The organism is Phytohabitans houttuyneae (assembly GCF_011764425.1).
GTDB classification, from domain to species: domain Bacteria; phylum Actinomycetota; class Actinomycetes; order Mycobacteriales; family Micromonosporaceae; genus Phytohabitans; species Phytohabitans houttuyneae.
Map to the genome: position 1 here is coordinate 626389 of NZ_BLPF01000001.1, position 56074 is coordinate 682462.

At 69.9% G+C, this 56074-nt stretch carries 57 protein-coding genes and 2 pseudogenes (2 of these 59 running past the window's edge); 37 read left to right on the forward strand and 22 right to left on the reverse strand.

Annotated features, from left to right (window positions below; genetic code table 11):
* From Phou_RS02840 to Phou_RS54280, 6 genes are all read left to right on the forward strand, one after another.
* Positions 1-254, forward strand: the end of a protein-coding gene (locus Phou_RS02840) for an MMPL family transporter (protein WP_173053278.1). Its footprint begins 1975 nt before the window's first position; only the last 254 of its 2229 coding nucleotides appear in the window; its start codon lies beyond the left edge, outside the window; it ends in the stop codon at positions 252-254.
* 130 nt (positions 255-384) lie between these two features.
* A complete protein-coding gene (gene helR, locus Phou_RS02845) occupies positions 385-2559 on the forward strand; it encodes an RNA polymerase recycling motor ATPase HelR (protein ID WP_173053280.1) in 2175 nt (724 codons plus the stop codon).
* Positions 2560-2599: 40 nt separating this feature from the next.
* Positions 2600-3085, forward strand: coding sequence for an RrF2 family transcriptional regulator (locus Phou_RS02850; RefSeq protein WP_173053282.1), 486 nt, complete (start codon positions 2600-2602; stop codon positions 3083-3085).
* 73 nt (positions 3086-3158) lie between these two features.
* A complete protein-coding gene (locus tag Phou_RS52100; protein ID WP_246273827.1) occupies positions 3159-3419 on the forward strand; it encodes a hypothetical protein in 261 nt (86 codons plus the stop codon).
* Entirely contained in the window at positions 3389-4447 is a 1059-nt protein-coding gene (locus Phou_RS02855) for an FAD-binding oxidoreductase (protein WP_246273718.1), read from the forward strand. The genes Phou_RS52100 and Phou_RS02855 overlap by 31 nt, the downstream gene beginning before the upstream one ends.
* 518 nt (positions 4448-4965) lie before the next feature.
* The gene (locus Phou_RS54280) at positions 4966-5091 is read left to right on the forward strand and encodes a hypothetical protein (protein WP_281364997.1); all 126 of its coding nucleotides are present in this window, start codon (positions 4966-4968) and stop codon (positions 5089-5091) included.
* 81 nt (positions 5092-5172) lie between these two features.
* Here the strand turns inward: Phou_RS54280 and Phou_RS02860 are convergent, their stop codons facing one another.
* The 7 genes from Phou_RS02860 to Phou_RS02890 form a co-directional block, all read right to left on the reverse strand.
* Complete coding sequence (locus Phou_RS02860) at positions 5173-5358, reverse strand: tautomerase family protein (RefSeq protein WP_173053284.1); 186 nt, start codon at positions 5356-5358, stop codon at positions 5173-5175.
* A 104-nt stretch (positions 5359-5462) separates the two neighbouring features.
* Positions 5463-6227: an IclR family transcriptional regulator gene (locus Phou_RS02865; RefSeq protein WP_173053286.1), complete on the reverse strand. Its 765-nt coding sequence runs from the start codon at positions 6225-6227 to the stop codon at positions 5463-5465.
* A gap of 211 nt (positions 6228-6438) precedes the next feature.
* Entirely contained in the window at positions 6439-7197 is a 759-nt protein-coding gene (locus Phou_RS02870) for an SDR family oxidoreductase (protein ID WP_281364998.1), read from the reverse strand.
* Entirely contained in the window at positions 7194-7952 is a 759-nt protein-coding gene (gene kduI, locus Phou_RS02875) for a 5-dehydro-4-deoxy-D-glucuronate isomerase (protein WP_173053288.1), read from the reverse strand. The genes Phou_RS02870 and kduI overlap by 4 nt, the downstream gene beginning before the upstream one ends.
* Positions 7953-8062: 110 nt before the next feature.
* Positions 8063-8746 carry a response regulator gene (locus Phou_RS02880; RefSeq protein WP_173053290.1) on the reverse strand — a complete coding sequence of 228 codons (684 nt, stop codon included), beginning with the start codon at positions 8744-8746 and terminating at the stop codon, positions 8063-8065.
* Positions 8743-9954 carry a sensor histidine kinase gene (locus Phou_RS02885; protein ID WP_173053292.1) on the reverse strand — a complete coding sequence of 404 codons (1212 nt, stop codon included), beginning with the start codon at positions 9952-9954 and terminating at the stop codon, positions 8743-8745. The genes Phou_RS02880 and Phou_RS02885 overlap by 4 nt, the downstream gene beginning before the upstream one ends.
* A gap of 6 nt (positions 9955-9960) precedes the next feature.
* Complete coding sequence (locus Phou_RS02890) at positions 9961-10542, reverse strand: hypothetical protein (protein WP_173053294.1); 582 nt, start codon at positions 10540-10542, stop codon at positions 9961-9963.
* 506 nt (positions 10543-11048) lie between these two features.
* Between Phou_RS02890 and Phou_RS02895 the strand changes: the two genes are divergently transcribed.
* The 7 genes and pseudogenes from Phou_RS02895 to Phou_RS55295 all read left to right on the forward strand — a co-directional run.
* Positions 11049-11759: an AfsA-related hotdog domain-containing protein gene (locus Phou_RS02895; RefSeq protein WP_173053296.1), complete on the forward strand. Its 711-nt coding sequence runs from the start codon at positions 11049-11051 to the stop codon at positions 11757-11759.
* Positions 11756-12517 carry an HAD family hydrolase gene (locus Phou_RS02900; RefSeq protein ID WP_173053298.1) on the forward strand — a complete coding sequence of 254 codons (762 nt, stop codon included), beginning with the start codon at positions 11756-11758 and terminating at the stop codon, positions 12515-12517. Before Phou_RS02895 ends, Phou_RS02900 begins: the two co-directional genes overlap by 4 nt.
* Entirely contained in the window at positions 12514-13449 is a 936-nt protein-coding gene (locus Phou_RS02905) for a 3-oxoacyl-ACP synthase III family protein (protein WP_173053300.1), read from the forward strand. The genes Phou_RS02900 and Phou_RS02905 overlap by 4 nt, the downstream gene beginning before the upstream one ends.
* Positions 13446-13991: pseudogene (locus Phou_RS54285) on the forward strand (FAD-dependent oxidoreductase); the annotation flags it as partial. The gene Phou_RS02905 and the pseudogene Phou_RS54285, both read left to right, overlap by 4 nt.
* Positions 13992-14107: 116 nt before the next feature.
* Entirely contained in the window at positions 14108-14593 is a 486-nt protein-coding gene (locus Phou_RS54290) for an FAD-dependent oxidoreductase (RefSeq protein ID WP_173053302.1), read from the forward strand.
* A 9-nt stretch (positions 14594-14602) separates the two neighbouring features.
* Positions 14603-15622 (forward strand): alpha/beta hydrolase, encoded by a 1020-nt coding sequence (locus Phou_RS02915; RefSeq protein WP_173053304.1) that lies wholly within the window; start codon positions 14603-14605, stop codon positions 15620-15622.
* A gap of 439 nt (positions 15623-16061) precedes the next feature.
* Positions 16062-16490, forward strand: a pseudogene (locus Phou_RS55295) (S1 family peptidase); the annotation flags it as partial.
* An 83-nt stretch (positions 16491-16573) separates the two neighbouring features.
* Here the strand turns inward: Phou_RS55295 and Phou_RS02925 are convergent.
* Positions 16574-17533 (reverse strand): YihY/virulence factor BrkB family protein, encoded by a 960-nt coding sequence (locus Phou_RS02925; RefSeq protein ID WP_173053306.1) that lies wholly within the window; start codon positions 17531-17533, stop codon positions 16574-16576.
* Positions 17523-18014, reverse strand: a complete 492-nt coding sequence (locus Phou_RS02930; protein WP_173053308.1) for a DUF2243 domain-containing protein — start codon at positions 18012-18014, stop codon at positions 17523-17525. The genes Phou_RS02925 and Phou_RS02930 overlap by 11 nt, the downstream gene beginning before the upstream one ends.
* Before the next feature lie 748 nt (positions 18015-18762).
* Here Phou_RS02930 and Phou_RS02935 point away from each other — a divergent pair.
* Positions 18763-19365, forward strand: coding sequence for a TetR/AcrR family transcriptional regulator (locus tag Phou_RS02935; RefSeq protein WP_218578689.1), 603 nt, complete (start codon positions 18763-18765; stop codon positions 19363-19365).
* A 13-nt stretch (positions 19366-19378) separates the two neighbouring features.
* Here the strand turns inward: Phou_RS02935 and Phou_RS02940 are convergent, their stop codons facing one another.
* A complete protein-coding gene (locus Phou_RS02940; RefSeq protein ID WP_371872070.1) occupies positions 19379-20914 on the reverse strand; it encodes an FAD-binding oxidoreductase in 1536 nt (511 codons plus the stop codon).
* Between the two features lie 11 nt (positions 20915-20925).
* Here Phou_RS02940 and Phou_RS02945 point away from each other — a divergent pair, with 11 nt between their 5' ends.
* Complete coding sequence (locus Phou_RS02945; RefSeq protein ID WP_173053312.1) at positions 20926-22509, forward strand: glycerol-3-phosphate dehydrogenase/oxidase; 1584 nt, start codon at positions 20926-20928, stop codon at positions 22507-22509.
* Between the two features lie 100 nt (positions 22510-22609).
* On the opposite strand, the gene Phou_RS02950 is transcribed toward Phou_RS02945, so the two are convergent.
* Positions 22610-22900, reverse strand: coding sequence for a hypothetical protein (locus Phou_RS02950; protein ID WP_173053314.1), 291 nt, complete (start codon positions 22898-22900; stop codon positions 22610-22612).
* Between the two features lie 312 nt (positions 22901-23212).
* Between Phou_RS02950 and Phou_RS02955 the strand changes: the two genes are divergently transcribed.
* The 3 genes from Phou_RS02955 (at position 23213) to Phou_RS02965 (ending at position 28672) form a co-directional block, all read left to right on the forward strand.
* Complete coding sequence (locus Phou_RS02955) at positions 23213-26614, forward strand: glycosyl hydrolase (RefSeq protein WP_173053316.1); 3402 nt, start codon at positions 23213-23215, stop codon at positions 26612-26614.
* A gap of 278 nt (positions 26615-26892) precedes the next feature.
* A complete protein-coding gene (locus Phou_RS02960) occupies positions 26893-27588 on the forward strand; it encodes a response regulator transcription factor (RefSeq protein WP_173053318.1) in 696 nt (231 codons plus the stop codon).
* A complete protein-coding gene (locus Phou_RS02965) occupies positions 27581-28672 on the forward strand; it encodes a sensor histidine kinase (RefSeq protein ID WP_173053320.1) in 1092 nt (363 codons plus the stop codon). Before Phou_RS02960 ends, Phou_RS02965 begins: the two co-directional genes overlap by 8 nt.
* 60 nt (positions 28673-28732) lie before the next feature.
* Here the strand turns inward: Phou_RS02965 and vanX are convergent, their stop codons facing one another.
* From vanX to Phou_RS02985, 4 genes are all read right to left on the reverse strand, one after another.
* A complete protein-coding gene (gene vanX / locus Phou_RS02970; protein WP_173053322.1) occupies positions 28733-29365 on the reverse strand; it encodes a D-Ala-D-Ala dipeptidase VanX in 633 nt (210 codons plus the stop codon).
* Complete coding sequence (gene vanA, locus Phou_RS02975) at positions 29362-30399, reverse strand: D-alanine--(R)-lactate ligase (RefSeq protein WP_173053324.1); 1038 nt, start codon at positions 30397-30399, stop codon at positions 29362-29364. The genes vanX and vanA overlap by 4 nt, the downstream gene beginning before the upstream one ends.
* Positions 30392-31423: a D-isomer specific 2-hydroxyacid dehydrogenase family protein gene (locus tag Phou_RS02980; RefSeq protein WP_173053326.1), complete on the reverse strand. Its 1032-nt coding sequence runs from the start codon at positions 31421-31423 to the stop codon at positions 30392-30394. The genes vanA and Phou_RS02980 overlap by 8 nt, the downstream gene beginning before the upstream one ends.
* 85 nt (positions 31424-31508) lie before the next feature.
* Positions 31509-32093 carry a hypothetical protein gene (locus Phou_RS02985; protein WP_173053328.1) on the reverse strand — a complete coding sequence of 195 codons (585 nt, stop codon included), beginning with the start codon at positions 32091-32093 and terminating at the stop codon, positions 31509-31511.
* A gap of 464 nt (positions 32094-32557) precedes the next feature.
* On the opposite strand from Phou_RS02985, the gene Phou_RS02990 reads away from it, so the two are divergent.
* Genes Phou_RS02990 through Phou_RS03015 form a run of 6 tightly spaced genes read left to right on the forward strand, consistent with a single transcriptional unit; the run spans position 32558 to position 39741 of the window.
* Positions 32558-34396 carry a S1 family peptidase gene (locus tag Phou_RS02990; RefSeq protein ID WP_173053330.1) on the forward strand — a complete coding sequence of 613 codons (1839 nt, stop codon included), beginning with the start codon at positions 32558-32560 and terminating at the stop codon, positions 34394-34396.
* Positions 34397-34426: 30 nt separating this feature from the next.
* Entirely contained in the window at positions 34427-37705 is a 3279-nt protein-coding gene (locus Phou_RS52115) for an ALF repeat-containing protein (RefSeq protein WP_173053333.1), read from the forward strand.
* Positions 37702-38619 (forward strand): RNase A-like domain-containing protein, encoded by a 918-nt coding sequence (locus tag Phou_RS52120; RefSeq protein WP_173053335.1) that lies wholly within the window; start codon positions 37702-37704, stop codon positions 38617-38619. The genes Phou_RS52115 and Phou_RS52120 overlap by 4 nt, the downstream gene beginning before the upstream one ends.
* An 11-nt stretch (positions 38620-38630) precedes the next feature.
* Positions 38631-39236, forward strand: a complete 606-nt coding sequence (locus Phou_RS03005; RefSeq protein ID WP_173053337.1) for a hypothetical protein — start codon at positions 38631-38633, stop codon at positions 39234-39236.
* Positions 39233-39556, forward strand: coding sequence for a hypothetical protein (locus Phou_RS03010; RefSeq protein WP_173053339.1), 324 nt, complete (start codon positions 39233-39235; stop codon positions 39554-39556). Before Phou_RS03005 ends, Phou_RS03010 begins: the two co-directional genes overlap by 4 nt.
* Positions 39557-39564: 8 nt before the next feature.
* Positions 39565-39741, forward strand: coding sequence for a hypothetical protein (locus Phou_RS03015; protein WP_173053341.1), 177 nt, complete (start codon positions 39565-39567; stop codon positions 39739-39741).
* 478 nt (positions 39742-40219) lie between these two features.
* On the opposite strand, the gene Phou_RS50580 is transcribed toward Phou_RS03015, so the two are convergent.
* From Phou_RS50580 to Phou_RS03035, 4 genes are all read right to left on the reverse strand, one after another.
* A complete protein-coding gene (locus tag Phou_RS50580) occupies positions 40220-40363 on the reverse strand; it encodes a hypothetical protein (RefSeq protein WP_178134954.1) in 144 nt (47 codons plus the stop codon).
* Positions 40364-41045: 682 nt separating this feature from the next.
* Complete coding sequence (locus Phou_RS03025; protein ID WP_173053343.1) at positions 41046-42449, reverse strand: tetratricopeptide repeat protein; 1404 nt, start codon at positions 42447-42449, stop codon at positions 41046-41048.
* A 461-nt stretch (positions 42450-42910) separates the two neighbouring features.
* Positions 42911-43507: an NB-ARC domain-containing protein gene (locus Phou_RS03030; protein ID WP_173053345.1), complete on the reverse strand. Its 597-nt coding sequence runs from the start codon at positions 43505-43507 to the stop codon at positions 42911-42913.
* 95 nt (positions 43508-43602) lie between these two features.
* A complete protein-coding gene (locus Phou_RS03035; protein ID WP_246273160.1) occupies positions 43603-44022 on the reverse strand; it encodes a hypothetical protein in 420 nt (139 codons plus the stop codon).
* A 709-nt stretch (positions 44023-44731) separates the two neighbouring features.
* On the opposite strand from Phou_RS03035, the gene Phou_RS03040 reads away from it, so the two are divergent.
* Entirely contained in the window at positions 44732-45655 is a 924-nt protein-coding gene (locus tag Phou_RS03040; protein WP_173053347.1) for a hypothetical protein, read from the forward strand.
* Positions 45656-46190: 535 nt separating this feature from the next.
* On the forward strand, positions 46191-46841 hold the full coding sequence (locus Phou_RS03045) for a hypothetical protein (RefSeq protein WP_173053349.1): 651 nt from the start codon (positions 46191-46193) through the stop codon (positions 46839-46841).
* A gap of 35 nt (positions 46842-46876) precedes the next feature.
* Here the strand turns inward: Phou_RS03045 and Phou_RS03050 are convergent, their stop codons facing one another.
* The 3 genes from Phou_RS03050 to Phou_RS03060 all read right to left on the reverse strand — a co-directional run bounded on the left by Phou_RS03050 (position 46877) and on the right by Phou_RS03060 (position 49641).
* Positions 46877-47275: a hypothetical protein gene (locus Phou_RS03050; RefSeq protein WP_173053351.1), complete on the reverse strand. Its 399-nt coding sequence runs from the start codon at positions 47273-47275 to the stop codon at positions 46877-46879.
* A 438-nt stretch (positions 47276-47713) separates the two neighbouring features.
* Positions 47714-48427 (reverse strand): creatininase family protein, encoded by a 714-nt coding sequence (locus tag Phou_RS03055; RefSeq protein WP_173058074.1) that lies wholly within the window; start codon positions 48425-48427, stop codon positions 47714-47716.
* A gap of 23 nt (positions 48428-48450) precedes the next feature.
* On the reverse strand, positions 48451-49641 hold the full coding sequence (locus Phou_RS03060; RefSeq protein WP_173053353.1) for an NsdA family TPR-like regulatory protein: 1191 nt from the start codon (positions 49639-49641) through the stop codon (positions 48451-48453).
* A 348-nt stretch (positions 49642-49989) separates the two neighbouring features.
* On the opposite strand from Phou_RS03060, the gene Phou_RS03065 reads away from it, so the two are divergent.
* The 11 genes from Phou_RS03065 to Phou_RS03115 all read left to right on the forward strand — a co-directional run.
* On the forward strand, positions 49990-50676 hold the full coding sequence (locus Phou_RS03065; protein WP_246273164.1) for a hypothetical protein: 687 nt from the start codon (positions 49990-49992) through the stop codon (positions 50674-50676).
* A 70-nt stretch (positions 50677-50746) separates the two neighbouring features.
* A complete protein-coding gene (locus Phou_RS03070) occupies positions 50747-51205 on the forward strand; it encodes a single-stranded DNA-binding protein (RefSeq protein WP_173053357.1) in 459 nt (152 codons plus the stop codon).
* 3 nt (positions 51206-51208) lie between these two features.
* A complete protein-coding gene (locus tag Phou_RS03075) occupies positions 51209-52075 on the forward strand; it encodes an FtsK/SpoIIIE domain-containing protein (RefSeq protein WP_173053359.1) in 867 nt (288 codons plus the stop codon).
* 62 nt (positions 52076-52137) lie between these two features.
* Positions 52138-52515, forward strand: a complete 378-nt coding sequence (locus Phou_RS03080) for a hypothetical protein (RefSeq protein WP_173053361.1) — start codon at positions 52138-52140, stop codon at positions 52513-52515.
* Positions 52516-52531: 16 nt separating this feature from the next.
* Positions 52532-52858: a hypothetical protein gene (locus tag Phou_RS03085; protein WP_173053363.1), complete on the forward strand. Its 327-nt coding sequence runs from the start codon at positions 52532-52534 to the stop codon at positions 52856-52858.
* Positions 52859-53093: 235 nt separating this feature from the next.
* Complete coding sequence (locus Phou_RS03090; RefSeq protein WP_443094374.1) at positions 53094-53762, forward strand: DUF6197 family protein; 669 nt, start codon at positions 53094-53096, stop codon at positions 53760-53762.
* Positions 53749-53922, forward strand: a complete 174-nt coding sequence (locus Phou_RS03095; RefSeq protein ID WP_173053367.1) for a hypothetical protein — start codon at positions 53749-53751, stop codon at positions 53920-53922. Before Phou_RS03090 ends, Phou_RS03095 begins: the two co-directional genes overlap by 14 nt.
* A complete protein-coding gene (locus tag Phou_RS03100) occupies positions 53919-54224 on the forward strand; it encodes a hypothetical protein (protein WP_173053369.1) in 306 nt (101 codons plus the stop codon). Before Phou_RS03095 ends, Phou_RS03100 begins: the two co-directional genes overlap by 4 nt.
* On the forward strand, positions 54221-54883 hold the full coding sequence (locus Phou_RS52125) for a hypothetical protein (protein ID WP_246273167.1): 663 nt from the start codon (positions 54221-54223) through the stop codon (positions 54881-54883). The genes Phou_RS03100 and Phou_RS52125 overlap by 4 nt, the downstream gene beginning before the upstream one ends.
* Positions 54880-55575: a hypothetical protein gene (locus Phou_RS03110; RefSeq protein WP_173053371.1), complete on the forward strand. Its 696-nt coding sequence runs from the start codon at positions 54880-54882 to the stop codon at positions 55573-55575. The genes Phou_RS52125 and Phou_RS03110 overlap by 4 nt, the downstream gene beginning before the upstream one ends.
* Positions 55576-55767: 192 nt before the next feature.
* Positions 55768-56074, forward strand: partial view of a hypothetical protein gene (locus Phou_RS03115; protein ID WP_173053373.1) — the beginning only. 746 nt of this gene lie beyond the right edge of the window; the window shows 307 of its 1053 coding nt (coding positions 1-307); the start codon lies at positions 55768-55770; its stop codon lies beyond the right edge, outside the window.

Consider the following 56074-nt stretch of genomic DNA (forward strand, 5'->3'; position numbering starts at 1 on the left):
TGTTCCTGGCCTTCACGGTCTCCGGCATCACGTACGTGAAGGCGTACGGCATCGGCCTGCCACTTGCGGTGCTGATGGACGCGACGCTGATCCGCGGCGCGCTGCTGCCCGCCCTGATGCGCCTGGGCGGCCGGGCGACCTGGTGGGCACCCGCCCCGCTGCGCCGGCTGCACGGCCGCTTCGGCCTGCGCGAGGTGGCGACGCCGGCACCGACCACCCACCCCGACAAGGACATCGTCGCGGAGGCCGTCTGAGCGCGCGGCCAACAAGAAAAGCGAGGAGCGAAGCTCCCCGCCGTACTTAACGTATACCGCACCCCGGGGCTTGCGGCAAGACCCCCGCGATGCCGCACAATCGCTGGCCGAAGGGCAATGAGCTGCGGAAATGGGGGAACGCGGAGTGCGTGTGCTGCCGTCGACGACCGGGGTGTTCGATCTGCCCGAGCACCTGTCGCCCAAGGCCGACCCGACGTTGATCGCCCGCGACGAGCGGCATTTCGCCGCCATCGCGGAGAGCTTGGAGGAGGTGTCCGCAGACCTTTCCGGCCGGCTGGACGACGCGCGCAAGGCGCCCGGCGGCAAGGGCCGGCAGGCGCTGGACCGGGACCAGGAGGTGCGCCGGCTGAGCGCCCGCCTGCGCGCGCTGCGCCGCTACGGCGTGGACCTGTGCCTCGGGCACATGGTCTTCGCCGGTGACCCCGAGCCGGTGTACATCGGGCGGCAGGGCCTGGCCGACAGCGGCGGCCACCGGTTACTGCTCGACTGGCGCTCCCCCGCTGCCGAGCCGTTCTTCGGCGCGACCCACGCCAACCCGATGGGGCTGGTGAGCCGCCGCCGGTACCGGTGGACGCGCGGCCGGATCACCGACTACTGGGACGAGGTGTTCACCCCGGACGGGTTGGAGGGGCACGCCGCGCTCGACGACCAGTCCGCGTTCATCGCCAGCCTGGGCGGCAACCGGTCGCCCCGGATGCGGGACGTGCTCGGCACCATCCAGGCCGACCAGGACGCCATCATCCGCGCGGGTTCCGCCGGCGCGCTGGTAGTGGACGGCGGTCCGGGCACCGGCAAGACCGTCGTCGCGCTGCACCGCACGGCCTACCTGCTCTACGCCGACCCGCGCCTGGGTCACCGCCGCGGCGGCGTGCTGTTCGTCGGCCCGCACGAGCCCTACCTCGCGTACGTCTCCGACGTCCTGCCCAGCCTCGGCGAGGAGGACGTGCAGACCTGTACCCTGCGGAATCTTGTCGCGGAGGGCGCGGGCGCGACGGCCGAGACCGACCCGGAGGTGGCGGCGCTGAAGTCGTCCGCGGAGCTGGTGAAGGCGATCGAGGCGGCCGTCCGGTTCTACGAGGAGCCGCCGGCCAAGGGGCTGCGGGTGGCGACCGACGAGTCCGACATCTGGCTGAGCGCCGGCGACTGGGCGGAGGCGTTCGGCGCGCGGGACCCCGCCACGCCGCACAACGACGCGCGCGACCAGATCTGGGAGGAGCTGCTCACGATCCTGGTGGACAAGTACGACGGCGACGAGCCGGCCGCCCTGCTGCGCCGCTCGCTGCGGCGCAACGCCGACCTGGCCGCCGCCTTCAACCGCGCGTGGCCGCTGCTGGAGGCGGCCGACCTGGTCGGTGACCTGTGGTCGGTCCCCGCGTACCTGCGCAAATGCGCGCCCTGGCTCACCCCCGACGAGGTGCGGAAGCTGCAGCGCGCGGACGCGCAGGCGTGGACCGTTTCCGACCTGCCGCTGCTGGACGCGGCGCGGCAGCGGCTCGGCGACCCGGAGGCGTCCCGGCGCCGGCGGCGGCACGAGGCGGCGGTCGCGGCCGAGCGGGGACGGATGTCCACTGTGGTCGACGACCTGCTCGCGGCGCACACGTACGACGACGGCGAGGGCGTGCTGGTCATGCTGCACGGGCAGGACATGCGCGACGCGCTGGTCGACGAGGCGGCGCTGCCGTCCGCGGACCCGGACCGGCTGGCCGGCCCGTTCGCGCACATCGTCGTCGACGAGGCACAGGAGCTGACCGACGCGGAGCGGCAGATGTTGCTGCTGCGCTGCCCGTCCCGGAGCTTCACGATCGTCGGGGACCGGGCGCAGGCGCGGCACGGGTTCACCGAGTCGTGGCGGGAGCGGCTGGAACGCGCCGGCCTCGACCGGATCGAACTGGCCTCCCTGACGATCAACTACCGGACGCCGGAGGAGGTCATGGCGGAGGCCGAGCCGGTCATCCGGGCCGCGCTGCCGGACGCCAACGTGCCGACCTCGATCCGCCGCGGCGGCATACCGGTGGCGCACGGGCCGGCGTCGGACCTGACCGCGATCCTCGACGGCTGGCTGGCCGCCAACGCGGACGGGACCGCCTGCGTCATCGGCGACCCCACCTTCGCCGGACGGCCCCGGGTGCGCTCGCTGACCCCGGAGCTGGCGAAGGGCCTCGAGTTCGACCTTGTCGTCCTGGTCGACCCGGACCGGTTCGGCGAGGGTATCGAGGGCGCGGTCGACCGGTACGTCGCGATGACCAGGGCGACCCAGCGGCTTGTGATCCTCACCAACTCCTGACGCGGTTGCAGGTCGAATCCTGGACATGTAACGTCCAGGTATGCGGATGAGCGAAGGCGTCGAGTGGGCGATGCACACCTGCCTCAACCTGACGTGGCTGCCGACCGGGCAGGCCGTGCCCGCGGCCAAGCTGGCCGCCTTTTACCGCCTGCCCGCTGCGTACCTGAACAAGCAGCTCCAGGCCTTGGCGCGGGCCGGCGTCGTCTCGTCGACGCCGGGCCCGCGGGGCGGTTTCCAGCTGGCCCGCACCCCCGAAAAGATCACGCTGCTGGACATCGTCGTGGCGATCGAGGGGCCCGAGGAGGCGTTCCGCTGCGACGAGCTGCTCAAGCGCGGGCCGGGCGCCGATCCCAAGACCGACTACCGGCAGGCATGCCTCGTCTCGCGGGCTATGCGCCGCGCCGACCTGGCGTGGCGGCGGGAGCTGGCCGGTCAGACGCTGGCCGATCTGAAGGCCGACGTGGAGCAGGAGTACCCGGCGTCGCCCGGCAACACCGTCAACAGGTTCACCGCCCTGCGCGCCTGAATGCCCCTCCTCCGCGGAGGGGCATTTGTCGGACCTAATCCTAGACATCGAATATCCAGGAAGGAACGGAATCATGAACGCGCTCAGGGCCCTCCGCGGCCAGGTCTGGCTGCCCGGCGACGACGGCTTCGACACCGCCCGCACGCCGTGGAACCTCGCCGTCGACCAACCGGTGCTCGCCGTCGTCGAGGCCGCCGACGCGGACGACGTCGCCGCGCTGGTGCGCCACGCCCGCTCCGCCGGCGTCGGCTCGCCACCCAACCCAACGGGCACGGCGCGACAGGCCGCACCGGCGGCACGATCCTGCTGCGCACCCGGCGGCTGGACACCGTGAACGTCGACCCCGCCACCCGCACCGCCCGCGTGGGAGCCGGCGTGCGGTCCGGACGCCTGCAGGCCGCCGCCGCGGCACACGGGCTGACCGGCCTGCCCGGCAGCTCCCCCGTGGTCAGCGTCGCCGGCGTGGCGCTGGGCGGCGGGCTGAGCTGGTTCGGCCGCAAGCACGGCTGGATCTCCGACGGCGTCACCGCCTTCGAGATCGTCGACGCCGAGGGCAACCAGCGGCACGTCACCGCCGGTACCGACCCCGACATGTTCTGGGCCCTGCGCGGCGCGGGTGGCAACTTCGCGATCGTCACCGCGCTGGAGGTCGCACTGCACCCCGCACCACACCTCTACGGCGGCCGTACACTGTGGACAGCCGGACACGCCCCCGCCGTCGCCGACGCCTTCCGCCGGATCACCGCGACCGCCCCCGACGAGCTGACCGCCTGGCTCGACCTGCTCCACTTCCCCGGCGCGCCACCGATGGTCGCGGTCGACGCCACGTACCTCGGCGCCGAGGACGAGGCACGCGACCTGCTCGCCCCGCTCGACCTGCTGCCGGCACCGCTCTCCGACAGCAGGAAGACCATGTCGGTCGCCGAGCTCGGCTCGATCACCGCCGAGCCCACCGACCCCGGCGCCGGCCTGTCGCGCGCCGAGCTGCTGACCACATTGGACGACGACGCGACCGAAGCCCTGCTGCGAAACCCGATCGCACCCCTGCTGAGCGTCCAGCTCCGCCACCTGGGCGGCGCCTTCACCCGGCCGTCGGACAGCCCGCACGGCCCGCTCACCGAGCCGTACGCCCTATACCTCTTCGGCCTCCCCACCGACCCGGCCGCCGCCGCCGCGGTCACCGCCAGGCAACGCGACCTCGCGGCCGCGCTGCCGGCCAGCGGCCGCAAGCCGTACACGTTCCTCAACCCGGACGAGGACGCGTCGGACGCCTTCACCCCGGAGGCCACGGCACGGCTTCGCACCCTGAAGCGCCAGCTCGACCCGCACAACCTCTTCCGCGCCAACTTTCCCGTCGCTTGACGCGCGCACCGCGACCGCCGCTGACCCGTTCGTTCACAGAGGGACAGATCTTGGTATGTATCGACCCCTCGACTTTCGGAGTTTCGCCGTCTGGAGTCCTTCCGCGGTCACCGCCTCACCTTCCGTGGTCACCCAGTTCAACCCGGGAGCCCGCTCCGGCAGATCTTGGCAAGTTGGCGTCGAAATAGCGCGCTAACTAACCAAGATTTCGAAGCCCACGCCGCCTGCACCTGATCGGCAGTCACGGACCGCGACGGCGGAGCCGACCTGCGGGCGGACTCGCGCACTCCCCGCCTCGAAAGATCCACAGAAGCACGGGGGCGGGAAAGTTCGGACAGGTGGATCTTGCATCTTGCCTAATCAATGCCTTACGCCGCAAAAGCTGGCCACTGCGGCGCGGACACCGTGAGCTGGGAGGACACCGGAGGCTGTCGCACGGCAAGCAATCCCTGCTCCGAAAGTCGAGCGACCCCATCCAGGACTCCACCGACCAGACCGTCGTCGTGGGGGTGCCGCTGGTGACCTCGCTGGTCCTGTACGTGGCGATCGGCCTGGCCAAGCCCGAGCGGCAGCCCGACCGGGACGCGCTCGTCGACTCCCTCGACGACGACCCCGTGGAGAAGGAGCGGGTGCCGGTGTCCTGACCCATGACGCGCGGCGGCCGGACCGGTCCGGCCGCCACCCGCGGGCCGGAGAGCGTGCTCTGCGGCCCGCGGTGGTCAGACCTACTTGTCGGACTCGAGCACTCCGCCGTTGGCGACGTCACTCTTCTCGATCTCGGTGAAGACGATGCGCACGGACTCCTGGCGCGCCTTGAGGATGTTGACCGCGGCATCGGTCACGGCGGCCACGAACTCCCGGCGCTGGTCGAGGCTGCGGCCGGAGAGCAGTTCGACGGTGATGTTCGGCATCGTTGTCCTCTCACCCTGGTCTGTTGCATAACATAAGACCACATTCCATTACATGGAACAAGATGGGCGAGGAAAGCCCTTTCTTGAGGGTTGATGCCCCCGCGTCAGGAACGGACGGTGGGCACCGCGGCCCCCAGCGCGGCGGACACGTCCCGCGCGGAGGCGATGACCTCTGGGGCGTAGGCCTCAAGGCCGTCCATGCCCATGTCCATCGCCAGCGTCGAGATGGAGATGCCACCGAGCACCTGCCCGGTGTGGTCGAAGACCGGGGCGCCCACGCAGCGGATGCCCGGCTCGTTTTCCTCGTCGTCCACCGCGTAGCCCAGCGCCCGCACCCGCGCCAGATGGGTCAGCAGGTCTTCCTCGCTGGTCAGCGTCTTGGGCGTGCGCTGTGCCATGCCGGTGCGCCGGCAGATGCTCAGGATCTCCTCGTCGCTCAGCTCCGCGAGGATCGCCTTGCCGATCGCCGTCGTGTGCAGCGGCACGCTCATGCCGATCCGGGAAGGCATCTGGTAGGGCCGCCGCCCCTCGAGCTTGTCGACGTAGACCGCCTCGTCGAGGTTGCGGATCGCGAAGTGGGTGGTCAACCCCGTGCTCTCGTGCAGCGCCCGCAGCGCACCCGAGGCCTGCCGCGCCGGGTCGAACCGGTGCATCACCCTGCCGGCAAGCGTCAGGATGCGCGGCCCCGGCTCGTAGGCACCCGACCCGTCGGCGCGCGCGAACCCCCACAGCACCAGGGCCTGCAGGATGCGGTGCACGGTCGACTTGGACACCCCGGTCGCGGCCGCGATGTCCGTGACGCGGTGGTGCTCGGCGAGCGCTTCGAGCACCGCGAGTGTCTTGTCGATGGAACTGCCTTCTCTGGGCACGAATCGAGCCTACTAGGGCCCATGTCAAGAGGTTGCCGCCGCCGACTGCGCCGACCTCCGCTGCAAGGTCCGCGGGCCAAGCCCGACCCCCGCGGCGGGTGAGGCCGCGGGAACGCCCCCCGAGAAAACGCTCCGCTGCGCTCCACGTTTCCCCGGGGGCCCCGCGCAACGGTCCGGACCACGACGGATGCCGCGGTAGCTCAAATCTTTGCTATCGGGCTAGCCAGCCGCCGTCGACGGCGAGCACGTGGCCGCTCACGTAGTCGGCCGCCGCGGAGGCCAGGAAGACGACCGCGCCGGCCACGTCGTCGGGCCGGCCCCAGCGGGCGGCCGGTATGCGCGACCTGATCTCGCGCTCGCGGACCTGGTCGTCGCGGAGGGCGGCGGTGTTGTCGGTCGCGATGTAGCCCGGCGCGACGGCGTTGACCTGCACGCCGGAGGCGGCCCATTCGCAGGCCAGCGCCTTCGTCAGGCCGGCCACGCCGTGCTTGGCCGCCGTGTAGCCGGGCACCTGCCACCCGCCCTGGAACGACAGCATCGACGCGACCATGATGATCTTTCCGCTGCCGCGGGCCAGCATGCGCGCGCCCACCGCCTGGCTCAGGCAGAACACCGCGTCCAGGTTGACGTCGAGCACCGCGCGCCAGTCGCCGAAGCGGTGCGCCGCGGCCGGCGCGCGGCGGATGGTGCCCGCGTTGTTGACCAGGATGTCCACATCGGGCAGTGCGGCGACCGCCTCCGGGATGGACGCGGTCGCGGAAAGGTCGAGGATCCAGCGGGTGGAGCTCCGCCCGGCCGCGCGGACCTCCGCCTCCACCTCGTCGAGGCCGCCGTCGCGCGCGTGCAGCACAAGGTCGGCGCCGGCGCGGGCGAGCGCGACCGCCGCGGCCCGCCCGATCCCGCCGCGGGCGCCGGTGACCAGCGCCGTCCGGCCCCGCAGCGAGAACATCGACTCGGCGGGAGCCGTCACCGCAACTGGCCGATCGCGACCGGCTCCACATCCTCGTACGCCTGGTTTTCGCCGCCCATCGCCCACACGAAGGCGTAGCTGGCGGTGCCGAACCCGGTGTGTACCGACCAGCAGGGCGAGATGACCGCCTGCTCCCCCGCCACCACGAGGTTGCGGGTCTCGTCGGGACGGCCCATCAGGTGCACCACCCGGTCCTCCTCGGGCAGTCCGAAGTAGAAGTACACCTCGGTGCGGCGCTCGTGGGTGTGGCAGGGCATGGTGTTCCACATGCTGCCCGGCTCGAGGACGGTCACGCCGAGTACCAGCTGGCAGCTCTGGATGCCCTTGACGTGGATGTACTTGTAGATGGTCCGCTCGTTCGACCGCTCGGCGCTGCCGAGGCGCACCGGCTCGGCGTCCTCCAGCGTCGCCTTCACGGTGGGGTACCCGGTGTGCGCCGGCGTGGACACCAGGTAGAAGCGCCCGTCGAAGCTCACTTCGCGCGCGCCGCGACCGATGTACAGGCACTCGCGGGCGGCGAGCTCGTGGCGCGTGCCGTCGACGGTCACGGCGCCGTCGCCGCCGACGTTGACGGCGGCGAGCTCGCGGCGCTCCAGGAAGTACTCCGCGCGCAGCTCGGACGGGCAGGGCAGATCGGCCGGTCCCGCGACCCCGCCGACGACCATGCGGTCCTCGTGGGAGTAGACGAGGCGGACCTCGCCGGGCACGAACAGCTCCTCCACCAGAAAGCGCCGCCTCAGCTGCTCGGTGGTCATGGTCGCCACCTGGTCGGGGCGGTGGCGTGCCGTACTTCCATGAACCCTCCTCGTTCCGGGGGTTGTTCCGCTACATGGGATGCCCTGTCACTACATAGAACACCATACCGTCACTGCCGGGGTGGGGGCTGCACCAGACCGCACTGGTAGGCCGTCGCGACGGCTTGGGCGCGGTCACGCAGGCCGAGTTTCATCAGGATGCGACCGAAGTGGGTCTTGACCGTGGCCTCCCCGACGAAGATCTCGGCGGCGATCTCCATGTTGGACAGTCCTTGGGCAACCAGCGCCAGCACCTCACGCTCCCGCGTGGTGAGGCGGGCGAGCTCGGCGGGTGCCGGCAGCTTCGCCTCGGGGCGGGCGGCGAACTCGGCCAGCAGTCCGCGGGCGACCGCCGGGTGCAGCCAGGCGTCGCCGGTCGCCACCGCGCGGACCGCCGCGACCAGCTCGGTGGGGGCGGCGTCCTTGAGCAGGAAGCCGGAGGCACCGGCGCGCAGCGCGGCGTAGACCGCCTCGTCGATGTGGTACGTGGTCAGCATGAGCACCTTGAGCGGCCGATCGTGGCTGTCGGAGAAGCCGTCCGCGGTGATCCGCCGGGTGGCCTCGACGCCGTCCGTTCGGGGCATGCGCACATCCATGAGTACCACGTCGGGCTGCGCCGAGCGGGCGAGGGCGATCGCCTGATCGCCGTCGCCGGCCTCGCCGGCGACCTGGATGTCCGGCTCCGCGGTGAGGAGCATCGCGATTCCGGTACGCACGAGCGGTTGGTCGTCGGCGAGCAGCACGCGAATGGTCACGGCCTTTCCTTTCCTGTCCCGGGCTGTACGGCCAGCGGCGGCGCGCCGGCGGGCGTCGTGGTGGGGAGGGTGGCGCAGACCTCGAAGCCGCCGTCAGCGGTGTGCCCCGCGCTCAGGTCGCCGCCGGCGAGCGCGGCCCGTTCGCGGATGCCGAGCAGGCCGTACCCGCAGGTGAGTCCCGCCGCGGCGGGTCGGCCGGACGCCGGCGCCGGGTTGGCGATCCGGAGGCTGAGCGCCGGGCCGGTCCAGGCCACGTCGACGGTGGCGGCGGTGCCGCGCGGGGTGTGCTTCGTGACGTTGGTGAGGGCTTCCTGCACGATGCGGTACGCGGCGAGGTCGACGCCGGGTTCCAGGGACACGGGTTCGCCGGAGTGCCGGAGGGTGACCGGGGTCCCGGCCGCCCGGATGCTCGCGACGAGCGCGGTGGCCTGCGCCAGGCCCGGCTGCGGCGCGGCCGGCGACTGTTCCGGCCCGTCCGTCGCACGGTCCGGGGCGCGGAGGACGCGCAGCAGCCGGCGCAGCTCGTCCATGGCCTGCTTGCCGACCTCGCCGATCTGGCTGAGGGCGCGGCCGCTCTCTTCCGGTCTGGTGCGGAGCAGCTTCTGCGCGCCGGCTGCCTGCAGGACGATGACGGTCACCGAGTGGGCGACGATGTCGTGCAGCTCGCGGGCGATCCGCATGCGTTCGGCGCTGAGGGCAGCTTCGGCCTCCACCCGGCCGAGGCGGCGGATGGTCAGCGCCGCCCGGCCGAACGCCACCGCCGCGACGCCGAGGGACAGCTCCATGACGGCGACGATCAGCGCGTTGCGCCAGGCTTCCTCGATCGAGGCGCGGCTGACCGCGTCGGCGACCGCGAACGCCGCCGGCACCAGGTAGAGCGGCAGGGTCAGCCAGCCGGCCCGGGTGCCCCGGTCGAGCGTCACCGTGTACATGGCGGCGAGCATCGGGATCGTCGGCAGGTAGGCCATCTCCGGGATCAGCACGGCGACCATCGCGTGGACCCAGGTCACCCCGAACACCAGCACCGGTGCGCGGCGCCGCCAGAGCAGCGCCGCGCAGGCCAGGGCGGCGTAGGGCACGACGACCTCGGCGCGGGCGGGGCCGCTGGCGGCGCCCACGTACGAGAACATCGTCAGATCCAGCACCAGTACGGTGACCGCCAGCAGCAGGTCCCTGGGGCCGATGGCGTACGCGCGGTCGGCGGGCATGTCCGGCTACCCGTCGCCGAAGACGCGCCGCCCGTGGCACGACAGCGGCGGCGGGCAGGACCGGGCGGCCAGCTCGTCGGCGTTGTCGTACAGCTGGAAATGCCAGGTGGGCTCCGCGTCCACAGTGCCGGCCGGCGCCACCGGGATGCGCTCCAGCAGGTCGGACACGATCGGCGGGACCTCCTCCGGGATCGCGCCGACCTCCACGAGCGCCCGCCAGTAGTCCCCGTGGCGCCACAGGGCACCGTAGAGCTCCGCCGCGGTGAAGTCGCCGAACACCGGCCGCGGCAGCCCGCTCGGCTCGGCCAGCTGGACGTAGGCGAGGACGGGCGGCGTCTTGCGGGTCGGCTTCCGCCGGGCGTCGAAGCGCAGCAACGCCACGCGGCGCGGCGCGATCCGCTCCGCCGCGTCGCCGCCGACCGGCATCACCACCGCGTCGAAGCTCCTGCCCTCCGGCCCGACGTGTACCGGCGGGGTCGGCACCAGGACCAGGTCCTCGTCGACGAGCAGGCCGGCGGCGAGGTGGCCGCGCACAGGGTCGCCGGCGGAGCGATCCTGCAGCGACACCACCGAGTTGAGGGTCGTCATCTCTGCCTCCAAGGGGTGCTGACCGGACATCCGCGCCCGATCTTGCGGAGTGGCTGTGGATATATCACCACGCAATGGGCGAACAGGACATCCGATTGGGGTCGGACCCCCGGCGTACGACTCAGGGTGGACATGCGGCCCGCTCGGCGTCCGCTCACGGAAAGCCCGAAACGGCGCGCCGCTCCCCTGCGTCGGAGCGCGGAAATCCCATTTCAGCCCGACGATTCTTGACCATTGCGGACCGCACCATTGGGTCATGAATTCGACGGGGGGATCGTCATGAAAACACTGTTGGCAGAGGCGTTGTTTGCCAGCGAGGTGCCCACCGGAGAGCGGCTTTCACCTGCTCAGACGTCCGACGCGGTGGAGCGCGCTCTGGACTTTCACGAAGGTGTAGGCGGCTGCGCTGTCGCACTCGCCGGCGCGTACGGCGAATGCCCGGAAACGGCTGTCGCACGGATGCGCTGGGCAAACGAAATGGTAGATGCGAGTTTACGGGGGTCATTGTGCGAGACGTATGGGTAGTCGGCGACAGGTTCGCGGGCTTCGCCCGGCTGAACGGGGTCACCACCGTGTCCGGCGCCGGCGACGTGCTCGACGGCGAGCCGGTCACACTGCGGCTGGGCCAGGGCGTGGGACCGCACGAGCGCGACCACCTCCGCGCGCTCGTCGAACGGCGGGGGCTGGCGGACCGGGTGGTCGTCGTGGACACCACGCCGGCGCCGGCCGGCCGGGACCTCGTGCACAAGCACCTGGCGGCGAACGTGCTGCTCGGCGACGTGCACGCGGCCGGCGGCGGGATAGTCACCGCGGCGTTGCGGCTGGCCGGCGAGAACGAGCTGCTGCTCGACCACCAGACCGGCCTGCACGTACAGGGAATGGTCGTCATCGAGGCCGTCCGGCAGATGCTGCTCGCGGCGTACGCCACGGCGAGCCGCCGGCCCGACGACTACGTGGTCTGGAACGGCATCCAGCTCGACTTCGAGAGCTTCCTGTTTCCGCTGCCGGCGCGGCTGTACTGCGCGCTGGAGCCGGTCACCGACGGGCGGGGAACCGCGCGCGTCCAGGTGGAGCAGGGCGGTCGCCGCGTGGCGAGCGCGCTGGCGCGGTTCACCGCGTTCGCGGCGGAGCGGATCGCGCCGGTCGAACAGCGGCGGGCCGAGGGAGCGCTGCGGGCCGGGATGCCCGAGAGCCTGACCGCAGGAGCGTCCACATGAGACCGATCGCGTTCTTCGACGTCGACGGCACGCTCGTGGCCGGCACGACGATGCGCGAGTTCCTGCGCTTCCGGCTCGGCACGGCCGCGGCGGAGCAGCGCTGGCGTGAGCTGCGCGGCGACGGTGCCGGGCGTGCGGAGGCGAACCGCCGCTACTTCCGGCTGTACGCCGGGACCCGCTGGGCCGAGCTGATGTCCGAAGGAAGGCGGTGGTACGACACGTGGTCGCGCCGCCCCGACGGCTACGTCTCGGGCGGCCTCGGCGCGCTGCGCCGCCACCGCGCGCACGGCCACGCCGTCGTGCTCGTCTCCGGCTCGTTCCTGCCCTGCCTGCTCCCGATCGCCGAGCACCTCGGCGCGGACGCGGTGCTGTGCACCGAGCCGGAGACCGACGGCGGCGGGGTGCTCACCGGCACCGCCCAGCCGATGATCGGCCGGGCCAAGGCGGTGGCGGCGCAACGGCTCGCCGCGGACTGGCACGTACCGGCCGGTCACTGCTTCGCGTACGGAGACCACGCCAGCGACCTGGACCTGCTGGGCGCGGTGGGGCACCCGGCGGTGGTCGGCGACGACCCGGACCTGCTCCGGCTGGCCGCACGGTACGGCTGGCCGAGGCTGCCGGCTCAGCCGGTGGCCGCCCCGGACCCCTGCTACTGCGGCTGCGCGGTGGCGGCATGGTCGATGCCCACTGTGGAGATTCACCCGCCGGCGGGCCATGGCGCCCCGCCGCGGAACGCGCGAACGAAGGAGGCATCATGACAGCGGCGACGATTCTCGGCACCGGGTCCGCGCTGCCGGCCCGCCTGGTCGGCAACGCCGAGGTCGGTGCGCCGGCCGGGGTCGACGCGGCCTGGGTGGTGGCGAAGACCGGCATCCGGTACCGGCGGTGGGCCGCGCCGGGCGAGCTGACCTCCGATCTGGCGGTGGCGGCGGCGCGGCGGGCACTGCGCAGCGCGGGGCGGCGGCCGGAGCAGGTCGGCGTGATCGTGGTCGCCACGTCCACACCGGACCAGCCGCAGCCACCGACCGCCGCGGCGGTGCAGCACCGGCTCGGCGCCCGGGACGCGGCCGCGTTCGACGTCAACGCCGTGTGCAGCGGGTTCGTGTTCGCGCTGGCCACCGCGCACGGCATGGTCGCCGGCGACCGCTGCGCGCTGGTGATCGGCGCGGACGTGTACTCGCGGATCCTGGATCCCACCGACCGGCGCAGCGCGATCCTGTTCGGCGACGGCGCGGGGGCCGCGGTGCTCGGACCGGCACGGGACGGCGGTGACACCGCGCTGCGGCTGCACACGTTCGGCGCACACCGGGACCTGATCCGCGTACCGCCGGGCGGTCACTTCACCATGGACGGCCGGGCGGTGCGCGGATTCGTCCGCGACCGCGTACCCGACCTGGTGCACCGCTTCCTCGCGGACCGTTCGGTGCCCCGGGACGCCGTGGCGCATCTCGTGCCGCACCAGGCCAACGGGGTGATGCTGGACGAGCTCGGCGCGGCGCTCGACCTGCCGGCGGCCACCGTGCACCGGACCGTCGAGACGTACGGCAACACCGGCGCCGCCTCGGTGCCGGTGACCCTCGACCACGCCGCCCGCGCCGGCCGGATCCGGGCGGGCGAACGGGTGCTGCTGCTCGGCTTCGGCGGCGGCATGGCGGTCGGCATGGCCCTGCTCACCTGGAGCCCGGCATGACCGGGGTGCTCGTGGTCGGCGCCGGGCCGAGCGGCCTTGTCACCGCCTGCGAGCTGCTGCGCCGCGGGGTGACGGTGCGGCTGGTGGACGCCGCGCCGCGGCCCGCGCCGTACTCCAAGGCGCTGCTGCTCTGGCCGCCGACCCTGCGCGTGCTGGCCGGGCTCGGCGTCCGCGCGACGGTCGAACGGGCCGCGTTGCCGATCCGCGCGTTCCGCTACTTCTCCGGCGGGCGCCCGCTCGCGGCGCTGCCCTTTCCGGACAGCCTGGCGCCGCTGTGCCTGCCGCAGCGGGAGACCGAGCGCATCCTGACCGACCGCCTGCACCAGCTCGGCGGCGCCGTCGAGCGGGGCGTGCGGCTGACCACTGTGGATGGTACCGGCGCCGCGACCCTTGCGCTGCCGGACGGCCGCCTCGAGCACATCCATCCACAGTGGGTGGTGGGCGCCGACGGCGCGTCCAGCACCGTGCGGAAGCGGCTCGGGCTGCGCCTGGCCGGCAGCACGCACGAAGAGAGCTACCTCGTGGTCGACGCCACCGCCACCGGCCCGCTGCCGGACGGCGAGGCGCACTACCACCAGTCCCCGCGGGGGCGCTGGTCGTGGTGGCCCTGCCCGGCGGCCGGTACCGGTTCTTCGCCAACGCCGGCCCGGGCCAGACCATGGACCGCATCCTGGCCGAGCGCGGACCGGCCGGCATCCGGCTCGGCCCCGTGGAGTGGGCCAGCACGTTCCGGGTGCACCGGCGGATCTGCACGCGGTTTCAGCACGGCCGCGTCTTCCTGGTCGGCGACGCCGCACACGTGCACAGCCCGGCCGGCGGCCAGGGCCTGAACACCGGCGTCCAGGACGCCCACCACCTCGCCACCGCGATGGCCGCCGTGGCGCACGGCCGGGCGGGCGAGGAGCTGCTCGGGTCGTACACCCGGTGGCGCAAGCCCGTCGTGCGGCGGGTGGTGCGCGAGGCCGACCTGCAGAACCGGCTGTGGCTGCTGCGCTGCCCCGCCGCCGTCACCGCCCGCGATGTCGCCGTGCGGCTCGCGGACCGCGCCGGGCTGCTGCGCCGGTACGCCCGCGTGCTCGCCAACCGGTCCGCCGGTTCCAAAACCAACCGTCCCGCCGGCTCCGCCGGACGTCACACCGTCTAGGAGGCATGAATGTTCCGCCATCTCGTCCTGACCGCCCTCGCACTGCTGGGTCCGACCACGGCCGCGCCGGCCGCGGAGCAGATCCTGGACACGCCGGTCAGCTTCACCGTCCGCAACGTCAACCGCTCGGCGCTGGCATGCCCGGCCGACGGCCGCACCTACACCGTCCGGGGGCACCTCACCGCACCGCGGTCCGCACTGCGCGGAGACGGCCACACGGTCACGCTCTACCAGCACGGTATCGCCGGCGGCGAGTGGTACTGGCGGCTGAACGTGCCCGGCTACGACCACGCCCGGGAGATGGCCGAGCGCGGGCACGCCTCGGTCACCATCGACCGGATCGGCTACGACTCCAGCGACGCGCCCGACGGGTACACCACCTGCATCGGCGCGCAGGCCGACATCACCCATCAGATCGGGCAGCAGCTGCGCGCCGGCGGGTACCGGCTCGGCGGCGGGCGGACCGCGCCCGCGTTCGACCGGCTGGTGCTGGCCGGGCAGTCCAACGGCGGCCTGATCGCCAACCTTGCCGTCATCTCCTTCGGCGGCTTCGACGCGCTGTCCGTGCACGGCTGGGGCGACCTGGGCTTCACACCACAGGCCGACCGGCGGTTCTGGGACGCCACCGCGCGCTGCATCCGCGGTGCCGCCTCGGGTGAGCGCGGCTACGTGTACTACGACGTCGGCAGCACGGACTTCCTGGACGGCAACTTCGCCGACGCCGACCCGCGGGTGCGCGACGCGGTCGTGCCGCTGCAGAACCCGCATCCGTGCGGCGACATGACCTCCATCACCGCCGGCATCTACACCGACCTGCGCCGGCTGGGCGAGATCCGGGTGCCGGTGCTCGTCGTGTACGGCGAACGGGACGCCCGTATCCAGAACGGCGAACTGCAGCGCTCGCTGTACAAGGGGTCACCCGACGCCGACCTGGTGACGGTTCCCGCCGCCGGCCACTACATGGGCCTCGAGCGCAACGCCCGGACCGTCCACGACGCGATGGCTTCCTGGCTGGCCGGGCTGCCCTGACCGCCGGTGTCATCGCGCGGGCCCGGTCGCCTCGTGGCGGCCGGGCCCGCGTACGCAACCGGTTAGTCTGTGCGCGGGAGGTGGCCGATGCCACAGTCGGCGGCGGCGCGCGTGGTGGGCGCCAGCGACGGCGGCGCCAATCACCAGGACGAGCCCCTAGGCCAGCGCATCCGCCGGCTGCGCCAGGCGGCCGGGCTCACTCAGCACAGCCTCGCCGCTCCCCGATAAACCGGCGCGTTCCTGGCGGCGGTCGAGGCCGGCACCCGCACTCCGAGCCCCGAGGCGCTGGCCACTTCGCGGGCCGGCTCGGCATCGACGCCGACGACCTGCGGTTCGGGCGGCCGCCCGGCATCGCGCTGATGTACACGTTTCTGGAGCTGGGCTGGCGCGGGCGCGCCCGCCGCCTGGAAGGTGAGGCGGCGCTGCTGCTGCCGCGGCCGTCGCCGGCAGCACCGAGGCCGCCGTGGGTGCGGCCGTGTGCCGGTCCGGCTCCACGACCGGCTGGCGCTGCGGCACCATCCAGCAGAAGAACGCCTCGGTCACCTATCCACAGGGGACGGTCACCGGACTGACCCGCAGCGACGCCTGCGCCGAGCCCGGCGACTCCGGCGGCTCCTGGCTGGCCGGCAGCCAGGCACAGGGCGTCACGTCCGGCGACTCCGGCAACTGCTCGGCCGGCGGCGTCATGTACTTCCAGCCGGTCAACCCGATCCTGGTCGCGTACGGCCTGACCCTGGTCACCTCCGGCGGCGGCCCCGGCCCGACGCCCACGGCGACCACCCCGCCGCCCGGCGGCAGCACCACGTGGCAGGTCGGCGCCACGTACGCCGTGGGCGCGAGCGTCACCTACGCCGGCGTGACCTACCGCTGCCAGCAGGCGCACACCGCCTATCCCGGCTGGGAACCGCCGAACACCCCGGCGCAGCCCGGCAAGGATTTTCCGAACTGGGCCTAGTCGTCGAGGGTGCGGGTGTCGCGCAGCTCGACGTACGGCTCGCGGTCCGCGGGATGTCCGGCCTCGATCGCGCGGGCCCGGTGCAGCTCGGCGTCGAACTCGGCACCCAGCAGGATCGCGACGTTGGAGATCCACAGCCAGACGAAGAAGATGATGACCCCGCCGAGGACACCGTAGGTCTTGTTGTAGGAGCCGAAGTTGGCGACGTACACCGCGAACCCGGCCGAGGCGACCATCCACAGCACCACGGCGAGCAGCCCGCCGGGGCTGATCCACCGGTAGCCGCCCTGGCGTGCGTTGGGCGTCGCCCAGTAGAGCAGCGCGAACATCTGGCTGACGATGACCACGAGGATCGGCCACTTCACGATCCCCCACGCCGTCACCAGCACCGACCCGACACCGAACGCGTCGCCGACCCGCTCGGCCAGGTCGCCGGTGAGCACCACCATGAACGCGCTGACCGCGAGCAGCACCCCGATCACGATGGTCACGCCGAGCCGGATCGGCACCGTCTTCCAGAACGGCCGCCCCTCCGGTACGTCGTAGATCGCGTTCGCCGCCCGCATGAACGCGGCGATGTAGCCGGACGCCGACCACAGCGCGCCCGCCGCGCCGACGATGGCGAGGATGCCCGCGGCACCCTGCGCCTCGGTCAGGCCGCGCGCCCCGTCGGTGAGGATCTGCCCGACCGGCCCCGGCGCGATGGTGCCCATGTTGTCGATCAGCGGCTGCAGCGCCGGCGCACCGACCAGCCCCAGCACGGACACGAGCACCAGCAGGCCCGGGAAGATCGACAGCACCGCATAGTAGGTCAGCGCCGCCGCCCAGTCGGTCAGCTTGTCGTCGCCGAACTCCCGCACCGTGCGGCGCAGCACCCCCCACCACGCCCGGCCACCGAGCCGGCTCGGCCGGTCCGGCGCCCGCCCGGCACCGGTTTCGCGCGCGTCACCGGACATCGCGGCTCACTCCCTCACCGGTGGCGAGGCTTCGCCGGTAGGTCCAGGTCCCAAGGACGGCGAGCAGCAGACCGAAGACCAGAAAACCGATGTCGTACACGGTCTGGTGCGCGCCGGCCCGGACGTGGTGCAGGCCCAGAACATGGTGGTTCACCAGCCCTTCGGTCAGGTTGAACAGCCCCCACCCGGCCAGCAGCGGTCCGATCAGGGCGGGCCACGGGAAGCTTCTGGAACGCGCCCTGCTGCGCTGCCACAGCCACATCAGCCCGCCGAAGACGGCAAACCACGTCGCCGCGTGGAACAGCCCGTCGGCGACGAGATTAGCGGTCAGGTCGGCGTCGCGGCGGGCGGTCAGCAGGTGGTGCCAGCGCAGGATCTGGTGCAGCAGGATGCCGTCCACGAAGCCGCCCAGGCCCGCGCCCAGCAGCAGCCCCGGACCGAGGACCGATCCCACCCATCGACCGGGCTGCGTCTGCGCCATGCCAGCCGGGTACCCGCGGACCACCCGGGTACACATCGGACGTAAGTTGACCTTCGGGTGGTGGCTCCTCACCGGACAGTCCGACGGCCGCCCATCTCGGGTAGGCGGACGCTTGTTGCTTATATTCGCGGGTGGGCTCGACTGCTCGGAAGAGCCACCTGCGTACATCGGATCGGCGCGCGCCGTGAACAACCTCGCCAGGGACTTCTATGAACATCATCCCTACCCGCCTGCTTCTCGAGGTCGTCCGTGACGGCGCCGGACGGTGGGATACCCGGACCATCGACCTCGAGCTTGGACGACGCGGCGCTCACGTCGACAGTGGGATCATGGCCGACCTCCGTCAGCTCGCAGATCGACACCTGGTCCAAGAGGACAACAACCCGCCACAAGGGACAGGCCCACGCTGGCAATTGACCGCTCTTGGCGCGGCCTGGCTGGAGTCACCGCTCGACTAAGGAAGATCGAGGAGCGTGCGTGTGCTGCCGTGCCAGAGCGGCGGGTCGTGATGGCCGGGTGATCGCGCTCGGCGACGCCGGTGTGGCCTTACCGGCACCCGGTCGGCGACAGCGGTGTCCAGCAGGTGTTGGGCGAGGGCATGTTCCGTAGTCGGGTGTCAGCGAGGTGATCCGGGCGGTGATGCCGGACGCGGGCAGTGCGCGACCGGCCGGCCCCACCCGTGACGCCGGCCCGGGTGATCGACGCGCGGCCTCAAGACCGACGGGCGGTTCGTGGTACACAGTGACGTGTGACGTCACAAGCTCCCGCCGATCGCGAGTCCACCGGCATCGAAGACGCCGTGCTGGATGCCACCCGTGACTGCGTTTTGGCGTACGGGGTTCGGCGTACCACGCTCACCGATGTGGCGAAACGGGCCGGCGTGTCCCGGATGTCGATCTACCGTCGCTGGCCGGACGTTCAGTCGCTGGTCGCGGACCTGATGAGCCGGGAGTGGCACGCGGTGCTCGTCGCCGCTGCGGCGGCTGGCCTGAAGCGGCGCGGTCGGCAGCGTACCCGGGGCGTGGCGGAGATCGTCGCGGTCGTGCGCGGGCTGCGCGAGCACCCGCTGCTGCGGAAGATCAAGGAGGTCGACCCGGAGATCCTGCTGCCGTACATGCTGGACCGCCGCGGCGCCAGCCAGGAGGAGATGCTCGAGTTCGTGGTGCAGGCGCTGCGGACCGGGCAGCAGGATGGATCGATCCGGGCGGGTGATCCGGAGCGGATGGGCCGGGCAATCCTGCTGGCGGCGCAGCCGTTCGCGCTGTCGGCGGCTCTGGCGACCGACAAGTACGACGCGACCGAGCTCGACGCGGAGTTGACCGCGTTGCTGGATGCGTACCTGTCGCCGTGAGTCCGGCCGACCGTCAGTCGGGAATCAGGACTTCGGGGTTCATGATTCCCTGCGGGTCAAGAACAGCCTTCACCGCGCGCAACGCGTCGACACCCAGCGGCCCGATCTCCCTGGCGTACCAGTCCCGGTGCTCGGTGCCGACCCCGTGGTGGTGGCTGATGGTGCCGCCGGCGGCGAGGATCGCGTCGCTGGCCCGGGCCTTCGCCCGCTGCCACGCGCCGACCGGGTCGTCGCCCTGCGCGACGACGACGGTGAAGTACAGGGAGGCGCCGGTCTCGTAGACGTGCGAGATGTGGCAGAGCACCAGCGCCCGGTCGAGGCTGTCCAGCAGGGCCGCCCGGACCTGCGCGTACAGCGCCGGCAGCCGGGACCAGAACGCTGCCGTCTCCAGGGTTTCGGCGTACGCGCCGGCATCGAGCAGGGCGTCACGCAGGTACGGCGCCGCGAACCGCTCGGCGGCCCACCGCTGGCCGGGTTCCGGACCCAGGGCCGTCCCGCCGTCCGCGGCCAGTACGGCGTCCGCGTCGGTGCCGTCGTCGTACCCGAGCACGAGCAGACAGCCGCCGGCAGCCGGTCCGAGCGCGGACTCGTACTCGTCGGAGAGCCGGACCACGGCCGGGCGCGGGCCGTCCTGCGCCAGCCGCCGCACGGCCAGCGCACCGGCTTCGAACGACTCGAACCGCCAGCCCTCGTAGCGGCGGCTGACCGGCTGCGGGCGTAGGCGGACCGTCAGAGACGTCACCACGCCGAGTGCGCCCTCCGAGCCGAGGAACAGCTGCCGCAGATCCGGACCGGCCGCCGACGCCGGTGCCCGTCCGGTGTGGACGGTGCCGACCGGTGTCGCGACGGTCAGCGCGACGACCATGTCGTCGAACCGGCCGTACCCGGCGGAAGCCTGTCCGGACGACCGGGTCGCCGCGAAGCCACCGAGGCTCGCGTACTCGTACGACTGCGGCACGTGCCCGAGCGTGAACCCCCGCGCGGCGAGGATCTCCTCGGCGCGGGGCGCCCGCACACCGGCCTCGAACGTCGCCGTGCGGGACACCTCGTCGAGCTCGACAAGCCGGTCCAGCCGGCGCAGGTCGAGCGCGATCCGGGGGCGGCCGGACAGCGACGGACCGACACCGCCCACCACCGACGTGCCACCGCCGAACGGCACAACGGCGATCCGCCGCTCGGTGCAGGCCCGCAGCACCGCGACCACTTCGTCGTGGCCGCCCGGGTAGATGACCGCGTCCGGTGCACCGGCCGCGTCACCGGCGCGCTGGCGGACCAGGTCGGCGGTTGACTTCCCGCCGCCGTGGCGGGCCCGGGCTTCGGGGCCGGTCAGCACGTTCGCCGCGCCGACAACCGCCGCGAGCGCCTGCCGGACCTCATCGGGCAGCCGGGACTCTGGCACCCGGACGTCGGCGACGTCAACCGATGGGGCGGCCGGGCGTACCCCCAAGGCCTCCAGCAGTGCGGCGATCGACGGCGGCAGGCTGACCGCGGCGGCCGGATCGCCCCAGCCCGCCCATCGCTCTTCCGCCGACTCACTCATGTGTGACATAGTGACATGTAATGTCACAGGATCACAAGCGCGGCACGCAGCCGCACCACCTCGACGCCGCCTCGCGGGAGCGGGACCTCACCGCACTGGCCGGCGGCGAGGTGCTCGACGTGCTGGTCGTCGGGCTTGGCGCGACCGGCGCCGGGGTCGCGCTCGACGCGGCGTCCCGTGGGCTGCGGGTGGCCGCCATCGACGCGCACGATCTCGCGTTCGGGACGTCGAGGTGGAGCTCCAAGCTGATCCATGGCGGCCTGCGCTACCTCGCAAAGCTTGAACTGGGCATCGCGTACGAGAGTGCGGTCGAGCGCCACATCCTGATGACCCGCACCGCCCCGCATCTCATCCGGGCGCTGCCGATGCTCTGGCCTCGGAGCGGACCCCGGGCCGTTACGGCGCTCACCGCGGCCGCCATCGCCGGCGGCGACCTGCTCCGGATGGCCGCCGGCACGCCGCGCCGGGTGCTGCCTCGGCCGCGCCTGGTCGGCACCGCCGAGACGCGCGCTCTGGCGCTGGGGCTGCGCTCCGGCCTGCGCGGCGGGATCGTGTCCTGGGACGGCCAGCTCTGCGACGACGCCCGGCTGGTCATCGGGCTGGCCCGGGCCGCCGCGGGCGAAGGCGCCCGGATCGTGACGCGCTGCCGGGCGCTGGCGCTCGCCGGCGACGGGGCCGAGGTGCGCGACGAGCTGACCGGCTCGACCTTCGAGATCCGGGCCCGCGCGGTCGTCAACGCGACCGGCGTCTGGGCCGGCACCCTCGCGCCGGGCGTTCAGGTGCGCCCCTCGTTGGGAACGCACATCATCCTCCCGCAGGACGCGCTCGGCGGGTTGACGGTCGGCTTGATGGTGCCCGTGCCGGGCACGGTCGGCCGCGCGGTGATGGCGCTGCCCCAGGCGGACGGCTTGGTATACGCGGGCCTGACCGACAAGCCACTGGACGGGCCGGTGCCCGATGTGCCGGAGCCGCCCGAGGCGGACATCGTGTTCCTGCTCGACGTCCTCAACACGGTGCTCGACCGGCCACTTCGTCGGGTCGACGTGCTCGGCGCGTACGCCGGCCTGCGCCCGCTGCTGTCCGGCCGCTCCGAGCGCTCCGGGCAGGCGAGCGGCAACAGCACCGACACCGCCGAACTGTCCCGCCGGCACGCGCTGCTGACCGGACCGGACGGCGTCATGACGATCGTCGGCGGCAAGCTCACCACATACCGCCGGATGGCCGCCGACACGATCGACGCGGTCGTACGGCGGACCGGGCTGCCGGCCGGACCGTGCCGCACCCGAAGTCTCCCACTGCCCGGTGCCGGATCACCGCAACACCTGGCCCAGGTACGGGCGCCCCGACGGCTGGTCGCACGCTACGGCACCGAAGCGCCCCAGGTACTCGCCGAGGCCGCCAGCCAGCCGTGGCTGCTGAAACCGGTCGCCGAAACCTCCCCCGTGCTCGGCGCGGAACTGCTCTGGGCGGTCCGCCACGAGGGCGCACTCGACATCGACGACCTGCTCGACCGGCGTACCCGCATCGGGTTGGTCGCCGCCAACCGGGCGGCCGCGCTGCCCACTGCCGACCACGTGCTCAGCTACGCGCGGAGCACGACGTAAAGCCCGGGTCGAGCTATGAAAATAGGCCCCCGCAAGTCTTTGACGCCCCCGCAGGGCGACGGACCTCGTGGATCGGACTCCGGCACCGAAGCGGGCCACCCTAGCCGCATCCGCTCCTCGCCCTGAACCCGGTCGCGGTGACGCTGAACGTCTTCATCCCGCGGATGATCTCGCCGTTGACGGGAACGCGGCGCTGGGCGCGTGGTGGCTGGGCGGGCGGTGGGGGTAGCGGGTTGTCGGCGATGCGGGCGCCGGCCAGCCGTGCCCGACGGCCGGGTCCGATGGTGCGGGCAGGGGTCTGGGCCAGGCAGCCGGCGGCGATGACGTGCGGAAGGTGGCCGTCGAGGCGCAGCGTGACGCGTTGCCCGATCAGGTGGCCGGCCGCAGACACCCGGAGGGCCTTGTCGTCAAGCCGGTCGGCGGCAGTGAGCAGAGCGGTGTCGCCGGCACCGGCGATGTCGGGCGCGATCGCTCGATCGCTACGAGCCGGCGCATATCGTCGGCATATCGAAATCCGCATACGTGCGGACAACACCACGTTGCCTTGACTGCACATTGCCTTGACTGGAGGTATGACCGACAGCGAATCAAGGAGAAACACGCGGCGCGCCGACGCGACCATATAGCGCTACTGGCCAACAAAGCTCCCTGACGCTGAGAAGTAACTCATTCCTGGAATTTCGAACTTGTGGGGGGCTGGCCGATGAAACGCCGTACGCTGATGAAACTGAGCGCCGCTCTGGCTGTCACGCCGCTGGGCGCAGGCACCCCGACGAAGGCTGTCGGCGCCGCTGGGAGCATGGTGCAGAGTTCGGGCGATCTGCTCGAACGAGATTTCCAGGAGCCGCCGAACAGCGCGAAACCGCGCGCCTGGTGGTTCTGGGGGAACGGAAACGTAACTCAGGAAGGCATCAAGAAGGATCTGGAGTGGATGAAACGCGTCGGCTTCGGCGGCTTCATGCGGGCCGACTTCGCGATGCGCACGCCGCAGATCGTCGAACCCGTGGGGGTCATGTCGCCCCGGTGGATGGACGACATCAATTACACGACCGAGCTGGCTGACCAACTGGGCCTCCAAATGGGCACTTCCGCCACGCCCGGATGGTCCGCCAGCGGCGGCCCCTGGGTCCCGCCTTCGCAGGGCATGAAGAAGTTCGTTTGGACGCAGACACGCGTGGAGGGCGGCAAGCCGTTCAGCGGCAAGCTGGCTCATCCGCCGACCGAAATCGGCCCATTCCAGAACCTGGATATCAGAGACATCCCCGGCGGCGCCGAGCTGAAACTGCCGGACCCCTGGTACGCCGACGCCGCGGTGGTGGCGTACCGGCTCCCGGACAACGACGAGTCGATGGCCGAGTTGCAGCCGAAGGTCACCTCCAGCGGTGGCAATTTCGACTTGGCCAAGCTGACCGATGGCGATTACACAAATGGCACGCTCCTCCCGCCCGCACCAGTTGGCGAGAAGTCGTGGATCCAGTTCGAGTTCCAGAAGCCGGTCACGGTTCGGGGGCTGTCGATCTACCTCGGCGACCTCGACCGCGAAATGATGACGATGCCAGGCCAGAGTTCGGGTCAGACTCTGGATGTGAGCGATGACGGCAAACAGTTCCGTACGATCGCTGAGATTCCTGGACTTCGCCTGCCAAGCTTCGTTCTTGAGCATTCGGTCGGCGCGCGCACGATTTCGTTCGCGCCCGTGACCGCGAAGTTCTTCCGCGTCGCCATTCTGGCCGAGCAAACGGGCCCGTCCGCACCGCAAGCAACAAACATCTCGGAACTCGTCCTGCGCACCTCAGGCTGGGTCAACCGCCTCGAGGAGAAGACGGCCACCTTCTCAACACCTCCCGGAATTTACGAGATGACGACACCTGCTGTCGCAGGCGACGCCGTGGTGCACAGGGAAGACGTCATCGATCTCACGTCGACCATGGAGCCGGATGGAACCCTGAACTGGACTCCACCGGCAGGCAAATGGGCTGTTCTGCGACTGGGCTATTCGCTCGTCGGAACCATGAACCGCGGGACTACCTCCGAGGCCACCGGCCTCGAAGCAGACAAACTCAGCAAGTCGGCGATGAAGGCCTACTACGACTACTACCTGGGCAAGTTCGAGCAAGCTACCAGCGGGCTGATGGGCGGACGCGGCCTGAACTACCTGCACAACGACAACTGGGAACGCGGCCAGGCGAACTGGACCGACGAAATGATCCCTGAGTTCACCAGGCGCCGCGGCTACGACATGAAGCCCTGGCTCCCGGTGCTGATCGGTCATGTCGTGGGAAGCGCCGAAGCCAGCGACCGGTTCCTGTGGGACTTCCGCAAGACGATCGCCGAAATGACGGCCGAGTACACCTACGATCAGCTCTCGGACATACTCAGCCAGCGCGGCATGGGCCGCTACAGCCAAGGTCACGAATTTTACCGCCAGTACATTGCGGACGGCATGGACGTCAAGCGGAGTGCCGCCGTCCCGATGGGCGTGGCGTGGGCCAGCAGCCCGGAGGAGGGAACCCTCCATAACGAGGACCTCCGCGAAGCCGCCTCCGTGGCCCATATCTATGGGCAGAACCTGACCGTGGCTGAGACATTTCCCGCCGACTCGGGCGGCGAGGGTGGAAGCGAGGAAAGCAATGCGTTCGCCTTCTCGCCCGAGATGCTCAAACCGGCCGCGGACGCCGCGTTCGCCGACGGAGTAAACCGGATCGACTACGAGGGCAGCACCCACCAGCCGGTGGACGACAAAGTTCCAGGATTGGCCCAGGTCTACGGCCAGTGGTTCACCCGACACGAAACCTGGGCCGAGTACGCCAAGCCGTGGATCACCTATCTCGCGCGCAGCAGCCATATGCTCCAGCAGGGCCGCGCCGTCGCCGACGTCCTCTACTACTACGGCGAGGATTCAAACATCACGGCTCTCTTCGGCGACCAGGGGCCGGATGTGCCGGACGGCTACGCGCTCGACTACGCCAGCTCGGACGTGGTCCTGAACCGCATTGGCGTCACCAACGGCCGCATCACGGCGGGCTCCGGCATGAGTTATCGCATACTGGTGCTCGACGACAACGCGGTTCACATGCCGCTCAACGTACTGAAAAAGATTCGCCATCTGGTGAATGCCGGCGCGATCGTGGTCGGTCCGAAGCCGACAGACAGCCCGAGCAACAGCGACAATCAAGCCAAGTTCAAAGCCATCGCCGATCAGCTTTGGGGGCCCGGTGAAGGGACGCGCAAGGTCGGAAAGGGCCAGGTGTTTGCCGGCCAGACCGCAGCCGACGCTCTTCAGGCTCTAGAGGTCTCTCCGGACTTCGAACACACGAAACCGCAAAGCGACACGGCCGTGGCTTACGTCCATCGCAAGATCTCCGATGGCGACATCTACTTTGTGCACAACCGCAAGAACCGCGCGGAGAATGTGGAGGTCACTTTCCGGGTGGCCGGCAATGCGCCGGAGCTCTGGGACGCCGTGACCGGCGAGATCAAGCCGGCGGCGTACAGTGCCGCCAATGGGCGCACCACCGTCCCTTTGAATCTCGATCCGAATGAATCTGTATTCGTAGTGTTTCGCAAGCCCGGGTCTGCGCGGGGCCGTAGGCTGCCGCGGGTCACGGAAACGCCGGTCGGGACGATCGATGGTTCCTGGACGGTCGCGTTCCAGCCCAACCGGGGCGCTCCGGCCAGCATCACGCTCGACAAGCTGAGCGCATGGAACGAACACTCCGATCCCGGAGTGAAGTACTTCTCCGGCACGGCCACTTATACGAAGACCATCCAGGCCCCGGCCGGATGGTTCGCGACCGGCACCAAGATGATGCTGGACCTCGGGGACGTAAAGAACATCGCCGAGGTCACGGTGAACGGCACATCCGCCGGCGTGCTGTGGGTGCCGCCTTTCCAGGCTGATGTCACCGGCGCGCTGAAGCCGGGCCCGAATACGCTGGAGATCAAGGTGACGAACTTGTGGCCCAACCGGTTGATCGGCGACCTGCAGCCCAACGCCACGAAGAAGTACACGTGGACGTCATTGAACGTTCTACGCGCTGATTCACCCCTTCTTCCTTCCGGCCTTCTGGGGCCGGTGCGGGTCCTCAGAACGTCGAGCAACTAGCGAAGAGAAAGGGGCGGGTGGGCGGCAGCCTGCCCGCTCAGAGTTGCCCGGCTGTTGTGGTCGGTTGCGGTGCCGAAGGACCAGTCGTGCCAGTACGGTGCTGGTCCGCCGAGCCCGGCAACGGTCGGGGCGACGCCGCGGTCGGCGGAGGCGGGGTTCAGGCGCGGGTGAGGCGCCGTTGGTGGTCGTAGTTGAAGGACTCGAGGCAGCAGCGTGTTGTCGAGCCGTAAGCGGTTTCGATAGGCCGACAATATGTACGCGCTCCTACCATTGGGGGCGTGCGCGTGCTGGTCGTGGAGGACGAGGCCTACCTGGCGGAGGCCATCCGCGATGGACTGCGCCTGGAGGCGATCGCGGCCGACATCGCCGGCGACGGCGACACGGCACTGGAGCTGCTGAGCATCAACACCTATGACATCGCCGTCCTCGACCGTGACATCCCCGGCCCTTCCGGTGACGAGATCGCCGAGCACGTCGTCGCCTCTGGAAGCGGGATGCCGATCCTGATGCTCACCGCCGCGGACCGGCTGGACGACAAGGCCTCGGGTTTCGAGCTCGGCGCCGACGACTACCTCACCAAGCCGTTCGAGCTGCGAGAGCTTGTGCTCCGACTCAGAGCTCTCGATCGCAGACGGGCGCATAGCAGGCCGCCCGTGCGCGAGTTCGCCGGGCTCCGGGTGGACCCGTTCCGCCGCGAGGTCTACCGCGACGGCCGGTACGTCGCGCTAACCCGCAAGCAGTTCGCGGTGCTGGAGGTCCTCGTCGCCGCCGAAGGCGGCGTCATCAGCGCCGAAGAACTCCTGGAGCGTGCCTGGGATGAGAACGCCGATCCGTTCACGAACGCCGTACGGATCACGGTCTCCGCGTTGCGGAAGCGGCTCGGCGAGCCCTGGCTGATCATCACCGAGCCCGGTGTCGGCTACCGCATCGACACAGGACCGGATGCCGATGACCCCACGACCTCACGTGGATAGGCGACGCGGCCTCAGCGTTCGCGTCAAGCTCACCCTCAGCTACGCGGGATTCCTTCTGTTTGCCGGAGTCCTGCTGCTTGCGGTCGTCTGGTTCTTCCTCCTGCGGCAGCGGTCGAGCGTCTACCTTCCCACGTTCGATGATCTGCTGCTCGCGTTCAATCCGGGCAACTTCGGTCCGCGCATCTTCAGTCCGGCGGCCGTGGTCGTGCTCGCCTTCCTTCTCGTGGTGGGCCTGGTAGGCGGCTGGGTTCTGGCAGGCCGCATGCTCGCCCCGTTGACGCGGATCACGAGCGCCGCGCGGAAGGCGGCGAACGGGTCTCTCTCGCATCGGATCGAGCTGGAAGGACGCGGCGACGAGTTCCGCGTGCTCGCGGACGCCTTCGACACCATGCTCGCGCAGCTGGAGACGCGGGATGCGGAGCAGCAGAGGTTCGCGGCCAACGCCTCCCACGAGCTGCGCACCCCGCTCGCGGTGATGCAGACCATCCTGGACGTCGCCGGTCAGGATCCCAGTCCGGACGGCCGCGAAGAACGCCTCCGCGCCGTCACCGCCCGAGCGATCGCGCTCACCGAAGCGCTGCTCATTCTGGGCCGTGCCGACCAGCGACTGTTCGTCCGCGAGGATGTCGACCTCTCGCTTCTGGCGGAGGAGGCTGTCGAGACGCTACTTCCCCTCGCGGAGAAGCACCATGTCGCCGTCGAAACCTCCTCGGATCCCGCCATCACCGTCGGCTCGCACGCGCTCCTGCTGCAGATGAACACGAACCTCCTGCACAACGCCATCGTCCACAACCTGCCCGAGAACGGCACGGTGCGGATAGCGACCAGCATGGACGCCGAAGGCGTCACGTTGACGGTCGAGAACACCGGCGAACGGCTCCGCCCGGAGTTGATCTCGACGCTGACCGAGCCGTTCCAACGTGGCACCGGCCGCATCCGCAGCGACCAGGCCGGCGTCGGCCTGGGCCTGGCGATCGTGAAGACCATCGTCCGGGCACACGACGGAACCCTGACGCTCACCCCGGGAGTCGCCGGCGGTCTCCGCGTCACCGTGCGGCTGCCCATCGCTCAGGTACCGCGCTGAGCGGCCGTCGGACAGCCCGTGAGCGGCAAGCCGGGTTTGCTTGACCGACGGGCCGTCAGCTCACGCTGCCAGGCGGTCGGCAGCCGCAGTGATGGGGAAGTCGAAGTAGGTGTCGGGGTGGGGCTCGTTCTTCAGCGTGTAGTGCCACCACTCGGCGTCGTACCGCGCGAAGCCCGCAGTCCTCATGATCGAGCAGAGACGCTCACGGTTTCCGCTCTCGATCGGAGTGATGCCCTCGGCGCCGTGATGCGAGATCGGGTCCATGAGGTCGTGGCCGCCGCCCATGGCCGCGAGCTCGCCGCTGTCCAAGTGGTAAAGGGTCAGGTCGACGGTGCTGCCTCGGCTGTGCCCGGACCTGGCGGCGACGTATCCCTGCTCGAACATGTCCGAGCGGTCGATGTTCGGGTAGTGCCGTTGCTTGGTCCGGCCGTCCTCGGGCTGCCGGGACCACTGCAGGAAGTGGTCCACGGAGTGCTGGGGACGGTAGCCGTCCCACAGCAGCAGGCCGAAACCGAGGGAGACCGCCTTCTCCTGTGCCCGTGCCAGCGCCGCGCACAGAGCCCGCGTGCCGACCATGCGGTTGACGAGATAACCGTCGACGGGTCTGCCCGTGAAGTTGTCCCACGTGGCGTACTTGGCGTCCCAGCGGATCCCGGGCACCAGTTCGTCAACGAACACGAAGTCGCCGTTCATCGCTTCTTTCCCCGCAGCGCCGTCGCGATGAGCCGATCGAGCACCTCGGACAGCGGCAGTCCGGCGGCGGCCATCATCCGGGGATAGCGGCTGTAGGAGGTGAGCCCGGGCAGGGTGTTGACCTCGTTGAGGACCACGCGCCCGTCGTCGGTGAGGAACAGGTCGACGCGGGCCAGCCCGCTGCAGCCCAAGGCTCGGTAGACCCTCCTCGCGGTCTCCTGGACGAGCCGACGGGATTCTTCGGGGATGTCGGCGGGGACGATGAAGGTCGAGTTCTCGGAGCCGGTCTCGGGCGAGTCCTCCTGGTGGATTCGGAAGAACCCGTGCGAGAGGGCGACGCGGTCGACCTCGCCGATGAGGAGATCGGGCCCCTGTCCCAGCATCGCGCAGCCGACCTCCCTTCCGGCCACGGCCGCCTCGATCAGCACTTTCGAGTCGAACTGCCGCGCGGTCTCCAGTGCGCTCGCCAGCTCGTCCTCCCGACCGACCTTGCTGACCCCGAACGACGACCCGGAACGGGCGGGCTTCACGAACACGGGGTACGTGAGGCCCTCCGGCGCGACCTGCTCGCCGTCCTCGACGATCCGGAACTCCGGCGTCGCGATTCCCGCCCCCCTGGCGACCGTGTAGGCGAGCGACTTGTCCATGCAGACGGCGGAGCTTTGGATGTCGCAACCGACGTACGGGATGCCCGACAGCTCCAGCAGGCCCTGAATCGCGCCGTCCTCGCCGAACCTTCCATGCAGGACCGGAAGTATCACATCCAACCGGATCTCGTCGGGACGCCCGTCGTGCAGGACCACAAGGCGGTGCACGCTGCGATCAAGCGACAGCACCACCGTGCGTCCGGCGTCCTCCCACCCGGGCTCAGGCCCGTCGCAGAGCGTCCACTCGCCGCCCGCTGTGATGCCCACCCAGAACGGTTCGTACTTTTCAGTGTCGAGGTTCTTCGCGACCTCTCGCGCTGACTTGACCGAGACGGAGTGCTCCTCGGACACGCCCCCGAACACGATGCCGATTCTCGACCTAGCCATGCTGGTTCTCGCTCTCGAAATTCAGGCAGTTGAGGAGGCTGTTCTCGATGGTGTCGCGCAGTGCGTGTTCCGTGTAGTACGCCGTGTGCGGGGTGATGAGCACGTTCGGCAGGCTCTGCAGCCGCAGCACCGTCTCGCTCTCGACGGGATTGGTCCGGCGGTCGGTGTAGAAGATCCCTTCCTCTCCCTCGAGCACGTCCAGCGCCGCGCCGCCCAGCCGCCCGCTCTCCAGCGCGTCCAGGAGGGCCTCCGTGTCCAGAAGTGGCCCGCGACCGGTGTTGACGATGAACGCGCCGGGCTTCATCCGCCCGATGCGCCGGCGGTCGAGCAGGTGATGCGTGTCCGCGGTCAGCGGGGTGTGGAGCGTCACGATGTCGCTCTGCCGCAGCAGCTCGTCGAGCGGAACGTGGTCCGCGGAGGTCTTCGCGCGGCTGTCGTTGGCAAGGATGCGGCTGCCGAAGCCTCGCAGTCGGTCGATGACCGCGGTGCCGATGCGTCCCGTTCCGACCACTCCGACGGTCAGGTCCCGCAACTCTTTACCGCGGACCTCGCCGAGACGGTAGTCGTGCATGTCGACGCGGCGGATGACGGACTTCGCGTGGCGCACAGCCATCAGCATCAGCATCAGCGTGTAGTCGGCGACGCTGTCGGGCGAGTAGGCGACGTTTCCGACCGCGATGCCAACGCTCGCCGCGTAGGTCACGTCGAGGTGGTTGTCGCCGATGCTTCTCGTGGAGATGTACTCCACGCCGGCGCCGCGGAGCGCGAGAAGCGTGGGATTCGACACCTGAGACTTGTGGCCGATACTGATGCAACGGTTTCCGATAGCCAGCTCGACATTGGCGTCGCAGACCGGCTCCGCGATGATCGTCGGGCGCACGCCGACGCGAGGCGCGACCTCTCGCAGCAGGACGGCCTCGTCCTTCTCGCATCCGTAGAACGTGATCCCGCTTCTAACCGCGGAAGGGGCGGGGGCCAGCAACCCGCTGCGGTGCCCGGTTCGTGCTGCTGCTCTGTAGCTCATGCCTCCCAGTCAAGGCAGCGAGGCGTTGTCAGCCCGTATCCGGTTTTCGATACACCTACGATATGCGGCTTTCCGAGAATCCGGATCATGACGTTCTCCCGATCAAGATTCCCCTGTCCGCGTGGAACCGCTGGAATACATGCAGGGGCAACGACGCAGAATCCGAATTGTGCGAGTAGCCCGACGGATTGTGGAACCGCACTACCCCGCCGTCGACCGCATAAGCGAGTACGAGATGCCCGCCCCGATGCGGATCAATAGTGTCTGGGTCCCGAATCTCCGCGGATACCGAGGCGATCATGACCTGCCCAGGCCGCACCTCGCGAGATGACAACTGGATCGGTGTCCGCTCGACCAGTTGGCAGCTAAAACCGAACTGCGAGCCCACCCATGCCATGAAGGGCCTGTAGAGCATCCCTTGGACTTCGCCCGAAGGTTCCACCACGTAGCAGCCCCACTCGAGGGCCAGATCAATGAGTTCGCGCATCGGTAGCCGAACATCGGTCCAACCGTGTAACAGCGACTGTAGGCACGCGAGACCGCAGACCTTGCGAGACCAAAACAGATACTCCTCCTTCGAGCGGTATCCATCGGACGCCCAGTCGTTGGCGTGTGATGAATCGGTACGCCGCAAGGAGACCGCAACCCCGGACGGCTCGGTGCGTCGCATGACAACCTCGTCGTTCTGCTCCAAACATCCCCACTGCGAGACGCAACGAAGGTTTCCGTTGTCGGATGGGACGGTCGAAGCAGGTCCCCTCGGAGACGGCGGCAGACGCGGCTCGGCGGACGTTCGTGCGCCGTGAGCGGCGATCGCGTCGCGGCCGATGGAACCCAGGTCGCTAGATGTCATGTGCCGAGTCAAGACAGCGCGGCGTTGCCAGTCCGTATGCGGCTTTGGATATGCCGCCGATACGCCGAGCGCCGGCGACCCGGTGTCCGGCGGCGCGCGACGCGGCGCCGACCGGCGGCGCGGCGCCAACCTCGCCGCGCACGTATCCGGCAAGCCGCCACGAACGCCTGCCTTACCCGGCGCAGAAGCCGAAGTGAAGCCGCTCTGTGGTGCCATTTGCGCGCCGCTCTTTTGTCGAGCGGTGTCGTGGCGTCGTGTTCGCGATTCGCGGGGGAACAGCCGTGCGTGTAACTGATGGGAAGACGATCGCCGCCGCGCTCCTGGTCGGTGCGCTGTTGGCGGTGGGGGGCTGGGTCACCGTCCCGGCGCTGGGAATCGCGGACGGCGCGCCGGATACCGGTGCCGCGTACGGGTTCGTATCCCGGATCGACGTGGGGCCGGAGAAGCGTGGCTGCTCCGGTACGCTCGTCGATCCGGAGTGGATAGTCACGGTGAAGTCCTGCCTCACCGGCGCGGTGCCGGTGCCGGGTGGGCCGCCGCTAACCCCCATCCGGGCGAGCGTTGGCACCGCGGTCGACCAGCCGGTGGTCGAGATACAGGGGCATCCCGACCGCGATCTGCTGCTCGCCCGGCTCGGCAAGCCGGTGACCGGTGTGACACCGGTGCGGATCGGCACGACCGCGCCGCATGCGGGTGAGGCACTGCAGGTGGCCGGCTACGGGCGTACGGCAACCGAATGGGCACCCGAGCGGGCGCACTCAGGCACGTTCACGGTCCAGTCCGTCGCGGCCGGCACCATCGACGTGGCGGGCGACCCGGCGGCGTCCGCGACCGTCTGCCAGGGGGACGCGGGGGGTCCGGCGCTGCGGCAGATCGCTGGCGGTGTAGAGCTCGTGGCGGTGAGCAGTCTGTCGTGGCAGGGCGGGTGTCTCGGCGTCCCGGCGACGGAGGTCCGGCGCGGCGCCGTGCAGACACGGGTCGACAACGTCAAGGAGTGGATCCAGCAGACGCTGCGCGAGTCCTTCGTGCGGCTCAACCCGAGCGGACAGGTGCTCGATACGCGGTCCGGCCTGGGCGCCGCAGCCGGCACCCGCGCGGCGCGCAGCACCACGACATTCACCGTCGCCGGCGTTGGCGGCGTGCCTGCGACGGGCGCGCACGCGGTGCTGGTCGACGTCACGGCGGTCCCGGCGACGGGGACGGGCACGTTCCTGACCCTGTACCCAGCAGGCGTCACAGCCTCCGGCGGACTGTCCATGGTGAACACCCGATCCGCCGCGGTTATCTCGAACACGGCGGTCGTGCCGCTGCGGGCAGACGGCAAGCTGTCGGTCTACACGCACAACGCCGCGGACATCGTCATCGACGTACAGGGCTACTACACCCGTGGTGCGGGTGGCGGCTTCGTGCCGCTGGATCACAGCGGCCTGGCGGACACGCGTAGCAGCGGCGGCGCCATCCCCGCGAGGGGCAGCCGTACGTTCACGGTCGCCACCACCGGCGGCGCCATCCCGGCCGGCGCCAGTGCCGCCCTTTTGGACGTCGTCGTCGTGGACGCGGCCGACGGCGGCTGGCTCGGCGCCTACCCGACCGGTGGCAGCAACAACCGCAGCGTCATGGACTTCGTCCCCGGCGAGACTGCGCACGCCGTGTCCGTACGGCTAGGCACGGATGGAAAGACCACCTTTACCAACAACAGCAACGCCCCGATCCACCTGGTACTCACCGCCACGGGATACCACACGGCGAATCCGGCCTCCGGCTGGGGCCTGCGAACCACGAACGCGACGCGACTGCTGGACACCCGCGCGAACGGCGGCGCGCCGTTGGCCGCCAGCACTGTCGTCGACGTCGCGCTCGGGGTACCGAGCGGCTGGGCGGCGGTGCTCAACCTCACCGTTGTCGACAACACCCAGAGCGGGTTCTTGCGGGCGTGGCCGGTCGGTGGCACCGAGCCGGCGACGTCACTGGCCAACTACCCCAGCCCTGGAGGGGTCCGTTCCGGGCTCGCCGTCGTCAAGGTCGGCACAGACGGCAAGGTGCGGATCCGCAACCGCAGCCAAGGCAGCACGCATCTGCTCGTCGATGTGCAGGGCTGGTTCGCCCCGCCGATCGCCTAACCACGCCTCCGGACCGGATTGGAGTACGTCATGCGCAAGACCAGGGTGAGGGTACTCGCCGCGGTGGTCGTGGCGATCCTGGGTGGTGGCCTGCTGGTCGCGCCGCAGCGCGCGGCCGCGGCCGATGGCAGCAGCGACCGGGCACTGGCCGTCGAGCTGTTGACCTCGGGTGGCCCGTCGACCCGCCGTGCGGCCGAGTCCGCCCTCCTCGGCTCCGACGCGGACCTTCGCGAGTTCGTTGCCGCCGGCCGGACGGCGGCGCAGCAAGCCGACGACCGGACGGCGGCCCAGGTACTGGCCGGGATGGACGGTCCGGCGTTGCGCGCGGCTGCGCTGAGCGCGCTCGACGGGCCGCCGGAGCAGCTGCGCCAGTTCGTCGAAGAGGGTTGGAGGCAACCCTGGGCGGCGGACGAGCGGCTGCGCGTCCACCGGGTGTGGGAGGCTGGCGGCCCGCGGACCAAAGAGGCGGCGGCCACCGCCCTGGCCGGCACGGCCGAGGATTGGTCCGAGTTCCTGCTGACCGGCCGGGCCGCCGCCGAGCTGGCCGACGACCGGCTCGCCGCGACCCGGATGCTGGCCGGCGCCCCCAACAGCAGCGGGGCGAACCTCGACACGGCGGCCCAGCGGGCGCTGGGCGGCAGCGCCGACGAGCTCCGCGAGTTCTTGGTGTACGGGCAGTTCGTGGCCCGGGCGCGGGACACCGAGCTTGCCTCGATCAAAAGCCTGACCGAGCAGGCGAAGCAGGCCGGCGAGACCACCGCGCGGGAGTCCCTCGCCGCGGCGGAGGCCTCGGCGCGGGCGGTGAACGCGGCGGCGGAGGCGAAGCGGGCGGCGCAGACCGCGGCGGCCGAGGCGCAGGCGGCCGGCGGGGCGGCGGCGAAGGCGTCGGCGGCGGCCGGCCGGGCGGCAGACGCGGCGGCTGGTGCGGCGCGGGCCGCCCGGGAGGCGGTCGCCGCGGCCAACGCGGCCATGCGGGCGGCCCAGGTGGCGGCCGACGGCGCGCGTCGGGCCACGGCGGCGGCGTCGCTGACCGCGCAGGCGGCCGCACATGCCCAGCGTGCCGCGGCGAACGCGCGGACCGACGCCGACCAGGCGGCGGCGGCGCGGGTGGCGGCACAGGCGGCCCGGGACGCGGCCGCCAAGGCGCGCGAGCTGCAACAGGTCAAGGCTGAGCGGGACCGGGCCATCGCGCAGGCCCAGGCGGCGGCCCAGTCCGCGCACAGCGCCGCCGCGAACGCGGACGCCGCCGCCGTCGCCGCGGACGAGGCGAGCCACCAGGCGGGGGTGTCGGCGGCCCAGGCCCAGCGGGCCCGCGAGGCGGCCGCGGCCGCACAGCGAGAGGCACACGCCGCGGCCCGCGCGGCGGACCGGGCGCTGTCGTTCGCCCGTGCGGCGGCCGCCGCTTCGGACCAGGCGTTCGCGTTCGCCGCGCAGGCGGCCGACCACGCCGATCGCGCGGCCGCGGCCGCGGAAACCGCCGCTGAACAGGCCGGCATCGCGGAGAAGGCGGCGGAGGAGTCGGCCAAGCACGCGGAGGCCGCCGTGCAGGCCGCCAACGTCGCGGTGGCCGCCGCAAACCAGGCGGTGACGCTGGAACAGCTGGCCCGGCAGGAGGAGGCCGCGCGGCTGGCCGAGTGGACTGAGCAGGGCGTCAAGGACGCGCAGGACGCCGCCGCGCTGGAACAGGCCGAGGGTCGCGACGCGGGCGAATACGCCGCGTGGAACCGCACGCTGCTATGGGACACCGCGGAGCAGGACCGGATACCTCCGGCCACCAGGACGGTGCTCGACGAGGCGGCGGCTCCCGGCGCGCCGACCCAGGTGGTGCTCGACCGGGGCCGCCGGGCCGCGGCGACGCTCGTCGCGACCGGCGGCGAGTGGACCCGCGCCGCCGCCGAGGACGCGCTGGCCGGTGACGAGTTCGAGATGCGGATCTGGTTGGCGACCGGGCGTGCGGCCGCTGCCGGCGAAGACGACCGGGAGCGGGTCTGGCGCCTCGTCGACACGCTGCCGGACGGGCCGGAGAAGACCGCCGCCCGAACGGCGCTCGACGGCGACAACGCGGCTGTGGCGGCGTTCCTGCGCACCCGCGCCTATACGGGCAAGACCGTAGACGACCGCCGCAAGATCTACGCGATCCTCAACGCCAACCCGGGGCCGAACGTGAAGGCCGCGGCCGAGCGGGCGCTGGCGGGTACGCCCGCCGACGCGCACCAGTTCCTGCGCGCCGGCCAGCACACCGCGCGGACCGCGGACAACCGCCTGGAGATCAACCGGATCATGGACGCCGGCGGTGCCGAGGTGAAGGCCGCCGCCCAGGTGGCGCTCGCCGGACCTGGCTCCTACGCCTCCTACTTCCTCGCCGTCGGCAGGTACCACGCGGCGCAGCGGGACTACGAGCAGGCCACCCACGTCGAGGCCGTGCACGCGCTGATCAAGCAGGCACAGCAGTACGCGCAGACCGCGCGGGCGGATGCCGCGGAGGCCAACCGGGTCGCCGCGATCGCCCGCGACGCCGCGGAGGAGGCCAGGCAGTGGGCCGCCCAGGCGATCGCCTCGGCGGACCTGGCCGCCCGGCACGCGGCCGACGCCCAGGCGGCGGCCGCGGCGGCCAAGCGTTCGGCGGACGAGGCCGCGCAGTCGGCGCAGACCGCGCGCAACGCTGCCAACTCGGCCCAGGCCAGCGCGAACGCCGCCGCCCATTCCGCTGCCACGGCGTCTGCGGCCGCCAAGCGCGCGCAGTCCGACGCCCGTTCCGCGCAGGAGGCGAAGCGGGCCGCGTACCAGGCGGCGTACGAGGCCAGCAACGACGCATCCCTCGCCGCGCAGGCGGCGAAGGAGGCGATGGATATCTACTCCAACCGTCTGCGTACCTGGCAGCAGAACGACCGCAGCGAAACCGCGGGCACCGATCCCGACGAGAGCGGGTCGGCGGCAGACCATCACCGCTACTGGTCTTGCCTGTCGGTCAACGCCACGACCATGCCGAAGTCCTGCCTGAACGTGTACCTCAGCTTCACCCAGGCCCTCACCGACCCGATGAAGTGTGCCTCGCCCTCGGGCCGGCGCACTGCCGGCTGCCAGATGCTCAGCGACGTCGCGGCGATCATGGAGGAAAACCCGGAGATCGTCTGGGACTTCCTGCAGTTGCTGCTCTTCGCCTGCGGGCTGGTGCCGGTCGCCGGAGAGCCCTGCGACGCCATCGACGCGGCCATTTCGTTCGTCCGCGGCGACTGGGTCGGTGGCTTCTTGTCAGTCGGTTCAATGGTGCCGATCCTCGGGTGGGGCACTGCGGCAGCCAAGGGATGAAGAACGCGGACAAGCTCCGCGAGATCCTCCGCATCGTCGACCAGCTCAAGAACGGCTGCAAGATCGGTAGCAGTTTCGTACCCGGCACCCGGGTCCTGCTCGGCGACGGCGCCTCGAAGCCCATAGAGGACGTACGCGTCGGCGATGCCGTGCTGGCCGCCGAGCCGGCGGCCGGTCGCACCGGGCCAAGGGCGGTCACGGCGCTTCTCGGCAGCGCCGGCGACAAGCAGATCGTCGACGTGGCCGTCGATGACGACGGAGACCCGAAGACGCCGCCGCACAGCGTCTCCGCGACCGGGGGCCACCCGTTCTGGGTGCCGCAGCTTGGCCGGTGGGTGCCGGCAAAGTCGCTCACGTCAGGGGTGATGCTGCGAACCGACGACGGCACTGGCGTACAGGTGGTGGCCGTCTCCCGGCGGACCGCACGCACGACGGTGCACAACCTTACCGTCGCCGAGCTCAGCACCTACTTCGTGCTTGCCGGCGAGGCGCCGCTGTTGGTGCACAACTGCCGGCGGATCGGTGACGACGAAGGCAGACTGGGTGCGCACACCAAGACGGACCACGTCGACCCGAGCGACTCCGACATCGTCGCGCGCGCCGTCAGGGAGGGTGGCGACGTGGGGAAGTGGAAGACCATGGACGTGATGGAGCAGGCCGTCAACTCCGTACTGGACAAGAACAAAACCAAGATCGATAACTGGGTGAAGCGGTGCGCGCAGCAGCAGGCGATCAAATGCAACGACCTTCCCCTCAGAGGCCAGTTCGGTGACGACAGCCTGGGGTGGATCGGCACCCGGGACGGCACTTTGGTGCAGGCCGGCAACAGCTTCCGGGTCATCCTGCGGTGGGGCACCAGGAGCCAGGGCGCGCGCGGCGGTTTCGTCGTCTACACCGCGTACCCGGTGCGATGAACGACACGGTCATGGACACACCCGTCAGTCTTGGCCTCGGCAACCTGGCACTCGGCCTCTTCGTACAGAGTTGGCGCCGGTCGGGCCAGAGCGCTATCGAGCACCTGCGCAGCTACGTGCGGCCCGGCGGCCGTTCGCCGCACCTGGACCAGTGCGCCGATGACGCCCGCTGCCTGCTCGCATCCGGGTTGGCAGCCGAGGATTTGGAACGGCTCTGGTGCTGGAGCACCGGCGGCAACCACCTGCCGAGCCAGGAAGGGCTGACCGGTCGGGAGTGGATGTCGGCCGTGTCCGAGATCCTGGCGGCCTACGGGCGTCCGGCGCACATGCCTCACGAGGTGGACGCGGCGACCGCCGCCCGGGTGGCCCACGCCGTGGAGCTGTTCCGGCCAGGCCCCCAGCACATGGATCGTTGTCCTATGTCGACGGTCGACGCGCGGCGCATCCTGCGCCAGCTCGTCGACTCGGGCCACGCCGAGCTGGCCATGCGGCTCTTCCTCACGCTGTCGAACGCCAGCTTCTCGCTGGTCGCGCCGGAGCTACGTGCCGAGATCGCGGCTACCTCGCGCGACCTCGGCCACCCCGACCACTTCCTCGAGGAGATCGACGAACCATGAAGACACTACGTTTCGTCGCGGCGACCACGCTGGCCGCCGGATTGGTGCTGGCGCTTTCCGGCAACGGTTCGGCGGCCCGCGAGGCGGCCGACACGCCGGCACCGGCCGTGGAGGACTACGCGTACCCGAACGCCGACCAGGTCCTGGCCGAGCACGGGCTGAAGGTGTTCCGCGGCGACGGCCGCATCGTGCTCGACAGCTCCCGCACATATGCCGAGGGCAGTGCCCGACGGGCCAGATCCAGGTCGAGAAGGCGCTCGCCGAAGCGCCGTACGGCGTCTACTACTGCTTCCGGACCTGGGGCACCCGCGGATTCCTGACACTGGAGGTGCCGGCGACGTTCGGCGTCCGAGGCGGGAGCACTGCGCTGCAGGCCACGGCCGAACTGCCCAGCGGCGAGGACCGGACCTACACGGTGCCGCCGAACGCGTACGTCGCGATCGAGCCCGGCGAAGGGCCCGAACTGCCCAAGGCGATCCTGGTGGAGCTGCGGTTGACACCGTAGCAACGCCCCTGCCGCCGCGCGGACCGCAAGGGGCCGCTGTTTCGCGAGCTCGCGGCAGCCGGTCACGGTCCGGTGCCACCAGCCCGCGCCTTCCTGGCCGAGTTCTCGGGTCTGCGGGTAACGAGTTCTCGTGGCTCGTGCCGGCTACGGTTCGAGGTCCAGGCGGGACCGGTCCGCCGCCGCACGGGTGCGCCGCGTCGCAGAACGCCGCGTCGATCGCGTCGTCCATCTGGAGTTGAGGGTGCCGCGCCCCGGTCGGCCAGCCACAGATTCGGCAACCCGGCGCCCGGTGGTTGCCCCGCGCGCGCAGGTACCTACTGACCGCCCGGGCCGCTCCTTGGCACCCTTGTCGCGGAAGTGCACCGACTCGGTATTCATGTCCACATCGGCGACCAGCAGCATGCCCACCTCCGACAGCCGGGCGCCGGTGTTGGCGTACAGCCGGACCAGCGCCTCGTCGCGCAGGCTGACGAACCCGTTACCGCGGCGTCTTCGGCGGCCGCACCCGCTCCACCGGGTTCCGGTCGACGACCTGCTCGTCGTCCCGCGACCAGCGGAAGAACTGCTGCAGGCACTTGTACTTGTTCAGCGCCGTCGACGCCGACCGGGTCTCATCATCCACGCCTGGAACGCCTCCACATGCGCCCTCGCAACCGCGCACGGATCGTCGGCGCCGCCGTCGGCTTGCGCGCCGGCGAGCAGGTAGTTGTACCGGGTCGTCTCCGGATAGTTCCGAACGCAGCGAGCGGTCCCAATCCCGTAGGAACCCGGCCCAGGTCCGGGACAGCCCTCCGGTGAGCTTTGAAGATCCAGTAGTGCCATGGCAACCTGCCCGAGTTTTGTGGTCCAACAGCGGCGTGCTAGACCAGGCATCCATGCCGAGCTATGAAAAGAGGGCCCTCGCAAGTCTCTGACCTGCGAGAACCCTTCCGCTGTCGGGACGGCCGGATTTGAACCGACGACCCCTTGACCCCCAGGACATCGAGTCAGGCTTTTGCGCACGTCAGACACGTCTCGTCGGTGTGGGCGACGTACGCGAGAACGCCGAAGGTGGGCGTGCGCGCGGTTCGTGTGGTCCCCAACTGGTCCCCATTGCGCCGGCCGGCCCGGCGGGAATCGAACCGGCGGCCTCTTCGTCCCGAACAAGGTCAACTGCGATGGGTGCCCTGGGTTGCTGGCTTTGCCTGCTGGTGAGAGCGTTGGTACCAGTTGCTATGAGGGGGTCATTCGCGGGCGGCGTTGCTAGATCATCTCCCCAGCTTCTCCCGAGACATCGCGGCGTCATTCCCGTGGGTGGGTTCAGCTCACATGCTCTTAGCCCGGATGGCCAGGGCGCGGCGGTGCAGGGGTTCGGCCTCGTCGGCCCGGCCCAGGGCGCGCAGGCTGGTGGCGAGGTTGTTCAGCCTGGTCGCGGTGGTGGGGTGGTCGGGTCCGAGGGCGGTCTCGGTGATGGCCAGGGCGCGGCGGTGCAGGGGTTCGGCCTCGTCGGCCCGGCCCAGGTCGCGCAGGCTGACCGCGAGGTTGTCCAGCCTGGTCGCGGTGGTGGGGTGGTCGGGTCCGAGGGCGGTCTCGGTGATGGCCAGGGCGCGGCGGTGCAGGGGTTCGGCCTCGTCGGCCCGGCCCAGGGCGCGCAGGCTGACCGCGAGGTTGTCCAGCCTGGTCGCGGTGGTGGGGTGGTCGGGTCCGAGGGCGGCCTCGGTGATGGCCAGGGCGCGGCGGTGCAGGGGTTCGGCCTCGCCGGCCCGGCCCAGGTCGCCCAGGCTGACCGCGAGGTTGTTGAGCCTGATCGCGGTGTCGGGGTGGTCGGGTCCGAGGGCGGCCTCGGTGATGGCCAGGGCGCGGCGGTTCAAGGGTTCGGCCTCGCCGGCCCGGCCCAGGGCGCGCAGGCTGACCGCGAGGTTGTCCAGCCTGAGCGCGGTGTCGGGGTGGTCGGGTCCGAGGGCGGCCTCGGTGATCGCCAGGGCGCGACGGTTCGAGGGTTCGGCCTCGCCGGCCCGGCCCAGGTCGCGCAGGCTGACCGCGAGGTTGTCCAGCCTGAGCGCGGTGGTGGGGTGGTCGGGTCCGAGGGCGGCCTCGGTGATCGCCAGGGCGCGGCGGTACATAGGTTCGGCCTCGCCGGCCCGGCCCAGGTCGCCCAGGCTGACCGCGAGGTTGTTGAGCCTGAGCGCGGTGTCGGGGTGGTCGGGTCCGAGGGCGGCCTCGGTGATGGCCAGGGCGCGGCGGTGCAGGGGTTCGGCCTCGCCGGCCCGGCCCAGGGCGCGCAGGCTGACCGCGAGGTTGTCCAGCCTGAGCGCGGTGTCGGGGTGGTCGGGTCCGAGGGCGGCCTCGGTGATCGCCAGGGCGCGGCGGTACATAGGTTCGGCCTCGCCGGCCCGGCCCAGGGCGCGCAGGCTGACCGCGAGGTTGCCCAGCCTGATCGCTGTGGTGGGGTGGTCGGGGCCGAGGGCGGCCTCGGTGATCGCCAGCGCCCGACTTTCGTAGTCGAGGGCTTGCCGGTAGCGGCCCTGGGTCCATTCGTAGAAGCCGATTCCTCCGAGCACGGACGCGAAGGCTTCGCCGCCGGTGTCATCTGGACACAGCGCCGCCAGCACGGCGACGTGCGGGCTCAACACCGCGTACCGGGGCCAACCCACCACGTCGTCCGGTGCCCCGTCCGGTCGTGCCTGGTTCAGCAGGTCTATCGCGGTGCGAAAGGTGTCGTCCCGCATCTCTGGCTGCTGTTGAAGCTGGCTGAGTGTCACGGCTTGGACCAGCCGGTGTACGGCGACGGCCGTATCCGTAAGGGTGATCATGCTATGCGACGCGAGCAAGCCCACCGCCGCGCCAACATCGCCCGAGTCGGCGAGCGGGCCAAGAACGTCCCGAGGCACGTCCTCAGGCGCCAGACACGACAGGATCCGCAGCACACGAATCGCGAGTGGGTCATCGCGGGCGATGTCTGTCATGGTCACGGACCAGGTGCGAGCGACTGCCCGTTGGGCATCGTCGGCGGGTGTAACTGTGTCCAGGATCTGGGCGGGATCTTCGCGCAGCTGTTGCAGGTAGTCGTTCATGCTGGTGCGGGTGTGCCGCATGTAGGCGACGGCCTGCGTCAACGCCAGCGGCAGGCAGCCCAGTTCACCGGCCAGCACCCCTGCCGTTTCGGGGGCGGTTTGGCCGGTGCCACGGGTCAACAAGGTGACCGCGGCCTTGGGGGCAGCACGTCCAGGCGCAGGCAGCCATCGGTGATGTCTTCCCAGCCGACATCACGGCGGGTGGTGATCAGCACATGACCACGGGACAGCTGCCCGAGCAGCGGCTCGACCTGCCGCCGATGCTCGACGTTGTCCAGCACCAGCAGCCACCCGTCGTGGCTTTGCAGCCAGCCCACCGCCCACGTCGCCGCCTCCGTCTGCGTGGCGATCACCTGCACCCCCGGATGCAGACGGAAAGCCAACTGCGCCAGCCCGGCCTCGACCGTCTCGGGTGTCTCCGCCGCTACCCACCACACCACCCGATACCGGTCGTAATGGCGGTGGGCGTACTGCAACGCCAGCTCAGTCTTACCCACCCCACCCAAGCCGTGCACAGCCTGCGCGACCACCCCGGCCCCGGCACGAACCAACTCGTCCAGCTCGTCCAACGGATCGGCGCGGCCGACGAATACGCGCCGGGCTGGCTTCGGCAACCCGACCAGCCCGGCCGGCGGCGCAGGTATCTCACCCGGGGTACCCAGCGACACCCCACCGCTGAGCACCTGGGCTCGGGCGTTGTTGCCCGTCTGCATGACGCCCGCGTTGTGACCAGCAGCTGCAGCCCGGCCACCTGTCGCTTCGACTCGGCCAGCGGGCCTGTCGCGGGCTGGATTCGGGTCAGCTACGGTCACGGCCGGCGCTGCTGCCAAGCGCTACTGCTGTCACCGGTCTGGATGATCCCCGAGTTTTCCTGCACCGCGACCGACCGCGGTCCGGAGGCGGTCACGGAGGTCCCGGCAGCCTGGAGCATGGCGGCCACCTCGGCGGCCAGCTCCGGGTCATCTGCTAGGGCTTTGCGGACCTGTAGCCGTACTGCCGCTACCCGGTCGGCGTCGTCGGGATCCTGCGCCAAGTCCCGCACCGCCGCCTCGACCTCGGCGGCTGACTCCTGCCGCCGCAGGATCCGGCCTAACAGTCGCCGTCCCCACCCCGCCGTCGCTTCGACCGTGGCATCAGCGGCGGAGTCTCGGACCCGCTCGATCACCGCCGTGCCGTACGCGCCGGCTGCTGCCGCGATGTACGGCACGACCTGCGTGGCAAGGTCCACATCCACTATGATCCACTCCAATCGGGGCGACTTCGACACCGATCAGTACCACCATCCCGTGTGTGCCGGTGTCACGCTGTCGGATGAATTCCACTTAGGAGCCAGACGATCAAGGTCGGCGGGCTCTCGCACCGCAGATGGCCTATCGCCGTGTCTGGTCCTCCGGCTTCTGCTCACCGGTGACAGGTCCAAGGGCGGCACGGGTGGCGTCAAGGGTGGCCGAAGGCCATCGGCTTGCCGACGCGAAGCGCCCTTGACGACGGCCGGGCTGCCTGGACAATCCGGCCGGGAGAGGGAGGCGGATTCGCTCAGGAGTCCGCACTGACCTGCCGGCGCGGTCAGCGTTCTCTGCGGTCCTTGGACCCTCAAGCCCTCAGTTGTCCCTACGCGGGGATGGCCGAGGGTTTCGGCGTGTCCGGCGTTGGCCGCCTGTTCCGCTGCCGGCTCGCGCCGCGGGAGCTTGCGACCAGAGGCGCGAACGGCCGGCAGAGTCGGGTGAGGCGTGCGGGCCGCCGGGTTTGCGGCCCGCCTTGAAAACGTAGAGAAAGTTCTCACCGCCTTTGGGCCGCATTAGGGCCGCATACATTTGGGCCGCACCTTGAACGGCGCTTTCGGACAGCCACAGCTGAGGGTTTGTTCGGCGAGTAGATAGCCGGTCATCATTGCGGCGTGGGCGTGGCCGTGATGGGTGGCGCGAGGGGCGGTGTGTGTGAGCGCGTGGACGGTCGATGACGCGTTGCGGATGCAGGCGGCGTTGGCTCGGTGGCTTGCCACCGGTGACGGGGCGAAGTGCGCCTACGCGATCGGTGAGTTCATGCACGCCGGTTGGCCGGAGATCGAGCCGGCGACCTGGGAACGCGCCCGTAGGGAGGCGACGGACTTCGCGAGCGTCGTCGCGGCCGCGACGATGATTTGGTGTGATCCGCCGATGGTCGACATGTGGGCAGCTGCGGCTGACACTTACCCGGATGAGGTCCTGGAACCGCACCATCTGCCGGACCCGGACGGGATTGTCATCTTGGCGAAGCCGCTGCCGCGCGTCATCCATTCCGAGGTGCCTGGTGATCACAAGGAGCAGATCAGCGCGATCACCTGGTCTACCGGTATAGACGGCAGCTCCGTCGTTCTGTTGACCTGGCACCGTCATCGAGGGTTGGACCGGATCGGGTGGGGTGACCAGCCACGCCGGACAGTTGTCGCTCCGGGTTTGAGCCCATCGTCGCTGGGCGTCCGGCAGATGGGGCGCCGTAACGAGGGGGAACAGACGGTTCGGCTGCTCCAGGCGCTCACGGGGTTGATTCGCTCTCCGTTGACGGATGAGAACGCCGCCGTGGGGTCGAAGGCCGCGCGGAAGGAGGCCGCCCGGGCAGGGATTACCGAGCCCAGGATTCGCCGTGTCTATCTGCGCCGCCCAGAACACGCGGCGGACGAGCTGGCCGCGGCCCGGGATGCGCGTGCCGGCCGCCCGACGCGGGGGCATTGGGTGAGTGGACATTGGAAACGTCAGTGGCATCCCAGCATCGGTGAGCACCGCTGGATCCGGGTCGGAGGCTATCCCCGCGGCGGCTTCACGGCCGGCGAGGTCGTTGGCCCAACGGCTCGGATCGCCCGCGGCGACCGCAAATCACGCTGACGCCCGTGCTGCCTGCGCGTTGCTTAACCGGTATGCGTTCGTGAAGGCTTTCTGTACCTCCTCAAGGCGGCCGCAGCCGCGGGCCGCTCGCGCCGCCGACCAGGGGCCGACCACAAAGGGTCGCCGCTCGGGGACCCCGCCGCCCCCTAGCTATCGCTGGCCGGGGGCGGCACCCCGGCGGTGTTAGCCCCGCCGGCGGCGCGACGACCCACATAGCAAGGAAGCCCCAGGGCCGCCTTGAGAACAGGCAGGCACATGGGGCAGAAGAACAAGGAGGACCGGCCTACGGCCGGGCTCACCACAAGAAGCCTCCGGCGGGGGCCTCCGAATCCAGGATGGTGGAAGATCCATCCCGTCTGCCGACGACCCAGGCAGAGCCGAGCAGACCAGGGCCAGGGTGCCAAGGTCGTTCGTCCAGTAGGGCGCTCCACCTTGGCACCCTGGCCCTGGTCCGCTCCCTTGCAGGTGGGTCGACGGCAGACGGGATGGTATAGCGTATGAGGTCACGTCATTTCGACTTACAAGGGCGGATACGTTGGGAGCACTTGAGTTTATTTCCAAGCTTGTAGATGCACTCTCGTGGCCGCTCGCGATTATCGTTCTCTTGTTTCTGTTCCGAGCTGCCATCCGGAATCTCCTAGAACAGTTCGCCAATCGCGTAAAGGACATGACTGCTTTTCGAGGGCCTGTGGGAATAGAAGCCGATTTCGACGCCCGAGTCCTCGAAGTCCGCGAGGAAGCGCGAACAATCAGTACATCTGACACGACACAGGGGCCTACGGATTCCGATCGATTCGAATATGCAGGCTACGACCTCTCGGGCATAGAGGACTACGACGTCGAAAACCTCGCCATACAGGCAGAGCAGATGCCTCGTTCGGCCGTAATTGAGAGCTGGATATATCTAGAGGATGCGATAGAGGGAGCTGCGGACCGCCTCGGCCTCCTAGGCCGCGGTACGGACCAATCCCCCACGAGTCGGCGACGCCTAATGACCTCTAAGCTGTTGGAGTACCTCGCCTCCGCGAAACCAGACAAGATTCGAGAGATCGAACCGGTCGTTCAAGAGCTGAGAGCGTTGAGGAACGAAGTCGCTCACAATAGGCGCAAGAACCTGTCACCTTTGGCTGCATACGATTATGCTGTCACGGCCATTCGTCTTGCGCAAATATTCAAGAATCTCTAGTAGCGTTTCCGGCCGCCGTCAACCTAGCCCTGCTCCTAGCTGATGCCCAGCAGCCAGGCGAGGAGGCTACCGATAAGGCCAATTGGCACGCTAAGCGCGAGACCTAGCATGAACTGCTGGCGACCAGCAGATCGACCTCGTTTGGCCTCCTTTTCGGCACGGTCATGTGCGGCCTGGGCCACATGCCTCCATCGCTCAACCTCACTGCTCAAGTGAGCCATTGCTTGCTTGATCTCGCTCAGCGACGCGTTCTCAACGCCAGCCGATAGCAGGTCGAAGTGGTTGGCCTGCGTGTTGTCGTCGCCGATCACAACGCCCTGCATGACCCTCCCGACGTCAGTCGGGAGGGCGCGGTGGTAGTTGACCTGCCTGTTGCCCTCGCCGATCACAACGCCCTGCGCGCCGCGTATGACCACTCTCCTCTTGGAGTCCAACGACGCCTCCCGTTCAGCCCCTCCAAGACGCAAGCGTAGCGACAAAGAACCACAACTCAGAAGTTACGAGCCCACCTGCCCACGGGTCTCCCATCCTGTGCCGAATACGTGCCGAAGACTGCCTAGATCATCCATTCAGCCGGCAGCGTTCGCGCAGGTCAGCGGGCTAAGGCTCCGTGTTGAGCATCCTGCCCTCCGGAGGCGGTAGCCCTCGTCTGCCTCGGCGAGCTCGTCGGCCTGGACGAAGCCGCGGTTGCCGGCGCGCTCGGGAGACCGCGAGTGCCTAACTGAGTGACAACCGAGACGCACACATACGGACGCTGGTGAACGATGACGAACGATGTTCCCAGGTCGAGCCGTCAATTGTGCGATGTCGCGACGCCGTGATCATTACTTCACACCGAAGAGGTCACCTGCTGTCGACATCGATCGGGCGGGTCAGCGCTCCTCATCGAAGAGGGCGATCAACGCACCAAATGATCGGACCAAACTTTCTAGCGCGGTATGTCCCTTGGCCTTGGTGCCTAATGACGGGCGGCCGATGACCCCAGACTTGGTGTAGGCGGCCATGCCCAGTGTCAGTAGGTGGGGCCTGTCGTCTGCGGACCAGTCGGCCGTCTCGTTGCCGCTGCGGACTACATCAGGACAGGTGGCGAGGAGGAGGGACGTCTCCATCTCGCCCGCGTGCATGTCCTCGTGTGCGTTAGTTTCCATGCCAGCATCCGCCCGAGCGCGGTTCCAATCACTGCTCTGCGGGAAGAGCGCCATCGCAGGTCCCCGGACTGATGCCTCCTGGACGATGTTGGCCAGTACGTAGTTGCCGCCGTGCCCGTTGACGACCACAAGTCGGTGTACGCCTGCCTCGGCCAGCGAGGCTGCGATGTCGGTCACGACCTGGTACAGGGTGCGGGCGCTGATGCTGACAGTGCCCCGCCAGCCAGCGTGCTCGTGCGAGCAGGAGATCGTGATAGGGGGCAGGAGCATCACCGGATACGCGCGCGCGATTTCGCGGGCGATGACGCTCGCTACGATCGTGTCGGTTGCTAGCGGGAGGTAGTCGCCGTGTTGCTCGAAGCTGCCTACCGGCAACAGTGCGACCGCTGCTTGCCGCTCAGACTCGTCCTTAGATGTGGCCGTGGTGATGAGGTCGATCACGCCGGTCGCCTCCTCGCGTATCACGCGGCCGGCTGGACCAAGTCCCTGATCCGGTCGCTCAAGTCCGATACTTCCCCACGGCGTCGCCATGGCGCCAGTCGGACACGGACACGCTGCAGCTCGGCCAGTGCCCGACCGGAGGTTGCTGAGCGGACGACCTCGACCGCTTGGCGCCCTGTGCTGCACGCGCTCTCGATGTCCTCGCGTCCGGCGTACGCGCTGGTCAGACGTGTGAGGCAGAGGCCCTGGTCGCGGCGCAGAGCACCAGGCCAGTTGGCCAGGCTTCGCTCGTAGGTCGCTATGGCGGTGTCATAGCGACCGAGGGTGTTCCAGCAATTCGCCGCCTCCATCCCGATGTACGACGGAGAGCAGTAGGCGGTCAGATCGTCCGGGCCGTCCATCGGCCGCGCGACCTCTTCCTGCGCAGCCTCTAACGCCCGAGCACAATCGCCAGCCTGGCCCAGTGAGGCGTAGGCACGCCCGCGAACCCGCAACGCCAAGGCCCGCACACGAGGCGAGACCCGCGACCAGTCGCGTAGGGACGCCTCCGAGAGGCCGATGGCTCGATCCGGCTTCCCCCGGTCTGCCGCGATATCTGCCTTGCGCATCAACACGTACGCGGTCTCCGTCGTTGTGCCGATCTCTAGTGCGTAGTCCATCGCTCGATCGGTAAAATGCATCGCTTTTTCGGCGTCGCCCGCATCCTGGTAGAGCCAACCAGTGAACTCGCTGTACTGGAATGCCAGAGCCAGCAGCGCACGGCGCTCCTTTCCGCTTGCATTTGGCAGCATCTCGTCAAGTAACACAGCCTGGGCGCGAACGACATCTACGAGGTGATGCGGCCCCATGAGGTTGTCGGCCAACAGGTGCTCAGCGAATATGTTGCGGAAGTACTGGACCAGCTCGGGACCGACCGCTGGCGCGACTCGTGGAAGCTTCGGTAAGAGCTGTCCTCGATGGCTGAAGCCCAGGTCATCAGACGATTTGCCGTAGATGCGGCAGAGCAGTCGCTGGCTCACCGCGTCTGGACAGTCGTGGCCGTTCTCCCACCGCGACAACATTGTCTTGAGGCTACGAACAGTAGCGATCGACAACTCTTCGTCGCTCGCCGCTTGTCGGAGCGCATGAATTGTCTGTGCCTGCTTCCAACCCATTTCTAGCCGGGCAGCTTGCAACGGCGTAGCCGCCTGCGTCGTGGCGCTGAACCCCATGGCTGTGGATCTCCCTCGTCACTGGTTCAACCATTCTGACGCATCGACGCCAGCCACACACCAGTTAACTCGCGTGCGTTAAGCCGAGTTAACTTCCACCATCTGACACTTCCCGGCATCGGCGCCGTTTTCTTGAGTCACGGCGAAAACCGCCGCGCGATCTCTGGAGGTGGTGCTGTGTTCGGAGGCAAGCTGTTCGGTCCCCGTCCTGGGGTGATCACGGTGGTTGATCCGCCGGTGTCGGCGTCGTACGCCCGGAAGGCGCGGGTTGCGTTCTTCGTGGTGGCGGCCGGTGTGGGTGGGTTGACTGCGGCGGTGTCGGCGGTGTTCACGCATCCGGTGTTGGCGGTGGCGCTCGGCGTCATGACTGGCCTGGTGTGTGGGTTGTGTGCGGCGTTGCTGGTGTTGGCGTGGCCGGTTCTGCGGGCGTTGTGGTGGTGGTCGTTGGAGGCCGCCGTGGTGGCGTTCGTGGTCCTGGTGCCGACGTGGCTGTCGGCCGCGACGCATCCGCTCGTGGCGCTGTCGGTGCTGCTGGTGGTGGTCGGGACGTGTGTCCTGGTCCGCCCGGTGCGGCGGCGGTTGGCGGCGTGGTCGTGGTGTGTGGTGGTCCGGCATCGGCTACGGGTGTGTTTCGCCGATGTGGTCCGCACGGCGTCCCGGAACCGGGGCGGGGTGCTGCCGCTGATCCTGTTGGCGCGGCCGACCCCGGCCGGTGAGCGGGTTTGGGTGTGGCTTCGGCCGGGCCTGGACCTGTCCGATCTGGAGGGCAAGACCGGCAAGGTGGCGGTCACCTGCTGGGCCGGTGAGGCACGAATCGTGCGGGCCTCGACGCGGTTCGCCGCGTTGATGCGGATCGACCTGACCCGCCGCGACCCCCTGACCGCAACCTATGTGTCGCCGCTTGCTGCTCTGGTCGCGCACCTACGCAAGTCCGAGGCGGCTGTGCCAGTGTCGCCGGCTGTTGCGCCGGTCGGCCTGGATCTGGCCGACGTTCCCGAGGTTCCGGTCGAGCAGCCGCGGGGTGGTCGACGGTGACCATCCCTGCTGTATCGCCCGGTGTCAGTGTCCGTTGTGGACAAAGTCCTGTAGTGAAGGAGTGCCAGTAATGGCAGGAGAAACGAGCCTGACCGTGGTCGGCAACCTGGTGTCTGACCCGGAGTTGCGGTTCACCCCGCAGGGGGTGGCGTTGGTGAAGTTCACCATCGCTTCCACGCCGCGCACGTTCGACCGTCAGTCGGGGCAGTGGAGCGACGGGGACCCGTTGTTTCTAACCTGCACGGCGTGGCGGGACATGGCCGAGAACATCGCCGAGTCCCTGACCAAGGGCACCCGCGTGGTGGTCTCGGGCCGGCTCAAGCTGTCGCGGTGGGAGACCACCGAGGGTGAGAAACGGTCCGCGTACGGCCTGGATGTGGACGAGGTTGGTCCGTCGCTGCGGTTCGCGCAGGCGAAGGTGACCAAGATGTCCCGCACCCGGGGCGGTGACGGCTTCACGCCTGATCAGGCGCCGGATGACTGGTCGATCCCGGCCGGGCCGGCGACTGGTGAGCAGCGGGCGGCCTGACCGATGTCGCCTGTCCTGGTCGCCACCACCCCGGATGACGAGTCGGTGCCGTTGGGTCCGGTGTTGTCGATTTTCGACCCGGTGCATATCGGGATCGATGAGTTCGGCCACCCGGTCCAGGTGCCGATGATCTACCGGAACATGCTCATCGGCGGCGAACCCGGGGCCGGTAAGTCGGCGCTGCTGAACGCGGTGGTGGCGCATGCCGCGTTGTCGTTGGACTGCCGGTTGTGTCTGCTGGACGGTAAGCAGGTCGAGCTGGGCCAGTGGCGGCACTGCGCGGACGCCTTCGTCGGCCCCAGCCTCGACGGCGCGCTCGGGCTGTTGCGGCGGCTGGCGGTGATGATGGACCGCCGGTACGCGTACCTGTTGGACTGCGAACGTCGCAAGGTCGTCGCGGACGACAAGTCGATGAGTGCGTATCTGATGGCGATTGATGAGATCGCCTACTTCTCGGCCACGGCTGGCAAGAAACCAGAGCGGGAAGAGTTCGCCTCGCTGCTGCGGGATCTTGTCGCCCGGGGCCGGGCGGTCGGCATCATCGTCGTCGCCGCGACCCAACGCCCATCGTCGGACATCATCCCGACGAGTCTGCGGGATTTGTTCGCGTGGCGGTTCGCGGGCCGGTGCACGACCGATTCGTCGTCGGACATCGTGCTCGGCCACGGCTGGGCCCAGCAGGGCTGGACAGCCAACACCATTTCGCCGACGAACCCGGGTGCGGGGCTGCTGATCGCGGAGGGCGGGTCACCGCAGTTGGTGAAGGTCGCCTACCTCGATGACGGCACCTGCGCCGCAATCGCCGGCTACGCGGCCACCCTGCGTGACACCGTCGCCGCCAAGCGGCGGCGGTTGCAGGCAGCCGCCTAAAACTCCACCCCCAACCAGGGGCAGGGGAGATCGGAATCTCTATCTGAAGGAGGGCCAATTCCATGGCCAAGCCGTATCTGCCGGCCCAGCCGGCGCCACGGGTCGTGCACTACGCCGACCCCGCAAACCCGTTCGCCGGCCTGGCGCCGTTGTCGCAGCGGGAGCTAGCCGCCAAGCGGGAGCAGGACCAGATCCTGTACAGCCGCTGGCTGCTGCGGCGGGCCGAGCTCGCCGAGCGGGACCGCAAGGTCCGCCGCTTCTGGCTCGGCTTCGGCGCCACCGCCGGCCTGGGCGTGCTCGCCACGCTCGGCGCGCTCGTATGGGCGATCGCCTCGGCCGGTATCGGTCTGCTGCTCGCCGTCCCGGCCGTGCTCCTCGCGGTGGCGGGGCTGGCGGTCGGCGGGCACCGCTGCATCACCATCGTCCAGCACTGGCACTGAACGGAAGGACACGTAGATGACGACCGATCAGAGCAGTGGACGGCGGGAGTTCTACGCAGCGGTCGCGTTGACCGACCTGCCAATGCCCGAGCGGGTCACGTTCGAGCCCGGCCACGTACGGCTGGTGTTCGACACCCTCGCCGCCGGATCGGACTGGGCCCACGCCTACGGGGTGGACCTGACCAACTGGCGTGACGACGACGCGGTCAAGTCCTGCGGCTACGGCATCTTCGCCGGCTGGCGGATCTGCCTCCTGGCCCGAGGACCGCTACCAGTAGCCGAACCGCCTGTGGCCGACGCGACCCGCGCCGAGCTGGAGGCCCTGACCCGGGAGGTGGCATAAATCCATGCTGCCCGCCCGATACCGCTACCACGGTCGGCACCGCCGCACTGCGGCGCTGCGCCGGCAGGCTCGGCCCACCATTACGGGCCATCGCCGATCGGACTACGCGCTGGCCGCGTAACACCATCCCGTCTGGATGGGCCGGCAACACCGGATCCAAGCCCTGAGAAAGCTTCCGGCGCTACCGACCCAAACACCAACCCCAAGTCCCGTTCCAAGGAGAGGAGGCGGCGTGATGCAGCCTACCCAAAATCTGGTCACCGACCCGGTGATCAGCCCGGCTGACACCCTGCGGGGTGCCGGCCTGTACCTGATCCGGCACGGCTGGCACCAGGGCGACATGTTCGACCAGGCTGACCCGGAGGTGGCGTTCCCGCCCGCGTGTGGGCTCGGCGCGATCCGGATGGCCCTGGTCGGTACGGCCGAGATCGGCGCCGACACCTGGTCGCCGCAGACGGTGGAGGCGTTCGCCGCTGCGGTCATGGCGTGGGCGGAGCATCTGTTCACCTGTTACGGCGAGCCGGACCCGGCAGCCGTACCGCTCGGGCGGGCAACGGCCTGGCACGACGAAGCGGCGACGGCGGAGATGTCCTGGCCGGAGCAGATCGTCGTGGACTGGAACGACGCCTACGACCGCAACGCCGGTCAGGTCATCGCCGCGCTGAACGGTGCTGCTGATGAGTGGTTCCGCAAGCACCGCACGTGCTGGTGCGAGTGTGGCGAGGACGATGACCCGCCATCCTGTGACCAGGAGGGTCACACCCACCCGCACTCCTGCCAGCACTGCGCCACCGACCACTCCCACCTCTGCCGTTCCTGGCGGGGATGGGCGGTGCCCGATGAGTGCTGGCCTGGATTGGAAGCCGGCGCGGCTGCTCGGTGTCGGGGACGTGATCGTCGGTGACGGCGGCACGTTCCGGGTTGTCGAGTGGGATCTGACGATGCCGTGTGTCCGGATCGCCATGACCTTGGTCGACCTGGCCAGCGGTCGGCAGTTTGAGTACACGGCCCGCTGGGGCGACGAGTACGCGGTCGCTACCCCGATGGTGGGGGTGGCCGGATGAGCAAGAACACCGTCAAGCCTGGCTTGACGCGTCGTCGCCGCAACCGCCGTACCCGTAACCGCATGTGGCTGCGGGTGGTTCGGCTGGTGGTCCGGTTCCTGACCGGCCGCCCGCTGGACGGCCGCCGGCACTCCAACGGCACGTTCTGGCGGGCCGGTACCCGCCGGGTCGGCTACCCGCCCTACCTCATGACGTGGGGCTGGTGGAACCTGGCCGCCGGCTGGCAACGGGCCCTGGTCCGTCTGCTGGCCGTGGTCCTGGCCGCTGTCGCGGTGTGGGCCGGTGTGGGGGTGCTCGCATGACCGCCCGCAAACCTGTCCGGCGTAAGCGGCCGGCGCAGCCGGTGGAGAACGCCAAGTTCGACGGGTTCGTACGCCGGATCTTGAAGGCGTACGGGCGTCGGGTCAGTGCCGGTGACATCGAGGCCCTGGCGTCCCTGGCCCGGCTGTCGTCCGATGTGGACGCGGTCGTCCGGCTCGCGGTCGCGGAGTTGAAGAACGGCCCGTACAAGTATTCGTGGCAGGAGATCGCTGACCGGCTGGGCACGTCCCGGCAGGCCGCGCAGATGCGCTACGGCGACAAACCTTCCACCGGTGGCGGCCTGGACCGCCGGCTCGTCGAGGCCGGCATGACCGTCACCGTCCCCACCCTCGTCAACGTCTTTCAAGACCACTGGCCAGGGGTTCCGGCCGCCTCGGTCTGTCCCGGGTGCGGCTTTCGCTACACCGACAAAACCATCGACTGCCCCACCCTGGCCACGGTCCGGCCGCTGCTGTACCGGCGCCGCAACGAGGACCAGCGGGCGGTCAACCAACTCACCCGTGATCAAACCGATGACCTGCACGGCCGCAACAAGACGCGTAAACGCGCAGCGGCACGGCAGACACCGGTCACGCCACCGTCCGCTCCGCGCGCGATCCCGGACCTGTTCGGCCAGCCCGCGAAGGAGACGGTGTCATGAATGCCGAAACCCGATCCACCCCCAACCCGGTTGCTAACCAGGACAGTGGCTGCCCGGCGTGCGGGTCGGTGTCGCCGACCCGGAACGCTGACGGCTCCTGCCTGACCTGCCAGCACTGGGCGCAGCAGTTCACGACTCCCGGCGGGCTGATCATCAACGGTAACCACTACCGGATCGGTGACGAACCGCCCGGCGAGGCGTGGGCACGGTTCCCGAAGGGCTACGGCTCATACGGGGTCGGCTTCATCATCCGCCGCGCGGACGGCACCGAGATCATCACTCACAACCTGTGGCACCAGGGCGAGATCCCGCCGAACCTGGCACGCCCGGACAACGCGCAGATCGTCACGTCCGGCGCCCTGGTCCCCGATCCGCCGCCGTCACACCGACACGCCAACCACCTGCGGTACTACCGAAGCTCGGCTTTGGCGTACCGGTGCATGTTCGACGGCTGCAACTGCTGGTTCTACACCCTCGATGAGGCCATGCAAGCCGACGCACGGGTGTACCCGGCATCCCAAACCAACCACCAGCGGGCAGTCACCTACACCCGCGCCAAGCTCATCGACCTGCATCGCCACTACCAACACCGGCTCGACGACGAGAACGCCGACCGGCAACTGCTCCTGGAAGCCCTACTCGACAAGATCGGCTGGCTGGCCGACCACATGGACGGCCGGGAGGACGCATGAACCGGTCGTGGATCGGCGCGTCCTACGTGCTGGGCCGCGAGGTCCGTACTGACGAACCGTATCCACACATCTGCGGCCTGGTCGTTGACGGGCTCATGACCGGCGGTCTTCGGATCCTGCTGGAACCGAGGCAGTGCGCCGCCTGCGCACAGCACGAGTACGACGCCAAACACCACCCGGAAAGGAGCGGTCATGTCCAAGCCCGCCACGGGTGAACCGCGGCTGGCCTCGGTCGCCTCGTGGGCGGTCCTGGCGGCCTCGTTCGGCCTGTCCGCCACCACCTGGGTAGCCCTGGCCGTGCTGGCCGGCTTCACCGGCACCCTGTCCGTCTTCGATGTCACGCTGCACCTGGCGTGGCTGATGCCGGTCGCGGTCGACGGCTACGTGGTCGTCGCGCTGGTGCTGTGGATGTCACCCGTCCCGGCACCGGTGGCCGCCTTCGCCAAAAAGAACACCTACGGTGCAGCCGGGATCGGCGTGCTCGCCCAAGGCGCCTACC

What these genes read in the sequence shown, in the direction of transcription:
- helR (WP_173053280.1), top strand. Translation starts at nt 385, where the DNA reads ATGGGGGAACGCGGAGTGCGTGTGCTGCCGTCGACGACCGGGGTGTTC.
- Phou_RS02850 (WP_173053282.1), top strand. Translation starts at nt 2,600, where the DNA reads ATGCGGATGAGCGAAGGCGTCGAGTGGGCGATGCACACCTGCCTCAAC.
- Phou_RS52100 (WP_246273827.1), top strand. Translation starts at nt 3,159, where the DNA reads ATGAACGCGCTCAGGGCCCTCCGCGGCCAGGTCTGGCTGCCCGGCGAC.
- Phou_RS02860 (WP_173053284.1), bottom strand. Translation starts at nt 5,358, where the DNA reads ATGCCGAACATCACCGTCGAACTGCTCTCCGGCCGCAGCCTCGACCAG.
- kduI (WP_173053288.1), bottom strand. Translation starts at nt 7,952, where the DNA reads ATGACCACCGAGCAGCTGAGGCGGCGCTTTCTGGTGGAGGAGCTGTTC.
- Phou_RS02885 (WP_173053292.1), bottom strand. Translation starts at nt 9,954, where the DNA reads ATGCCCGCCGACCGCGCGTACGCCATCGGCCCCAGGGACCTGCTGCTG.
- Phou_RS02890 (WP_173053294.1), bottom strand. Translation starts at nt 10,542, where the DNA reads ATGACGACCCTCAACTCGGTGGTGTCGCTGCAGGATCGCTCCGCCGGC.
- Phou_RS02900 (WP_173053298.1), top strand. Translation starts at nt 11,756, where the DNA reads ATGAGACCGATCGCGTTCTTCGACGTCGACGGCACGCTCGTGGCCGGC.
- Phou_RS02905 (WP_173053300.1), top strand. Translation starts at nt 12,514, where the DNA reads ATGACAGCGGCGACGATTCTCGGCACCGGGTCCGCGCTGCCGGCCCGC.
- Phou_RS54290 (WP_173053302.1), top strand. Translation starts at nt 14,108, where the DNA reads ATGGACCGCATCCTGGCCGAGCGCGGACCGGCCGGCATCCGGCTCGGC.
- Phou_RS02915 (WP_173053304.1), top strand. Translation starts at nt 14,603, where the DNA reads ATGTTCCGCCATCTCGTCCTGACCGCCCTCGCACTGCTGGGTCCGACC.
- Phou_RS02925 (WP_173053306.1), bottom strand. Translation starts at nt 17,533, where the DNA reads ATGTCCGGTGACGCGCGCGAAACCGGTGCCGGGCGGGCGCCGGACCGG.
- Phou_RS02930 (WP_173053308.1), bottom strand. Translation starts at nt 18,014, where the DNA reads ATGGCGCAGACGCAGCCCGGTCGATGGGTGGGATCGGTCCTCGGTCCG.
- Phou_RS02940 (WP_371872070.1), bottom strand. Translation starts at nt 20,914, where the DNA reads ATGTCACACATGAGTGAGTCGGCGGAAGAGCGATGGGCGGGCTGGGGC.
- Phou_RS02945 (WP_173053312.1), top strand. Translation starts at nt 20,926, where the DNA reads ATGTCACAGGATCACAAGCGCGGCACGCAGCCGCACCACCTCGACGCC.
- Phou_RS02955 (WP_173053316.1), top strand. Translation starts at nt 23,213, where the DNA reads ATGAAACGCCGTACGCTGATGAAACTGAGCGCCGCTCTGGCTGTCACG.
- vanX (WP_173053322.1), bottom strand. Translation starts at nt 29,365, where the DNA reads ATGAACGGCGACTTCGTGTTCGTTGACGAACTGGTGCCCGGGATCCGC.
- vanA (WP_173053324.1), bottom strand. Translation starts at nt 30,399, where the DNA reads ATGGCTAGGTCGAGAATCGGCATCGTGTTCGGGGGCGTGTCCGAGGAG.
- Phou_RS02980 (WP_173053326.1), bottom strand. Translation starts at nt 31,423, where the DNA reads ATGAGCTACAGAGCAGCAGCACGAACCGGGCACCGCAGCGGGTTGCTG.
- Phou_RS02985 (WP_173053328.1), bottom strand. Translation starts at nt 32,093, where the DNA reads ATGCGACGCACCGAGCCGTCCGGGGTTGCGGTCTCCTTGCGGCGTACC.
- Phou_RS52115 (WP_173053333.1), top strand. Translation starts at nt 34,427, where the DNA reads ATGCGCAAGACCAGGGTGAGGGTACTCGCCGCGGTGGTCGTGGCGATC.
- Phou_RS52120 (WP_173053335.1), top strand. Translation starts at nt 37,702, where the DNA reads ATGAAGAACGCGGACAAGCTCCGCGAGATCCTCCGCATCGTCGACCAG.
- Phou_RS03005 (WP_173053337.1), top strand. Translation starts at nt 38,631, where the DNA reads ATGGACACACCCGTCAGTCTTGGCCTCGGCAACCTGGCACTCGGCCTC.
- Phou_RS03010 (WP_173053339.1), top strand. Translation starts at nt 39,233, where the DNA reads ATGAAGACACTACGTTTCGTCGCGGCGACCACGCTGGCCGCCGGATTG.
- Phou_RS03025 (WP_173053343.1), bottom strand. Translation starts at nt 42,449, where the DNA reads ATGCGGGACGACACCTTTCGCACCGCGATAGACCTGCTGAACCAGGCA.
- Phou_RS03030 (WP_173053345.1), bottom strand. Translation starts at nt 43,507, where the DNA reads ATGCAGACGGGCAACAACGCCCGAGCCCAGGTGCTCAGCGGTGGGGTG.
- Phou_RS03060 (WP_173053353.1), bottom strand. Translation starts at nt 49,641, where the DNA reads ATGGGGTTCAGCGCCACGACGCAGGCGGCTACGCCGTTGCAAGCTGCC.
- Phou_RS03070 (WP_173053357.1), top strand. Translation starts at nt 50,747, where the DNA reads ATGGCAGGAGAAACGAGCCTGACCGTGGTCGGCAACCTGGTGTCTGAC.
- Phou_RS03075 (WP_173053359.1), top strand. Translation starts at nt 51,209, where the DNA reads ATGTCGCCTGTCCTGGTCGCCACCACCCCGGATGACGAGTCGGTGCCG.
- Phou_RS03080 (WP_173053361.1), top strand. Translation starts at nt 52,138, where the DNA reads ATGGCCAAGCCGTATCTGCCGGCCCAGCCGGCGCCACGGGTCGTGCAC.
- Phou_RS03085 (WP_173053363.1), top strand. Translation starts at nt 52,532, where the DNA reads ATGACGACCGATCAGAGCAGTGGACGGCGGGAGTTCTACGCAGCGGTC.
- Phou_RS03090 (WP_443094374.1), top strand. Translation starts at nt 53,094, where the DNA reads ATGCAGCCTACCCAAAATCTGGTCACCGACCCGGTGATCAGCCCGGCT.
- Phou_RS03100 (WP_173053369.1), top strand. Translation starts at nt 53,919, where the DNA reads ATGAGCAAGAACACCGTCAAGCCTGGCTTGACGCGTCGTCGCCGCAAC.
- Phou_RS52125 (WP_246273167.1), top strand. Translation starts at nt 54,221, where the DNA reads ATGACCGCCCGCAAACCTGTCCGGCGTAAGCGGCCGGCGCAGCCGGTG.
- Phou_RS03110 (WP_173053371.1), top strand. Translation starts at nt 54,880, where the DNA reads ATGAATGCCGAAACCCGATCCACCCCCAACCCGGTTGCTAACCAGGAC.